We start from the raw sequence: 57671 nt of genomic DNA, 5'->3' as shown, positions 1-57671 counted from the left end.
GCCCTGAATTATGTCCTTCGCCGTGGCCGGGGGCACCATCGACGATCGGGTCGCGGTAGGCTACGCCGGGTTTCTGGCTGGCTTTCGGAATACAGTCTATGTCAGACCCAATGGCAATAACGGGTTTTCCGCTACCCCAGGTGGCGATCCAGGCTGTAGGCATTCCCGAAATATTTTTCTGGATGGTAAAGCCTTCTTTTTCGAGAAGTGTGGTCAGGTACGTGAACGTTTCGACTTCCTGAAAACCCAGTTCCGAAAAGCTAAAGAGCATGTCGTTGATCTGCTGCGCCTGATCTTTACGGGCCTCGACAGAGGCCACCACTTCTGTTTTTAGCTTATCGATTGGGGATTGGGCTGCTTGCTTTTTTGGCTTTTGTGCCAGCAGGTACGTTGGCAGTAATAGAAAGGCGATGAAAAGGTACGGGTAGGTACGGTTCATATTCAAATCAGGTTTTGTTAGTAATGAATGGAAGAAGGTCGTTCACCCGGGCCCATGAGCTTTGCGTGAGCGAATTGGTCTACGGGCAATATGGCTTCAGTTTGGAAAGTAGTAGCTGCGTGTGTTGATCGCGGCCAACTTCAGTCAAATGATACTCGGTATCAAAGAAGAGAGTATCGGGGTAAACCGTGCTGGTAGGCTCGGTCAATATTTTGGCAGTCATATGGGTAGTAAGTTCGTGTTGCCACTTCGCGAAGACCGCTTGGTTTGCCTGATAAGTCGCTTTGGCGATAGGGGGATAAGTGAAGAAAACAGAAATCCCGGTTTTCTGAGCGTCGCGAACAAAATCATTGATATGATTTATGTAGTCATGATAAGGACTGTAACTCTCCCTGGAATCGAAATTCAGGCCTTGAGGACGTGGGTTGTTTAGATGACTGATTAAGTCACCCCGTTTAGAAAAGGCACTTCTAAAATATACATTCAAGGTATCATCAACGGTGGGCGGTTTCTTCTCTCCATAGCCGTACAAGATCGTGTTCAGGCCATTTTTAGCTTTTCTAAGCTGGTAATGCGCATTCGCTTTTAGCCACGTTATCTGGTCCGGATAATGAATGTAGTGCCGAGCTGGCGGGTAAAAGTCAGCGGCGCATAGCTGGGCATTATAGTCTCCATGGCGGAGATTGTATTCTAATGATAGCACGACAATATCGCCCGGTTTGGCAACTGCCAAGGCCTCGTTCAGCATAAACGGAAGGCCTAAAGCAGCGCCTATACCCATATTGATAGTAGGTCTACGAAGCGCCGTTGTAAGATAGTCGCTATTGTAGCCAAACATGACGTTTGATCCGCCCACCAGCCACACAGTTCCCGAGGTGGTTTGGGCATGGGCATGTTTGTCAATGATGGCGGCCCAGCCGTTGGTACTATCGGCTTCACTCCAGTCGGCGACTGCCCAGCATACCCATGCCGTTGACGATACGAGCAGGCCCATCAGGCCATTCTTTATAAAAAAAAGCTTCATCAAAACTGGAAGTAAATAAACTGGGCAGGTACGTCGAAGAGGCCCAGATAAAGAGTTAAAATGATAAGGCTGTAGTAGAGTGCCCAGCGTACCCCCACGGTCATCTGGCTGACCAGCGCTCTGATGCTGTACTTACGTTGAAGCAGGTGAATGCATTCCATGAATAGCACCAGAAGTAGGACCGTAAGGACACCCTGTACAGATTTTTGTAGTAAGATGTTTTCCTGAATGAAAGGGAGATCGGGCTGAATAAGTACCCGGTGTAGGTCGTTGCCTATACCGGTGAACAGGTGAGTGGCTATGTACCAGGCATTAGAAAAGGTATCTGCTCTGAAAAAAATCCAGGCAAAATTTACCAGACAGAACACCATAATCACCCGCAGGAATTTCGTTAACCAGTGGTCTGAACGAATGGGCAGGTGAATCCCAATTTTATCTTTAATCTGACCTACTATAAGATAGATACCGTGCAGTCCGCCCCATATGACGAAGTTCCAGCTAGCTCCGTGCCAGAGGCCGCTCAGCAAAAAAACGAGCATTAGATTCAGATACTGGCGATTTGGGCTGACTCTATTGCCCCCCAACGGGATATAGACGTAATCACGAAACCAGGTAGACAGCGATATATGCCAGCGCCGCCAAAACTCAGCTATACTTTTTGAAAAGTAAGGCCGGTTAAAATTCTTCATCAAGCGAAAACCCATCACTTCTGCTGCACCCAATGCAATGTCGGAATAAGCCGAAAAATCACAATAAATCTGGAAGCCGAAGCAGACGGTTGCAATTAGTAAAGGGAGTCCGGTGTAGTGAGTAGGATTGTTAAATACAACGTTGGCCATTGAGGCAAGGTGATCGGCGATTACTACTTTCTTGAAAAGCCCCCAGGCCATTAGCTTCAGTCCATCTGTAACCCGCTTATAATCAAAGTCATGCTTTTCATAAAATTGATGTATTACATTTTGCGGTCGTTCGATAGGTCCTGCCACCAACTGTGGATAGAACATGACATATAAAGCGTATATGCCAAAGTGCCGTTCTGCCTTCTGGTTCCCCCGGTACACTTCAATCGTGTAGCTCATGGCCTGAAAAGTGTGAAACGATAAGCCGATTGGCAGCAGGATAGACAGGTATGGAATTTGGTTTTTATAACCCAGCGTGCTTAGGAGTTGCGTAATATTTTCATTGAAGAAATTATAATATTTGAACACCGCCAGGACGCCTACATTCGCTAGTATACTCAGAAACAGGAGCCTCTTTCGGGCTTTTCCGGTAGATGCTTCGATATAGATACCGGCATAATAGTCGATAAGTATAGTGAAGCCTAATATGACAATATAAACAGGCACGAACGCCATGTAAAACGCGCAACTGGCTATTAATAACCAAAACCATCTGTATTGATAGGACAATGAAAAATAACAGGTGGTCACTATCAAGAAAAAGAAGAGGAACTCTAGTGAGTTAAAAATCATAGTGTTGTAAGCGTATGAACTAAGCTATGATGAGTAAAAATAACAAAGGTATAGATTATCGATTCTCATCTGGCTGTTTAGCCTGACCTTGCTAATCTACGTTTAATTTACTCACAAAAAGCAGTTCACACTGTGCCCCTCTCCCTCAATGGTCGCTAGTCAACTGGAAATCAAACCAGTCGTAGAAAAAGGGTTGGGTTACTACTCTATGGTTATTACTCGCCGTAGTCGCTGGTGAGGGCAGCCGGTAAGCAGCCGGCTAGACTAGTCAGAATGGTACAGCCAGGTACGTTCCAGAAAAATAGCGTTGAGCCACGAACGAACGCCTATCGATAAGCGACCCGTCGGGCGAAGCGTTGTCTTCTGTTGTACAGGGGCGAATAATAGTGGAAGGGCTGGTAGGAAAAGAGAACATTTAATACGTTCAGTTTTGGATTATGATCCGTTTTGTGGCTACCGAGTTGGAGCCAAACCCGTGAAGATGTAGTACTTTTGCGCCCGATTTGTATCGATTATTCTCGCATCTAACCGCAGTACAATGGAAAAAATTAAAGTGGCTAATCCGGTAGTAGAACTGGATGGCGACGAAATGACCCGCATTATCTGGAAGTTTATTAAAGACAAGCTGATTCTTCCCTATGTTGATGTCGATATCAAATATTTTGACCTCGGGATCGAGTACCGCGACGAAACCAACGATCAGGTAACGATCGATGCCGCCAACGCAATCAAGCAGTACGGTGTAGGCATCAAATGCGCAACCATCACACCGGATGAGCAGCGGGTTGAAGAGTTTGGCCTGAAGCAAATGTGGAAGTCGCCAAACGGCACGATCCGCAATATCCTGGATGGTACTGTTTTCCGCGAGCCAATCGTGATGCAGAACGTACCCCGCCTGGTTACTAACTGGACGGCCCCAATCATCATTGGTCGTCACGCGTTTGGCGATCAGTACCGCGCTACCGATTTCGTAGTTCCCGGTCCCGGTAAGCTAACAATGAAGTTTGAAGGCGAAGACGGTACCGTGAAAGAATTTGACGTGTATGATTTCAAAGCGCCTGGTGTTGCTATGGGCATGTACAACGTCGACGAATCGATTCGTGGGTTTGCGCGCGCCTGTATGAACGTAGCTATGCAGAAAGGCTGGCCGTTGTACCTGTCGACGAAGAACACGATCCTGAAAAAATACGACGGTCGTTTCAAAGATATCTTCCAGGAAGTATACGATACCGAATACGCTGGTAAAGTAGACTATGAACACCGCCTGATCGACGACATGGTGGCGTCGGCGCTGAAGTGGAACGGTAATTTCGTGTGGGCCTGCAAAAACTACGATGGCGACGTACAGTCGGATACCGTAGCGCAGGGCTTCGGCTCACTGGGTCTGATGACCTCGGTATTGGTTACGCCCGATGGACAGACGATGGAAGCAGAAGCTGCCCACGGCACCGTTACGCGTCACTACCGCGAATACCAGAAAGGCAATAAAACGAGCACCAACCCGATCGCTTCGATCTACGCCTGGACGCGTGGGCTAGCATTCCGGGGTAAGCTCGATGACAACCAGCCGCTAATCGATTTCGCCAATGCGCTGGAAGCCGTTTGCGTAGAAGTGGTTGAAAGTGGCAAAATGACCAAAGATCTGGCCTTGTCGGTATATCCGCAGGGGACGAAATTGATGGCCAACGAACACTACCTGAATACGGAAGATTTCCTCGACGCGCTGGATCAGGCGCTACAGGCGAAGCTGGCGTAGCGGTAAATAGTAGATCCTGTCTACTTTTCCAGACCTATAAGGTTTTCCGAAACCTTGTAGGTCTTTTCTTTACCCAAAAACCAACCTTATAATGACTAAATCAATTGCTTTTCTATGCGTGGCGACGCTACTATCTGTTGCTTCTTTCGCCAATTCGTCGACAGATTCTCCCCGGCCTCCTAAAAAACAAACTGCAACGCCCGCCGCTGCCAAATCTATGGTTCAACACATCGTTCTGTTCAAATTCAAGCCGGAAGCAACGCCGGAGAAAGTTGCCGAGATCGTAGCAGCGTTTGAAGCACTACCATCGAAGATCAAAGAGATTAAAGGCTTTCAGTGGGGTACAAACAATAGCCCTGAGAAGCTCGATAAGGGCCTGACTCACGCGTTTATTCTCACGTTCGACAACGAGAAAGACCGCGATACGTACCTGCCACACCCAGCGCACAAAGCTTTCGGCGGCATTGTTGGTCCCTGGCTGGCTGATGTAACAGTAGTGGACTTCACGAATAAAGGAAAGTAAATAAGAGTTGCCCCATCTTGGTGAAACACAAAAACGACTGAACGAGCCTTTTTGTGTTTCACCAAGATGTCTCATATAACTAATTTTATGTTATGAGAATAAACTAATAAGGTAGCTCAACATACATTGTCGGAGATCCTGCTAAAAGTATAATTCTAATCGTTGGGATTGAGTAAACGGAATGTAGCGTACTAGTAAATCTAGATTATAGTAGATTAAATTACCATTGCCGTCTTGGGCAACGATGAAATTGTCAGAGAGTACATTATCTGCATTTCCTGATTTAATGACAATCGTGGAGAGGAGCGTCGAATTAGTGATTCGATAAATATCAATAGTCAGATTCGGTGATGCTTTGATAATAGCTTTAATTCTAGCCGAGCTAGTTGACGTAGTAGTCTGTGGTTGAACTGAGGTTATTTCCTTGTTGCAGCCTGTCAGCAGAATCAGAACGACAGATAATACTGATAAAATTTTCATTGTAGAAAAGTGTTATATAAGTGGCACTATGTTAACTCCGGTAACTAATTCGCTTTTGTTTTTTACTCAATACTCACGTAGCGCTGTTGCAGGGTGCTGCCTATCCCCCGCTTGACAGCCTGACGGCCCAGCCAGGTGAGTGCTGGCTGTAAAGCGGCCATCAGACCACTCATGTACGTGCCACTGATCAAAATCACATACCCCAGGGCGAAGGGATTTTTGGGCATGGCCTGCCTGTTCACCTGACCATCATGAGCCAGTCCATAAACAATTTGCAGAAATTGCTCGAAACCAGGAAACCCAGGCGTGATACGGCACTCGAAGCGACAAGGTTCAGCCGATTGGTTAAAAAAGCGATGAAGTCGATGCACAGGAACAGTCGCCGACTCCCCCACCTTAAGGCGGATGATTTCTTTATCCAACTGGACACTCAACTCCCCCTCCAGACAGACAAACTCTTCGGCAAACTCCCGATGGTAGTGTAGGGGATTACCTCCACCCGGCGACAAGAGTACTTCGACCAGCGAATGGCGTCCGTTGCTCTCTTGACTGGTTTCTATGAAGACGACCTCGTCTTTAAGAACAGGGTTGGTAATTTTACGAGAGTTGGGTGGGTGGCTTAGTGGCGGCATAAAGTTGATTGTTTACATAGGAATAAACTAGGCAAAATTTTTCGAAAACTGTTGCAGAAGCTGACTTAGGAAGATTGAGTTGGTGTAGGAGCTAGTCTTATCAATGCAGTAGCTTCTGTCGGGAAGTCCATAAACGAATTATCCCAACTCCTCTTAGTACAAACTAATTGAAATTGGGATAATTGACACTTTATTTCTTCTGCACGTCCGACCGTAAATGCAGATTTACACTAGCCTTTTGTGGTATCAACAGCGTGGTTTCCCGAATACCAGTTGCTCACTCGTCTTCTTTCTTGTGGTATTGCTGAATGATCTTGTAGAGCGCTTTCTGTTTTTCCAACTCGGGGAAAAACTCGAACAGTTGTACGTGCGTGTCGTAATCAAGAGTTAAGGCGGTTTCCAGATTCAGCAGCGCATCGCGGTAATTGCCAGCGTATATCTGATATACAACAGCCCGATAGTACAAATCGGCTTCCTGAGGGAGTTCAGCCAGGCCAATCTGAATGATCCCGTGTGCTTTATCATAGTCGCCCTGATCAAACGGAATCAGCGACCACATCAGGTACACATCTGCATTAGCAGGATCAACTTCCGACGCTTTTTCAAACGCTTCAATACTGGAAACAACGTTGCCAATCTTGTATTCCGTTTCGGCCAGAATAACGTAGTAATCAGCGTTGTTATCATTCAGCTTGATGGCTTTCTGCAAAAACGGAATGGCCTCATACCACTTGCCTAACTCGCTCATGCACACACCAATACCATACCAGGCCTCGTCCCAGAGGGCGTCTAGCTTGGTGGCTTCGCGGTACTCTTTAATGGCCTCAGGCAGGCGATCCTGGCGTTCCAGGCTGGCACCCAAATGCGTATACGTATCGGCGGTTGGCTCTTCGTACTTTAGCGTGAGCCGGTACGCAGCTTCGGCCCGGTCGAATTGCCCCAGGTTCATGTACGTATTACCCAGGTTGAAGTGCGCCGACGCAAAATCTTCTTTGATAACAATGGCGTAATCATACGCTTCGGCGGCCTCGGTAAAGCGGCTTAGTTTGCTGTAGGCAATGCCCAGGTTATACCACGCATTGTGCGAGTACGGATCTTTGTCGATCAGACCCTCGTAATAAGGCAGATTGGCCTCCAGTTCGCCGTTTATATCGAGGCAGAACGAGAGTTCGTATAACGCGCTTTCGTTGTTTGGATTCAGGTCAATAGCTTTTTTGTAATGCGCAACGGCTTCCTCAAACTTACCCCAGTTCTGATAGCTCTGCGCCATCTGAAAGAACACATCGTCCTGATCGTCAGTACGGTCGAGCATGTCGGTTAGCACCTCGATGGATTCTTCAAACCGCCCGGCCATATTCAGGACCGTTCCACGCATGTACTGCACGTCGAGGTCACCGGGATTGAACAAACCAGCCCGATCAAGCTGATCAATACTTTCGTCAAACCGTTGAAAATTGGCCAGGATCTGTGCCCGGTCAAGCATCAACTCCAGGGCGTATGGGAAGTTGGCGAGTCCTGATTCGGCCGCCTTAAAGGCGCGTTCAAGATCACCCTCGTTGAGGTAATGTTCAACCAGACGTTCGTAAACGTCGAGGTCGAAATAAAAATTTTCTTCGCTGGCGAGCATCTGCTCAAAGCGCTGAATGCTCTCTTTGATGTCGCCAGCCCGTTCGTCAAACTCTTGCTCCATGTAGCTGTGTCGATTCACGAACCACCGCTTACGATTTGCCGAAAAGCGGAATGCGTAAGCCGAAAGTCGTACCGCACGGGATAGGGGACGCACCACGGGCGCGATTTATCCGATGTTGTTATGAAATATATACAGAAAAACACAAACTTCAATAGCCCGGTTCAAATACTTTCTGTACGCTTTACTTGACTGGCAATTCGCTGTATGGTCACGTTCAGCGGCCGGTACTGGAAATCAATCAACTGTGTAATTTGCTCACCCGGATAGTAGTATCGGTGACTGGCGCTACGGGCCGTTTCCTGGGTAATAAGTGGCGACGTACCTGTGATAAATGACCGGGCGGCTTCCAGCGAAGCCAGTACTTTAGCCACTCCCGGTGGTACACGAATGCTGGGTGGCCGTTTACCCAATGCCTCAGCCAGGCGGGTTAAAAAATCGTGGTAGGGTAAAGCCCCGGCGTTCAGTATAAACCGTTGATCCACTACCTCGCTATGCAGTAATTTCACGATGGCTTCGGCCACGTCGAGCACATCCACGTAGTTAATGTCGCCTTCAGTGTAGAATCGTTTTTCGTCATACACGTACTTGATGAGTTGGGTGCTGCTGCGTGTCCAGTCACCTTCGCCCAGCACAATAGACGGATTGACCATGACCACCGGCAGGCCCTCGGCGCTCCCCCGCCATACTTCGAGCTCGGCCCGATATTTGGTCTTGGCATACGCCGAATTAAGTGGCGAGTCTTCCCACTTCTGGTCTTCGGTAATGACGACGGGCTGGCCAGGTACGTTGCCTTTAGATTCCGGTCTGCCCAGCGAGGCGACCGAACTCAGGTATGCCAGTTTTCTGACGCCCGCCATCAAGCAAACGTTAACGATATTGGCCGTTCCTTCCACGTTAATCTGTTCCATTCGAGCGCGGTCTTTAGGCACAAACGATACAATGGCCGCGCAGTGAATCACATCACAGCCAGGCCTAATCGCCGCTTCGAGCGACGGAATGTCGAGTACGTCGCCTTCGACCCAGGTAAGCTGATCGGCCACATCAGTGAGTAACCCGTACCCATTTTGAGGACGATACAAAGCCGATACGGGCGCACCCAGCGAGAGCAGGTAACGCACCACATGCGAGCCAATCAGGCCGGTGGCTCCGGTAACGAGCGTATTAGCGGGTAAGGAGGAGGTCATTCAATAGTTGCTGGAACATAGTAACCCCAATACCTGCCAGGTATAGTAGTCATTGACGGGTTCGTATGTAAACATAACAACAACCGACGCTGAATTGCTAATTTTGCAACAGAACACAATGTGTCAAGTGCCAGGTTTCAGTTTTTAGGCGGCGTTGCTCAATGACCATTTGATTGATGAGCAACGCCGCCTAAAAACTGAAACCTGGCACTTGAGACTTACTTTTTTCATGCTCGAAAATCCACAACGCTATACCGTTACGGCGGCGCTTATCTACGCCAACGGCCCTATTCATATTGGTCACCTGGCCGGTTGCTACCTGCCCGCCGACATTTACGTGCGTTACCTGCGCGGAACGGGTAAAGACGTTGCTTTCATTTCGGGCACCGATGAGCATGGCGTACCCATCACCATTAAGGCCAAGAAAGAAGGCAGTACACCGCAGCAGGTCGTCGACAAGTACTACACGCAGATAAAAGACTCGTTCGCTCAGTTCGGTATCTCGTTCGATATTTATTCGCGTACCTCCAATCAGGTGCATCACGAAACGTCGCAGCAGTTTTTTACGACGCTGTACGATAAAGGCTATTTCGATGAAGAAGTAACGGAACAGTACTTCGATGAGGTGGCCAACCAGTTTCTGGCCGACCGGTACATTGTGGGTACGTGTCCGGTTTGCGGCAATCCGAATGCGTACGGCGATCAGTGCGAACGCTGCGGTACCGCTCTCAGCCCCAACGAGTTGATCGAGCCGCACTCGACCCTGTCAGGTTCGAAACCGGTGAAGCGGCAAACCAAAAACTGGAACCTGCCCCTTGACCGGATGCAGCCTCAGATTGAGCAGTACGTGAACAGCCATACCGAGTGGAAGACCAACGTATTTGGTCAATGTCAGTCGTGGCTGAAAGAGGGCCTTCGTCCCCGCGCCATGACCCGCGATCTGGATTGGGGCATAAAAGTACCCCTGGCCGATGCGGACGGAAAAGTGCTTTACGTCTGGTTCGATGCCCCGATTGGCTACATCTCGATGACCAAAGAGTGGGCTGCTGAACAGGGCCGCGACTGGGAGCTATACTGGAAAGATGATAAGACCAAGCTGGTACATTTCATCGGGAAAGATAATATCGTGTTCCACTGCATCATTTTTCCCGCCATGCTGATGGCAGAGGGAAGCCTGATTCTGGCCGATAACGTACCTGCCAACGAGTTCATGAACCTCGAAGGCGACAAAATAAGCACGTCGCGCAACTGGGCGGTGTGGCTGCACGAATACCTGGATGAATTGCCCGACAAGCAGGATGTGCTCAGGTACGTGCTGGCGGCCAATGCGCCCGAAACCAAGGACTCTGAGTTTACCTGGAAGGATTTCCAGACGCGCAACAACTCGGAACTGGTTGGCATCTTCGGCAACTTCGTGAACCGGGCCGTGGTACTGACCGAGAAATTCAATCAGGGACACGTACCTGCGTTTTCTATTCCAGCGGATGAAGCACAACTAGCTATTGATCAGGCTTTGATGGATGAGTTGGCGCAGTATCCCGACCGGATTGGGCAGGCGATTGAGCAGTACCGGTTCCGTGAGGCGCTCGGTTTGCTGATGGATGTGGCGCGGTTGGGTAACAAATATTTTGCCGAAACCGAGCCCTGGAAAGTGGTGAAAACGGACCCGCAGCGGGCCAACACGATTTTGAATCTGGCCCTTCAGGTGGCGGCGAATCTGGCCATTCTCTGCGAGCCATTCCTGCCGTTTACCGCCCAGAAACTGCATGCACAACTGGGCCTGACCGAAAAACTCGACTGGACCAACGCCGGTCGGGCGGATCTGCTGGTTGAAGGGGCAAAACTGGCCCCAGCCGAATTGCTCTTTGCCAAGCTGGAAGATGAGTTTATTCAGGTACAGATCGACAAACTTAACAAGACTAAAGAGATGAATTCAGCCGAAAACGCAGGAGCCCCTGCCGAAGGAACGTCCGTAGATAACGTACCTACCGACGGTACGCCTGAAGCGCTCGAAGAAGCGGCATTGAAAACCGTGCCTGTGTTAAAAGAGGAAATCACTTACGACGATTTTGCGAAACTCGATATTCGTATCGGTACAATCACCGAAGCCGAACGCGTACCGAAAAGCGATAAACTGCTGAAGCTTCAAGTGAACGACGGGTTGGGCGGTCGACAGATTCTGAGTGGTATCGCCAAGCATTTTACCCCCGAAGAGTTGATTGGCAAGCAGGTGACTTTCCTGGCCAATCTGGCTCCGCGCAAGATGATGGGCCACGTATCACAGGGTATGATCCTGATGGCCGAAGATGCCGACGGTGCTCTGGCGATGCTACCGCCTAGCAAAGCGGTCTGGAACGGGGGGACGGTTTCTTAAATTGGTTTACTGCTTAAGGTCTAAGGTTGCTTCGCGCTTTAGACCTTAAACAGTAAACTTCAAACCAGCCTTTACGCCATCATCATCAATGTCAGTTCCACGAATTGAGCGACGCTGAGTTGTTCGGCGCGTTTGTCCATGAACGGGCTGGCGGCGGCGGCTTCAGTGATGCCGAGTGGTTTTAGTGCGTTGCGAAGCGTTTTCCGGCGCTGGTTGAAGCCATGTTTAACCACCTGTGTGAACTTTCGCTCATCGCAGCCGAGGTCACTTTTGCTGTTTCGCTGGCAGCGAATCACGCCCGAATGTACTTTTGGCGGCGGATTGAATACTTCCGGTCCTACTTTGAATTCATAAGTAACATCGTACCACGCCTGTAAGAATACGCTCAGGATGCCGTAATCTTTATTGCCGGGGCCAGAGGCAAGCCGCATGGCAACTTCATGCTGTAACATGCCGATTACTTCCGGCACGCGATCGCGCATTTCCAGCACCTTAAAGAAAATCTGACTGGAAATGTTGTAGGGAAAATTGCCGATAACGGCAAACGGCTCCTTTGTCTCGTCGTAGAAATCAGTGGGTTTCATTTGCAGAAAATCCCCCTCGATGATGTGGCCGTTCAGTTCAGGTACGTTCCGTTTCAGGTACGTTACCGATTCAGGATCAATCTCAACCACATCGAGGTCAAAGCGTGTGTCTTTCAGCAGAAACTGGGTTAACACACCCGTTCCGGGACCAATTTCGAGCACTTTTTTGTACGCGACCCCATCCAAACCGGCATGTCCGCTGAGGAGTTCGGCGATCCGCATGGATACGCTCATGTCAGTCAGGAAATGCTGGCCGAGGTGTTTTTTGGGTTTTACGTAGTTGGGGTCGCCAGCGCGGTGTGCTTTCATACAGCAAAGGTACGAAGAACCCCAGCAACGGCAGGAGTCGCCGGGGTGTTTACCGGCTCCAGGTCAATTCGTTGATATGCTGGCCGATCTTCTTTCCTTCGGCCAGGCCGATCTCGTTATCCTGTCTGGTATGAATACCACCATAAAACCGCGAAAGAGCAGCCTCTTCGGCAGTAGCCCAGAACGAATTGAACGTGCGCGGTACATAATCGATCTTCCGTATCTGATCACGTGGGCGACCCTGATGCGATGTATCGACGAACTGAAAGCTTGTTCCGTATAGTGCTTCAAGCACCGTAGCCGATGCCGCCGACTGCACGGAATGCCCTGAATAGAACGCCGGGAATGGAGGTTCGGGCCAGAACTGTGTCCAGGCGGGGTCGATATTGGCCCGCACGTAGGTCGATGGGCGTTCGCAGTGATAGGTGTATTTAGCTTTCCAGCAGTTGACGAAGCCATCGGCCACGGCCATACCTACGCGAGCATACGTTTCGGCTGCTTTAACCAAATTAGGGCCAGCGGTTTTAACAACGATGTTAGCCAGGTTATACGAGTGGCCCGGCGGCGAAAACGTTTCGGTAGGGTCATCGCCCCACCAGGCGGCAATGGCTTTTTCTTCGGGCGTTAACGTCTGATTTTTAGTATATACCGCGGCGAATTCTTTGTAGTACGCGCTGCTCCTGTTGGTAGAATAGGCTGTCATTTCGGGTACAGGCAGGGTGCTGTTTGCGGGCGCAAAGGTGCGGTTCTTACCCCAGGTGGGGTGGAGTGGAAAACCCGAAACGATCTGCCCGTTGATGGGCGGGTTCCAGTAGCCTGCTCCGTGTGGAAAGCTGTAACCGGGATCGAAGTTGCGTTTGTATCCCTCAAATCCGCCGTCGGTTTTCGACCAGGTGAAAATTGCTTCCGCAACAGCTTTGCCGTATGAAGCTGAGCGGGTAACCACATCGGGTTGCGTAATGCTGATGAACTCGCCGTTGATAGCTGCTTCCAGCGAATCAACGCGGCGCAGGCGGTCAGTAGGGGCAAAGGCAAACAGATTTTTCAGGATGGCCGCCTGCCCGGCGTTGAGCGCCAGCGGGTAATTGTACATCTGGCCAGACTCGGGTAGGGGCAGGGCTGTCAGTCCGCTTAGCTGCGCGGCCAGTGAACGGTGTGTTGTAGTGCCGTTGACCACGCATTCGTACATCGTCAGCCCGGCATAACCCAGTGATCGTGAGCCGTAGGTGGGGGTGTTGAGTGGGAGTTGGTACATGATGGACAGGGTCATCTGCCCCCAGCGTAGGGCTACAGAAGTGGACGGGTCGAGAACTGGTGTGGGAAATGGGTCAGGTTGCTGTTGTTGACAGGCAGCAAAGCCAAGCAACAGAAACAGAACAATTACCTTTTTCATAAATAGACGTATTCCTGGCAGTAGATTACTCTACGTAAAATAACAGCATCTTATCCTGTAAAATGAACCTGCCGGGCGTTATTTACTTTTCGTGATCTGTGGAGAAAAAGGGTGGTAACACGGAGCTATACGAAGAGAATATAACCTCTGCTCAACTCCGTAGGACTCTGTTTAACTCAGTGTTGTAATCCTTTTACCTCACAGATTCCTGATGTATTTCTGGCCACCCAGTGCGCGCATCTGACGGGCGATCTGGCGGGTACGTCGCTGAACGTAAATCGATGGTTTTCTGATCGAAAACTGGTTTGGATTGGGGAGTACGGCAGCAATACGGGCCGATTCGTCGCGGCTGAGCGAATTTGCCGAGTGCCCGTAGAAGCGTTCGGCGGCGGCTTCAACGCCAAAGGTCATCGGGCCGGTTTCGGCCACGTTCAGGTACACTTCCAGAATGCGTTTCTTGCCCCAGATCAGTTCGATCAGGACGGTGAAATACACCTCCAGCGCTTTGCGGACATAGCTGCGGCCGGTCCACAGGAATACGTTCTTGGCTACCTGCTGCGAGATCGTGCTGGCGCCACGTGGCCGTTTGCGGGTCTGATTTTCTTTGATCGCGTCCTGAATTTCGTCGAAATCAAATCCCCAGTGGTAGGGGAATTGCTGATCTTCGGAGGCAATAACGGCCAGTGCCGCCTCCCTGTTGATCTCCTCGTAGGGGCGCCAGGTTTTATAAATCTTACTTGATGTATCGGTGCCAATGGTGTCCAGCTTTCGGCTGATCGTCAGCGGTGTAAACCAGACGGGAACGTATTTTAAAATCACAACCCAGGCAATTGATCCCAAAAAGAGAATCAATATAGTTCTGGTAATCACCGTATACGCGGTGTTCATCCACGGGTGTTGCCGCACGTAGGTACGTGCCTGATACCAGTTTTGCCGAATAGCCTTACCCAGCACTGACTGTGAGGCGGTGGATTGGTTTTTTTTTGCAGACCGAGGTCCGGCACCAGATGCAGGGCGATTCGACGCAGGCCGGTTTGGTTGGGGCATCGGCGGAGGTTGCCGGTTTTCCGGCGGAGTAATAGGCGTTCTTAGGCGATTAACGCGCTTTTCGGGCTGCATAGTGTTGCAAATTACTCGACAAACAAATCGCTTGCCACGCGGTCGGCGAAGAGTTTCCCCGATTTAGTGAGCGTAAGGGCCGTATCGGTTATCTGAAGCCAGCCCGTTTGGCTTAGTTGCGCCAGTTCACGCGCCTGCTGATCCAGAAAAGACGTACCCAGTAACGCATTCAGTTCGCTGATCCGACAGCCCCAGATTGTCCGCAATCCTGTCAGCAGATACTCGTTTATCTGGTCGGCGCGGGTCAGCGTTTCGTAGTCGGCGGGGATTTGATCGTCAGCGAGTGCGTTGATATAACGAGCGTTGTTTGGGGCGTTGTGCTGCCGGCTAACTCCATTGTATGAATGCGCGGAAGGACCAATACCGAGGTACGGTTTCCGTTGCCAGTAGGCCGTATTGTGGCGGGCAAAGTGCCCCGTTGAGTCCAATTGCCGGGCGAAATTCGATATTTCGTAATGAACGTACCCAGCCTCCTCCAACGCCGATGTTAGTTCGGTAAATTGAACGGCGGAGAGATTCTCGTCTACAGGTGTTAGCTTACCATTGGTTACCCAGCGGCCAAAAGCCGTATCGGGTTCGATGGTCAGGTTATAGGCCGACAGGTGGGGAACATCAAGGGCAATGGCCTTCGTTAAATCGGTATGCCAGGTACGTTCCGAAATACCGTAGATAAGGTCGATGCTCAGGTTGTCGAAACCAGCGTTCCGGGCGCGCTGAACGCTGGTTTCTGCTTCAGTGGCGTTGTGGGCGCGGTTCATCCAGCGAAGCGTTTCTTCGTCAAATGTTTGAATACCAATGCTTAATCGGTTAACGTAACGGCGCAACATGGCCAGGTGAGCGGGGTCGGCCAGGTCGTCGGGGTTGGCTTCGAGGGTAATTTCGGCGGTGGGCGCTACCGTAAAATGACGATGGATAGCCTCGAACAGGCAGGCTAATTCGGATTCAGTCAGTAGCGACGGAGTGCCGCCTCCAAAATAGATCGTTTGCAGTTCGGTGGTGGCGGCGGCGGTAGTCAGGTACGTATGGCGGAGGTCGATCTCGTGCGCCATAGCCTCCACCAGTTGCCGTTTGCCACGCAGGTTGGTACTGAAATGAAAATCACAGTAGTGGCAGGCCTGTTTGCAGAATGGAATATGGAGGTAGAGATGCATCCTGCCTGAATGACGCAGGGTAGCACGTCGAAGTTCCTGGTAGGAGCAGCCTGCGGCGTAGTAGTTCGCAAAAAAAATTCCCGTCGTCAAAAGTTGACAACGGGAATCCGGCTAAGCCTGATGAGTGACTACCAGGGTATCTTTGTCGCTGTATCGGTCAGCCTGCGTTCAGTTGTATGGGCCAATTGGTAGGCTGGACAACATGAAGGGCAACCAGATAAGGAGCGGTTATGGCTTATTTGCCTGGCCTTGGTTAATTAAGCTGGGCAATTGATTTTGTTTTCTGAGCGATTCTAATTGATTAAGCTTCGAAAATGGGTTAAGAAGACAGGTAACTACGTTACCTTGACTGTCTTGCCTGATTTTTGCGAGAACTTTTGGTCGTTTGACTAGGACGAAATAAGCTCACTGTCGGAGCCTACTCAACTAATTTCGACTAATGACGCCCTTATTTTCGACCAATACAGCCAAAATGTAGACGAATTATTAATAGACGCTATCATGACCGAGCCTCTTACCTGCTATTTAGTAGATGATGAACTGCATGCTCACCATATATTATCAAAATTTATCAGTCGTGTTTCATACCTGCGCTTGCTGGGTCAAAGCGTTGACCCCTTCGAAGGGTTGGAGCAGATTCAGGAGCTCAAACCCGATATTCTGTTTCTGGATGTGGAAATGCCCGATATGAGCGGGGTGGCCTTACTGAAAATGTTGCCCATGCCCCATCCGGTGGTGGTGATGGTGACCGCCTCGCCCCATCATGCTGCCGAGACCTATAACTTCGAATCGGTGACGCATTATCTGCTGAAGCCTGTTGGCTATGATAAGTTCATGGAGGCAATCAACCGCGTTACCAAACGACTCGGCTACACGGCCCATTCGCCCGCTACTGACACTGCCAGGCCAACCGTAACCGGCGAACCGGCACCCCTACCGGCCGGGCAGCCAACCTCCATTGATCCCCGCGAGCGCGTACCTTATTTTCTGATCAAGGAAGACAAAAAACTGATCCGGGTGGCACCGGAAGATATTGTCTTTGTGGAAGGAATGAAGGACTATTTAAAGCTTCATCTAACCACCCGAATGCTGGTAACCCACATGACTATGAGCAAGATGGAAGAAATGCTGGCCCCATCGCAGTTTCTGCGCATCAACCGATCGTATATTGTGAGGCGGCAGGCTATTCGGGAGATAGACGGTAACCTGATCACCACGCTCGATGGAAAGAAAGTGCCTATCGGGGTTACCTATCGGGAGGCCGTCATGAAAGAATTAAAGAAAAATATGATCTGAGGTTCTATGCGCATGCCCTACCTGATTGATCGCCTCCGATCGAACCTTGCTCCATTCGATACGCCAATAGTTCGCCGCTGGTTAACTCGCCTGTTGATATGGGGAATCATAAGCTACGGTATCCGGTATGTTTATTTTGGGGCTTTCTACAAGGCCAGCCCGTTTGCACAGAGCATGGTATCCGTGACACTCATCGCGCAAACCATTCTTCTCTATTACTTTTTCGCCTATGTTGTCTTTCCACGTACGGTATATAAACGCAGGATTGGTCAGCTTTTGCTGTGGCTGATTTTATGGTACGGGATAATTTATCAAAGCAATTACTGGCTATTTCAATGGTTGCATGCGCTTGGCGAAACCAGCCGGGTAGACCGCGAATGGAAACTATTGGATACATGGGGGGTATGGGGCTTCGTTACAAGCAGCTCGGCTGCTTTCTGGACTATTTTTTGGAGTTTCCCGTTCGTGATTTTTCCATTAACGTGGCGGGTCGTACTAGACGTTATCAACCTTAGAACAACCACGATCCAGCTTGAGAAGGATAAACTGGCGCTGGAACTCGACTTCCTGAAATCCCAGGTAAACCCGCATTTTCTGTTCAATACCCTGAACAGTATCTACGCCCGCATATTCGATATCGACGAGCCGGCCGGTGACCTGTTGTTGCGCCTGTCGGAACTGATGCGGTATAACCTCTACGAAACCAATCTGCCCTGGGTGTCGCTAGACAAAGAACTGGCCTATATTCAGAACTATCTTGACCTGGAACGCAACCGGCTGGATGGACAACCAGTCCTGATTGAGTATACGCAGACGGGCGAGGTTGATGCGTATCGTATTGCTCCATTGCTCCTCATCGCCTTTGTTGAAAATGCATTCAAACATGGCGTGAAAAGGACGTCCAAGCCTGCGTATGTACGGGTCAGTGCCGATATGGAGGCCAACAAGCTACTGTTTACAGTGGAGAATAGTGTGCCTCCCAAACGGCAGGTGGCTTATGATCCGATCAAGAAGTCGGGTGGGGTGGGGCTTGGTAATGTACGCCGTCGGCTGGATACGTTATACCGGGATCGGTATGAGTTGATAACCCTTCCGGCTGAAGCCATGTACACCGTCAGAATCTCGATTCAGCTCTAAGTGCATTAGTCTACTAATAAAGAGCATTAGTCGAAAGCAGGCTACTCATAGGTCGAAAGTAGTTGAAAAGGCTGCCAGGGGCAGTGTATGTTTGACTCGTTGTCCAGCAAAAAGGACGGCATTCTAACCAAGTACACCGCTTCTTTAGCCCGTACATAACTCATTTTCGCCATGAATCTTCAAGCCAATACACCCGCTCCACGTTTGACACTGAAAAAAGAACGCCTTGTTTGCCTGACCACGGCGCAGAGCGGCTCGAAAGCTGGCGGTCGTACCTGCACAACTGTGTTTACGGCTATCTATTAACGGTTAACGGTCTAAGCCACCCCTCCTCTTGCAAACATGTCATCTACTAAACTATCCGAGGGTTAGCCGAAAGCAGCTAACTCACTGCATCCAGCGCACAAGCTGGCTGAACGAAGGTCCGTCCGGTACGTTTTCGGAGGAGATAATGGCGCAGCAGCAGCTAAGCTGGACCTATGATGCACTTGTCTTTCTGCATCTGAACGACCCGCATCAATTTATTCCTGAGCACTACCGGGTTATGCTCGCCAGACACCCGGCCGTTATCGTCACGTCTCCATACCCAATTCAGGCCTTTCGCCGACTGCCTTTCAAGCCATTTGATTTTCTGAATGAGCCACTATCATTCGAGAACTTCGCCAACTGCCTTGATAAATACGTTGCGATCTACGGTTAAACCAGCCGTTACTGGTGTGCATAAACCGTAAATATAAATTTCGTAGTAATACCTGAGCAGGCCACTTATCTTGGAAATCAGCTCCATCCAAGATAGCAGGCTCATGATTCAGCCAGGTGATTTCTTCGTACTTCGTCGGCCTACTTATTCGATAAGTAAGCTAGGAAATTTCTATAATCAACTGTCTGCCAAATCGCTGGATGAAGCACTGCGGCAGTTTTATCAGGATCCACTGGCGCAACAGGCGTTACTGGCGGCTTCCCCCTCCCTGTACGCACAGTTTCGCCGCTGGCTGGCGGGCGAATTGATCCCCAAGCAAAAACAGTTGCTCACTACGCTCCAGAAATACCTGGTCCGTATGTGTAGCCGCTCAACGCCCTACGGTTTATTTGCTGGTTTTAGTAGCGGTACATTCGCCGAAAACACGCAACTGCAAGCTGGCTCCCCCGCTACGCTACGTACCTACACCCGCGTTGATATTGACTGTTTGCAGGCTATTGGCACCTGGTTGACCAGCCAGCCGCCCATCAGGTCACAACTGCGCCTATACCCCAACTCATCGCTTTATCCCGTAGGGTCGTCGGTGCGCTATGTAGAGCAACAGCGCGATACGAGTGAACGTCATTACTTCATCAGTGCCATTGAGCCAGACACGTACCTGAACCAACTGCTCGATGCGGCCCGGCACGGTGCCACTATCACCCAACTGGCCAATCTGCTCCCCGATGTACCTGCCAGCGAAACCAGGACGTTTATCGACCAGTTGATTGACAATCAGATTCTCTGCTTCGATATTGACCCCACGGTTACGGGCGTAAATTACCTGGACCGGCTCATCGACCGGATGGCTGGTTTAACAGGTACGGCCGACGTAACCCGGGACCTGATCGAGTTGCGTAATTGCCTGCAACAGCCCGATCGGCTGCTAGCCTACACGCAGGTACAGCAGTGGTTTACAGATCGGGCCATTCCACTGCCCACGGCCAATGTTGTGCAGGTCAATTCGTATTTCGACACCCCTGAACTGGCGATCGGCAAAGCGGCCATGCGGCACGTACAGCGGGATCTGGAAAAACTGCTGGTGTTGAATCAACCCGCAAAATCCCCCGACCTCGATTCGTTCAAACATCGGTTCATGAACCGCTATGAAGAGGAAGAAATCGCGCTGTCGCTGGCCCTCGATAGTGATTTTGGCGTAGGCTACGGCAATGTATCTACGCAAGGGGTGGGCTACGCTCCGCTAATTGATGACCTGACATTTGCCGCGCCTAATGAGCCCGTTTTAGCAGCCTGGGACTGGTCGCAGCGGCTGGTTATGGATAAGTACGCTGATGCCCTGCGAACCCGGCAGTCGGAGATCGTACTCACCGACGACGACCTGGATTATATTGGTCAGCAGCAGACCAGAAACGTACCTATGCCCACTAGCTTTTATGCGTTTGGGTCGATACTCGCCCGGTCTGCAAAAGCAATTGACGAAGGTAACTTCCAGTTCAATCTGCTGGCCTGCACTGGCTCATCGGCCATGAACCTGCTGAGTCGGTTTGGTGAAGGCGATGCCGTGTTGACAAGCCATATCCAGGCTTGCGCTGCTGTTGAAGAGGCTCGCCAACCCGATGTGGTGATTGCCGAGATCGTGCATTTACCCGAAAACCGCGCTGGCAATATACTGGCCCGACCCAGAATCCACCAGTATGAAATTCCTTATCTTGGTCAGGCATCGGTGGACGAAGACCATCAGATTCCGCTGGCCGATCTGATGGTCTCGGTACGGAATAATCAGATTGTGTTACGATCGAAACGGCTGAATCGGCGGGTAATTCCCCGCCTGACCACGGCGCATAACTTTGCGCAGGGCCTACCCATCTACCGGTTCCTCTGCGACTTACAGGCTCAGGATGCGTACCTGCATGTGGCCTGGAATTGGGGCGTTCTGCACGAACAAACGTATTTGCCCCGTGTTCGCTATCATCGGGTCATTGTGAGTCGGGCCACCTGGCAATTACAGAGTAATAAACTCACTCCCGACAACCCGCTGAAGTTGGTTGCAGAGCTGACGGCGGCGGGCCTGCCCGAGCAATTTGTGATAGCCCAGGCTGATAATGAACTGTTGATCTCCATGCACGTACCTGCCTCGCTTGACTTGCTGATTCATGAGATTCGCAGGCATGACCGCATCCGGCTGGTCGAATTTCTGCATCAGCCCGATCAGTGCCCGCTTACCGACAGGCGGGAGGCCTACGCCCATGAACTCATTATGCCCTTTTTCACGGCTGGGTCGCAGGTAACGGACGACCGCAGCAAGCCGCCGGTGCAGTTGCCGCAACGGCGGTTTCTGGTGGGCAGTGAATGGTTTTACCTGAAAATTTATGCGGGTGAAAAGTCGTCAGATAGCCTGCTGACTCAGCGCATTTATCCGGTAGTTCAGGAACTGCTGCGAACGCGGGAAATCGAAGCGTTCTATTTCGTCCGTTATCAGGATACCGACGCGCATCTCCGGCTACGCTTTCGTGGCGATCCTGACGTTGACTTTTACCAGAACGTTGTGCGGTTGATGCAGCAGGCGTTGCAGGAGGCCGTTGCGTCGGGGGTGGTGCACCGAGTGCAGGTAGACACGTACCAGCGTGAACTCGAACGCTACGGAATGGAGCAGATTGAGCAGTGCGAACTACTGTTTCATTATGATAGCCTGTCAACCCTGGATTTCATGACAGAAACAGACAGCCTTTTCGATGAACAGCTACGCTTTTCTGTAGCAGCGGCCAAAATTGACCGGCTTCTGAAAGGGCTGGGTTTGTCAGTCCAGCTTCAGCGGCACTTGTTGACCGACCTGAAAGAGAAGTTTTTCAAGGAGTTTGGTGGGGAATCGGCTTTGCGCCAGCAGCTCAATGACAAATACCGGTCGTATCAGCCGCTGATCAATCAGGCGTTGTCGCCCCAGTTTATGCCTGCTGAAGGAATCTGGCAATGGGACAGGCAGCAGAACACGGTGCTTCGGCAGGTAGCTGAAGCCATTACTGAACCAACGCAACTCCTGAACTTGGCTGGTAGCCTCATCCACATGGTTATGAATCGGCTGTTTCCGTCGAAGCAGCGGGTATATGAACTGGTTCTATACCATTGCCTGGCCAAATACTATGGCTCGGTGTTGGGCAGGCAAACTGCAGGGCTACCGGCCTAGACACTAGATATTTAGTGTAGTTTACCGGTCCGGGCAGCTTTTGCAGCGCTTGCCTTTTTTGTACTTCTTACAGCATTTCTTCAGCGAGCAGCCGGGCGAGTCGCGTAAGCTATTGGTGAAGAGAGGAAGCGGGAGAAAGGTAGCTGGTTGAAGCGACTGGGCCTCGTTTTCAGAGAAGATGTTCATACGTTGTTGATAAAGCGAAACGAAGATACATCTTGTTTAGATTGTTTCCAAAGAGGGTCATGGCACACTCCGTTAGAATTTGATGAAAAGGTATACGTACCTGCAACGGACCTTTCGCATAAACGGTAATTAGAACGTAGATTTGTTTACCCAACAAACTCCTTGATTCATCAACGTATGCCCTTTTTTTACCGACTCGTCGGGCTGTCCCTTTTGCTGACTGGATCTGCACTGGCTCAACCACTTCCCCAATACAGTCTCCAACAAAAAAAACAGCTTCAGGTGCTTCAGCAGACCCTGTCGCAGGAGCAGGTAGCCAATTACCAGAAGGCGCTCACGGTAGCCGTAAAACAAGGGCGTAGCGTAGAAGAACCGGCGGGTGAAGGGCTGGTTCGCCGCCTCAGAGGCATTGATGAGCAGACGGGCAACCTGCTCTACGACATGGTGTATTTCAACGCCCGCGCGGCCAACACCACAAAAACCAATAGCCTGTATGCCGGTGGCAGCCTTGGCGTTAGCCTCAACGGAAGCAGTGATGCGGTACGTACCCGGCTGGGCGTTTGGGACGGTGGAAAGGTGTATGCCACTCATCCCGAGCTGGTGAATCGGGTCATTCAGCAGGATAATCCGACGACTACAGACCGTGAAAACGAAGACGTTTATCATGCCACGCACGTGTCGGGAACGATGATCGCTACAGGCATCAACTCCCTGGCGCGGGGTATGGCCAATGGCGCTAATCTGAGAGCATGGGATTTTAGTAATGACATCAGTGAGATGACACTGGCGTCGGCCGATTTGCTCGTGTCGAATCACTCATACGGGTCCATTGCAGGCTGGCGTTTCAACAGCAGCCGAACGACTACCAATAAATGGGAATGGTGGGGCGATACAACGCTGAGTGCCACACAGGACTATAAATTCGGGCTTTACGACGATAATGCCCGTTCATGGGATCGCATCGCCAACTCGTCGCCTTACTACCTGATTGTGAAATCGGCGGGAAATGATCATGCCGCTGGTGGGCCAACTGCCGGGCAGGGCTACTACCTGGTCAACCACAACAACCGGGTAAGTACAACCCCCCGCGACGCGCAAAACGGGTATGACCAGATTACCACCTATGGAACAGCGAAAAACATTCTGTCGGTCGGGGCCATTTCGAACATCACAAACGGCTACCTCCGCCCATCCGACGTCAGTCTGGCGTCGTTCAGCAGTTGGGGGCCAACCGATGACGGGCGAATCAAACCGGATATTCTGGGTGTAGGCGTCAACGTTATTTCAACGGCATCGTCTACCTCGTTTGCGTATGGTGCGTTAAGCGGAACGTCCATGTCGTCGCCAAACGTGTCGGGGTCGGTGTTGCTGCTGCAGGAATATTATGGGCAACTGAACCCGGGTAAACTCATGAAGGCGGCTACGCTGAAAGGGCTGGTTATTCATACCGCCAACGAAGCCGGTCCAGCCACCGGACCCGATTACCAGAACGGATGGGGGCTTCTGAACGTAGAACGGGCGGCGCGCGTCATTCAGAATGCCGATAAAAGCAACGTCCTCGACGAACGTACCCTGACACAGGGGCAATCGTATTCACTTACGATGGTGGCTTCGGGGCGTGGACCGCTGGTCGCCACCATTTGCTGGAGCGACCCCGAAGGTGCGGCCACAACCGGAACAGCCCGCTATAACAACCGGACGCCCAAGCTGGTCAATGACCTGGATGCCCGCATCAGCGATGGACAAACTACCTCGTTGCCCTGGACACTCGATCCTGAGAACCCTGGCCAGGCGGCCAGACCCGGCGACAACATCCGTGACAATGTAGAGCAGGTGTACATTGCCAACCCCGTACCGGGACGTACCTACACGCTGACGATCAGCCATAAAGGCACCCTTGCTACTACTGCCGGGCAGGCCTACGCGCTACTGGTGAGTGGGGCTGGCGGAACAGCCTACTGCACGTCGGCTGCAACGTCATCGGCCGATAGTAAAATTGCCCGTGTTCAGTTTGCGGGCGTCAACCAGGCGGGGAGCGATAATTGCACGACCTACACGGATTTCATGAGCACGACGGCTGTTACCGATGTGCAGCCCAGTCAGCCTATCCAGATCACCGTGACAACGGGTACGTGTGGGGCGGCTAAACCGGTGATCGTGAAGACCTATGCCGACTGGAATGCCAATGGGACCTTCACCGATGCGGGCGAACTGCTGGGTACGTCGTCTGTCCTGAACGGGCCAGGTACGTTCATTTCCACCCTGACAGCCCCGGCCAGTGCGACGGTGGGTACGTTGGTGCGCCTGCGAATCGTGGTGGTAGAAACAACCGATGCCACTACGGTGCAACCCTGCGGAAGTTATGGGAATGGCGAAACGCAGGAGTACCTGTTGCGGGTAGTGCCGCCGCAGACCGATGTAACGGTCGCCGCTTTTGTGGAAGGCACGTCGACCTTCTGTGCCAACACACAGTCTGTTTCCGTGCGGGTTCGTAATAATGGCGGCGCAGACCAGCGCAATCTGCCCGTCGCTTTGCAGGTGACCAACGCCGCCAATCAACCAGTTGCGTCGCTGACCAGTACGGCAAGCCTGATTCGGGCCTATCATGATGCCCTTGTTTCGTTTAATTTACCCACATCTGTGTCGTTGGTGGCGGGGCAAACCTACCAGCTCTTGGCCACCATTGCGCTGTCTGGCGACCAGGATACGACCAACAACCGGCTGGTGGCTAGCCGAACTATCAGTGCGGGTACTATTACCGGAAATTTTTCGGCTGCGGCTTGTGGTAGCGACCCCGTTGTCACCTTGCAGAATACGGGGAGCACGACGGCTTTCTGGTACGATTCGCCCAGTGCTGGTACGTTGTTGGCCGTAGGAAACCAGACGTCGGCCCCGGCCCGACCGGTTTATTATGTGACCACCAATGATTTTGCCGGTCGGGTAGGACCAGCGGCGAAAACGGATTTTCAGGGTGGCAGCTATTCGGGAAATTTTGGTCCGCAGCCGTTAATCAGTACAAAAGTACCCCTTCGAATTGATCGGGCCAGAATCTACACGGGTGCGGCCGGGCGGCTCACCTTCCAGGTGCGTAAATTCGACGAGACGGTGATTTCGACCACGACTATTGATGTCAGCGCCACGCGTACCCTGCCTGTTTCGCAGACGCTCGCCAACGGGCAGCAAGCTGATGACCCAGTTGATGCAGGAGCCGTATATCCGCTGAACTTATCGATTCCTACACCGGGAGACTACAAGATATCCATTGAATACGAAGAAGGTGTTACCATCTTTCGTAGTAACTCGGTAACGGCTGGTTCAGGATCGAGCTTCGCGTTTCCGTATACACTCCGCGCCCAGAACGGCGATATTATTGCCAGCAGCAAAGGCTCCCTGTTCGATACCGGAACCAGCATCGACACCCTGAAAGCGGCCTGGTATTACCTGTACGATATGCAGCTAAAGCCACTCGACTGTCCGGCAACGCAACGCACGGCGGTAACGGTGACTACGCGCTCGTCGCCTACAGCCACACTAGCTGCTGTAAGCACTACAACGGCCTGTCAGGGAGGGGCCGTTACGCTTCGTTCTACCTCAACCACAGCCGTAGCGGGCGATGTGCTCACGTATCAGTGGCTGCTGAACGGACAGGCAATTGCGGGGGCAACCAGCCAGTCGTATGCGGCGGGTAGTTCGGGACAATACGCCATTCAGGTTGGGGGTAGTTGTGCCCCCGTTACTTCGTCGGCGGTGAGCGTTTCGATTGTGCCGCCCCAACTGCCAGTGGTTGTTCAGGCGGGCCTGGTGCTAACGTCTAATGCACTGGCCGGGAACCAGTGGCTTCAGAATGGCGTGCCGGTTTCGGGGGCTGTAGGGCAAAACTTCACCGTGCCACAAACAGGGCGCTATTCGGTGCGGGCAAACGTAAATGGTTGTGGCGAGGCTATCTCCCAAGAGCTTTACGTAGCCATTCTGGCTGTTGAGCCCCAGTTTCAGGCGAGTCTGAAAATGTACCCGAATCCAACACAGGGGCAGCTTACCGTTGAGGTTGCAGCACCAGATTCGGGGCCAGACCCAACCGTTCGGCTGTTTGATGCGCGAGGGGTGTTGCAGCAGCAGATGCCGATGAGCCGTTTGCTAAATCGCTGCTCGGCAACGCTTGATCTGACTGGCTTACCAGCCGGTACGTTTTTTGTACAAGTATTGACAGATACCACCCAGTCTGCGGCGGTAAAAGCAGTGCTCAAGTACTAAAACAGCCCCACTTCTCTTGATTTCAGTTGGCAGTACATGGTCTGATCGGAGTAAACGCTGCCATGTTCTGACCAGGAATTTGGCGAGTGTCCTCATTGTCAGCATAGTAGCGTTGGGGCCGTTATACGCCCAACCCTATGTTGATATGGCCATACCACCCGCCTGCAAGCAACGGCCTGCTACGTCGACCTCACCCGTCGGATGGAGCAGGCCGTTGGCGTTTCCGTTCAGCAAATCGTATGCCAGTCATCGAGCCACAACTGATTTTGGAGTCGATAACACGGGCCATCCTGTTGTGTATGGGCTGCATAATACGGAAGCAGCGCTGGGAACACGTACCCAGTCGTTGTATGGCCAGAATGCAACCGGCCTGTTTCTGAATGGGGGCACCCGTTTTGTAGCTGGCAAGCTAGGGCTGTGGGATGGGGGCCGGGTGTTGACTGAGCATCGCGAGTTTGGCGGTCGTGTGAGTATGCGAAACAGCACGACAACACTGAGCAACCACGCTACTCACATGGCAGGCACGCTTGTGGCGGCGGGTCTTACACCCGAAGCACGCGGTATGGCCTACGGAGCCTCACTATCGGTCTGGGATTACACAAACGATGTGGCCGAACTTACTACTGCCGCGCCTGACCTGTTGGTTTCCGTGCATGCCTATGGGCCTTTATCAGGCTGGGTGCAAAATCTGGAGCGGCCCGGAAGCGACCCGAACCGGAAGTGGGAGTGGTGGGGTAACCCTACCGTGAGCACCACAGAAGACTACCTGTTTGGCTTTTACAGCACCAAAGCGCGGGATATTGATAAGCTGTTGCATGCTAATCCGGGCCTGTTGATGGTGCGTTCGGCCGATAACAAACGGGCCGAAACCGGACCGCCAGCCAACACACCCTACTTTCTGAATAGCACCGATCAGCAAAGTACACTGCCGCGTAGCCGCAATGATGCCTACGACGTTATTCCCGGTGAGGCCACGGCAAAAAACGTGCTGACGGTAGGGGCCGCCGAAGTCTCGCTCGATAGTGACAACGGACCTACCCGACTGCTGGTTTCGCCCTACAGCGGCTGGGGGCCCACCGACGATGGCCGAATTAAACCCGATCTGGTGGGTGTGGGCACCGGCGTTTATTCAACATTGGCCGACGGGACCGCCGCCTACGGAACAAATACAGGTACGTCGATGGCGGCCGCTAATGTGGCCGGATCGCTGCTGTTGATTCAGGAGTTATATGCCCGGCAAACCAACGGAAAGTTTCTGCGGTCGGCCACGGTGAAAGGGCTGGCTATCCACACGGCCGATCGCCTTAATCCGGCCGTTGGTCCTGACTATCGGCAGGGGTGGGGGTTACTGAACACCGAAGCTGCCGCAGCGGTGGTGCAAAATGCCAACCAGGCGCATGTGATCAGTGAATCCACATTGACCCAAAATCAGGTCTGGACTACGTCTGTTGTGGCGCAGGGCGGTGAACCCCTCGTGGTCACGCTCTGCTGGACCGATCCTGAAGGAGTGGTGAGTCCCCTGTTGCCTTCGTCGCTTAATAACCGGACGCCAAAACTGGTGAACGACCTCGACCTACGGTTGGTAAACGGTAGTCAGACAGTGTTACCGTTTGTATTAAACCCGGCCATACCGGCCAATGCCGCCACCCGCGCCGATAACAGCCGCGATAATGTAGAGCAGATATTCATCGCTGAACCGGTGGCTGGGCAAACCTACACTATCCGAATAACCCATAAAGGAAGCTTACAGGGTGGCACACAGCCATTTACCGTTATTGCCAGTGGCAGGAAGCATGTGAAATGTACGCTGCCCGGTCTGACCTTACTGGCGAAAGCCGATACGACAATCTGCGCGGGAACTACATTCAATCTGACGTCGGCCGATGTGCCGGGGGTACGTTACGAATGGCTTCGCGACGGTATCCAGATTTTAGAAGCTAACACGCCTGAATGCGCTATTCAGGAAGCGGGTACGTATACCCTTCGATACATAGACCGTAATGGTTGTACCGGTTTGTCTACGCCCGTCAAAGTCAAACTGTTTAGCCCAACAGTGCAACTGTCGCCTGGCTCAGCCTATCAGTTCCTTTGCCCTGAACAGGCAACGGTTCGACTGATGGCGTCTGTCAGCTACGGAGCGGTACTCAACTGGTTGCGCAATGGTCTTCCCGTTACGAGTGGCGCGTCGAGTTCAACGCTTACGATAACGCAACAGGGGACTTATCAGGCGCAGGTAATGCAGAATGGGTGTGTAGCCCGATCTGCCGAAGTAACTGTGCAGCCAAGTACAGTCGGCAATCTGTCTGTGCTGCCAGTTGATGCCATCATACAACTCCCAGTGGGGGCCAGCCTCAGCCTACAGGCATCGACAGGCATCGACTATACCTACCAGTGGTTCAGAGATAAGCAGGTAATCGACAATGCAACAGCATCCAGCCTGATTGTGAAACAGCCAGGTACGTATCAGCTACGGGTGAATCAGCAGCAGTGCGTGGGTTGGTCCGGGGATAAAATCGTGCGCCGGTCGGCCTGGACGGGCACCAGCGTGGCCGATTCGCTCCTGAGCTTTGGTGCCGATGACAGCACGTTTATTGCCTATCCCAACCCGGTGCTTACGACACTCCTGATTCGCTACCTACAACCGGGCGCTACACAGGTAAGCGTAGATATATACAGTGCAGCCGGGCAACTCGAGAAGACAGGGTTCCGGTTAAACCGACTAGCCAACGGCCTGTTCTCGCTTGACCTGCCGGTGGGCGACCTACCAATTGGCTTATACATTCTGCAACTTACCGATGGTCCCCGACAGCGCAGCCTCCGTTTCCTGCGCCGCTGACGTGAGCCAAAGTCGTACACGACACCAGCCGTGTAGTCAGGAAACCAGGTACGTTCAGTAGCTTATTTTTTGGCTACAGGGCTGGTGTCATATACGACGGGCCCGGTAACAGTTGCGTAATATATCGTTTAAAATAAATGCTGTACTTGAGTTAAATACCTGATTGTTAAAGTATTGTGTATTGAATAGTGTTATCATATTGTGAACGTGGTATATGCTTTTAAGTTGGTTTTAATCTTTGTGCCAACATAAACTAAAGCCAACGTTCAGATGACTAAATCATACCGTTTTTGGGCAGGTAGCCTCGCCGTGCTAGCGCTAGCTTCCTGCGATCACCGCGATGGCGGACTTACGCCACTCAATGAAAACGTCAGCCAGTTTCGTGAAATAGCGACTCAGGATTTTGGAGGTACTGCGGCCTCGGAAATTTCAACCTACGATCCGATCAGCCAGCGGATATTTACGGTCAATAATGAGAGCGTTCCTAAAGTTGAAGTGCTTGAGTTCTCGGCGGCCGCAGGGCTGACCAAACTGCCCGCTATCGACATATCGGCATTGGGTGGAGTGGCCAACAGCGTGGCCGTCAGCAATGGTAAGCTGGCTATTGCGCTGGAGGCGACCAATAAACAGGCAAACGGAAGTGTGGTGGTGGTGGATACCCGCACGCTGGCGGTGGTGAGAACAATTCCCGTTGGTGCACTTCCCGATATGGTAACCTACAGCCCCGACGGACGATATATCGTGACTGCCGACGAAGGGGAGCCGAACGCCGCCTATACCATTGACCCGGTTGGCTCGGTCTCGATTATTGATGTGACCAACAATTATAGCGTCAAAACGCTCACGTTTGCCGCTTTCGACGCCCAAAAGATGAGCTTGATGGCAAATGGTTTTCGTCTTTTTGGCCCCAAAGCCAGCCTGGCGCAGGATGTGGAACCGGAATACGTAGCCGTTTCGCCCGATTCCCGTAAAGCCTGGGTAACGCTTCAGGAAAGCAACGCCATTGCGGAAGTAGACCTGATTGCCGGCAGTATTCTGCGTGTTGTACCACTAGGCACCAAAGATGTTAGCCTGACCATCAATGCCATTGACCCCAGCGACCGTGATAACAAAATCGAGCTGGCAACCTGGCCCATCAAGACATTTTATCTGCCCGATGCAATCGCTCACTTCGAAGCAAATGGCGGGAATTATCTGATCACCGCCGACGAAGGAGATACCCGCGATTATAGTGGATATAGCGAAGAAGCTCGCATCAGCACGCTTACCCTCGACCCGGTGGCGTTTCCAAACGGAGCGACCCTGAAAAACGTGGCTAATCTGGGCCGCATGATCGTGACAAAGAGCCTGGGCGATACCGATGGCGATGGTGATTATGATGTGCTATACGGCTTTGGCGGTCGTGGATTCAGCATTTTCAATGCCAACACAGGGCAGCGGATTTACTTTTCCGGCAAAACACTCGAAGAAAAAGTCATCGCTGCCGGCTTATACGACGACACCCGCTCGGATGATAAAGGCGTTGAGCCGGAAGGTGTAACTGTTGGCACCATCAATGGCCGTCCCATTGCTTTTGTTGCCCTGGAGCGGGCCGACGCCATTGCAATCTATGATCTGAGCGATCCAGCGAATCCACAGTTTAAGCAATTGTTACCCACGGGCGATGCACCCGAAGGCGTGCATTTTGTGCCCGCTAGCCACAGCCCAACGAAGCGTAGCCTGTTGATTGTCAGTTGTGAAGGCGATGGTACGGTCAAAGTTTATCAACCCGATCTGTTATAACGACTACTTACACAGGCCATATTGGAAGCCGCACCGGTGAAGGGGCGGCTTTTTTGTGAACAAGCACCTAAAATGGCTTTTTTTGAGCCAAAATCTACAGTCCGTATGCCTATCAGAAAGTAGGGCTGCAAATTGGCACTTTCGCACAAAAAGCCATTTGATAACCTATAATTCAGAGGTAGATGGCTTTAAATATGAAAATGGGGGTAATTTTGCGTGGTTCTACTACGAGCCTAATCCCTACCAGTTGTTGTTTTCGACGAAAATTGATTAACGAATGAAACGTATTGCTGTGTTTACCTCCGGGGGCGATGCACCGGGTATGAACGCCTGTATTCGGGCGGTTGTGCGCGGGGCTGTCTATCACGGTCTTGAAGTGTTTGGCATTCGCCGGGGGTATAATGGAATGATTAATGGCGACATATTCCAGATGACCTCCCACTCGGTGAGCAATATTGTTCAGCGAGGCGGTACCATTCTGAAATCGGCCCGCAGCAAGGAATTCATGACCCCGGAAGGGAGGCAGAAAGCCCATGAACAATTGCAGAAATTTGGTATCGAAGGCCTCGTCGCTATTGGTGGCAACGGTACGTTCACGGGGGCTACGCTCTTCTTCGATGAGTTCGGTATTCCTACCGTCGGCGCACCGGGTACCATCGACAATGATCTTTACGGCACCGACCACACGATCGGTTTCGACACGGCAGTGAATACCGCCCTCGAAGCGATCGACAAAATACGCGACACGGCTGATTCACACGACCGTATTTTCCTGATCGAGGTAATGGGGCGCGACTCTGGCTACATTGCCATTCAGTCGGGAATTGCGGGTGGGGCCGAGTTGGTTATGGTGCCCGAAGTGCTTACGCCTATCTCAGAAGTGGTAAACATCCTGCAGCAGGGCTTCAACCGCAGTAAATCGTCGTCGATTCTGGTGGTTGCCGAAGGCGAAGAGGAAGGCAGCGCCAAGGAAGTAGCCGAGAAAATTAAAGTGATGATGGCAGGTCAGGACCTGGATATGCGGGTAACGACGCTGGGCCACATTCAACGCGGCGGCATCCCAACTGCCTACGACCGTATTCTGGCCAGTCGGTTAGGTCTTGGCGCCTTAGAGGGGCTAATGAACGGCGAAAAGAACGTAATGGCAGGTATTATCAACAACGAACTGGTCTATACACCCTTCCGCGACACTATTCGCCTGCCCAAACCAATTAATGAAGATCTCCTCAGGATGGTGAAGATCCTGAGCGTTTAAGGTCAAGCTTAACGTCTACTGTCCAGAAGGCTTCGCTCATAAACCATCTGGTTAACAAGCGAAGCCTTCTGGACAGTAGACATTGAACCTTTGAACGTTAAACCTCAGTCTGCCTTTTCTTCTTCGGCGGCTGTCGATTCGGCTACCGGCTCTTCTGCCGGTTTCTCGAACGCATCAGGTGCATGCTGACGAAGAATGGTATACCAACTTACCAGCTTGCGGATGTCTGTATCGCGAACGCGCTCACGGTCATAATCAGGTAGTACCTGCTCCATGAAGTCGGCGAGTTCAGCGCCATCAGCTTTGGCCGTAACCGGCAAGTCGTCGCCGAATGTATCGGCCACCAGCATCAGAATGTCGCCCAGTGGTACCGATTGTTCGTTCTGCGGCGAATCGGGCCGGTCAACATACATTGAAATGTCGTTGAGTACTGACACGCGGGCTTGCGGGCCCATCATGGTTTTTGTTTTTTTCGCGTCGATCGTTTCCACGATCACACCCGAACGTCCCGGTTTAAGAATCCGGTATAGACCGGGATAACCCGAGATATTGGCAATGGTTTTTAGTGCTTCCATACGTATGGACAAAGGTAAGGCTTAATCTGTTTGGGGGTATTATTTAGTGAAGGCCAATGTGGGGAGGTCAATGTCTAAAGTTTAAGGTCTAATGTCCAAAGGCTCTGCTTAGCCGACACCCTCGAAGAAGCGGAGCCTTTGGACATTAAACTTTAAACTTTCTTAACCGTCGGATTCAACGTCCATTCCCCATTTAACTCGTCGATGTAGTCAAGGATTTCGTCGCGACCTTCTCCGCTTACGGCCGAAGTAATAAAATACGTAGGAAAGGTGTCGAAGATTTCGGCCATTGCTTCGCGGTAAGCATCTATCGCTATCTGCCGCCCGCCCGACTTGATTTTTTCGGTTTTGGTAAAGACCATCGCAAACGGCAACTCCTGTTCGCCGAGGCGGGTCATAAAATCCAGGTCTATTTTCTGGGGTGGAATCCGCATGTCGATCAGCACGAAGATGCACTGTAGGTTAGTGCGGCTGGTGAGGTAGCCGGTGATGATCGAGGCAAACTGCTCGCGGATCGACTTAGGCACTTTCGCGAAGCCAAAGCCGGGCAAATCCACTAAGTACCAGCTCGTTTCGCCTTTCAGGTCGTTGATTTTAAAATGGTTGATCAACTGTGTTTTACCCGGTTTCCCTGACGTTTTGGCCAGGTCGGGGCGCTGCACTAACCGGTTGATCAAGGATGACTTGCCCACGTTCGACCGGCCAATAAACGCGTATTCCGGGCGGTCGGGTTTGGGGCATTTGGCTGGGTCTGTATTACTGATAACGAACTCGGCCTGATGGATTTTCATAGAGATGGCGACTTACTGAACGCACAAAGGTACGTTACGCTACGCTGGCATTATGTGGTCATTCGCTTCGCTGTCATTAGTGGTCATTTAGAGTCATTCGTAGGAAGAACTGTGAATGACTCTAAATGACCACCTAATGACAGCGAAGCGAATGACCAACTAATTTTAGTACGTTGCCATTTCGGGTTCGATCTGCTGGGCCCAGGCATTGATGCCGCCCTCAAGATTATACAGATTGGTATAGCCGCCCTGGGTGTAGAGGTAATTGGCGACGTTGGTCGACCGGATGCCGTGATGGCAGTAAATCACCACAGGTACGTCGGTAGGAATGCGTTTGCGGTCGGCGGCAGCGGTGGCGGCAATCATGCCAACGGGAATGAGCACGGCCCCGTCGAGATGGCACAAATCGTATTCTTCGCGCTCGCGCACGTCGAGCAGGAACATGTTTTCGCCCTGTTCCAGGCGGTCGGCCAGGGCGCGGGCGGTGATTTTTTTCGGACCGTCATTGACCGACTGCATGGATTTCTGGCGATCGGCGATTCCCTGCCGGGCCATCTCTACCGCATCAGCACGACGGCGGACGCGTATGGTCCGGCTCGTGTGCGTGAGCAGATCGGTCATCAGGAGCTTGTCGGTGAGTGGCTCGCCAATTCCGGTCAGCAGTTTCAGCACTTCGGTAGCCTGGTAGGTGCCAATCACGCCGGGAAGAACGCCCAGAACGCCCGTTTCGGCACAGTTGGGGATTTCCATCTGGCTGGGATTCTCCGGAAAAACGCAGCGGTAAGTAGGTCCCCGCTGCCCATCGGCCAGTTCAGCGTTGAAGATGGCTACCTGCCCCTCAAAGCGATGAATGGCCCCGTAAACGAACGGTTTGTTGAGCGTTACGCACCAGTCGTTGACCAGGTAACGCACGCCAAAATTGTCGGTACAGTCTACTATTACGTCATAGGCGTCGATCAGGGCGCGGGCGTTGGTGGTGTCGAGTGCCTGAGCGTGCGTGTCGAAGCGCAGGTCGGGGTTCAGGCGTTGCAGATGGGCTACGGCGGCCTTGGCCTTCGGTTGGCCAATGTCGCTGGTTGTGTAAAGGACTTGCCGTTGCAGGTTGCTCAGGTCAACTACATCGGGATCGACCACGCCGATTCGTCCCACACCGGCGGCAGTAAGGTACAGCAGAACAGGGCAACCAAGTCCGCCGGCACCAACCACTAAGACGCGTGATTTCTTGATGGTAAGCTGGCCATTGAGACCCCATTCGGGGAGGTTCAGGTGCTTTTGATAACGGGTTTGTTCAGATGGTGTCAACATGGGGGCGGCGCGGTAGTACAGGCTAACTAATGAACGTTTTAGGGACCCTGTTTTTGTCAGTTCTAGTCTAAAAAGAGACGGTTTTTTTTGCCCATCCGTTCCTACATTCTTACACAGCGCCAGCCGTGTAAGAATGTAGGAACGGATGAACCGCGTTAATCTACTGATTATATATAGCGCTACGAAGAATAGTTACTCAACGTTGCTTAGCGCCGCATACTGAGCTGGGTACGTTATCAGCAGGCTAGCTATCGCGGCGTTTTCGAGGTGGCTGCTAGCTTGAAAACGTGCAGGCAATCAACGCATACGTCGTAACCCTTTGGCAATCGATTTGGCCATTCGGTCGCGGAAAGCAGGGTTGGTGATCAGTGCTTCGTCGGCGGCATTGCTCAGAAATGGGCCTTCGACCAGCAGGTTCGGGTAGTCGGTGGGGCTATTGAAAAAGAAGTTGAAATGCCCCACGTTACCGAATTCCGATACGGGCAGGCGCTTCAACAACTCGGCCAATACGCCCTGACTCCACGGTCGGAAGCCGAGGTGTTTATAGTAGGTACTAACTCCGCGCACATTTGCGTTTCCTGACGAGTTGAAGTGTACGCTAACCAGCAGATTAGGCATCAGTTTACGCATGGCCATGATTCGGTCGGTCGTGCCAAGCGTGGTGTCCGTTGTGCGCAGCATAACGACTCGTGCACCAGCCCGCTCCAGGTACGTTGCCAGGCGTTGGGCCACGTCGAGTGTCAGGTTCTTTTCCAGTTGCCCGGTTTTTTCGCCTTTTGCGCCGGTATTGCTGCCGCCATGCCCCGCATCGACCGCAATGGTCATGCCGTGCAGGTGTCGGCCAAGGGGCGGGCGGCGGAGGCGGAGCATCAGGGTCGTTTTCTGGTAATACAAGGAATAACCCCAATGTGCCGGACCTCGTTTAGGAGTTCGCAGGGCCACAAAAACGCGAATATGCTCATCGGCCACCTGCTCGAACCAGACGCGCTCCACGGTTTGTACGGTACGGAGTTGCGTAATCCAGTTAGTGTTGATGGCCGCCCCGAAAATGTCCAGTATGATCCGGTCCGGGGCTACTTCCTGACGGCTCTGATAGGGCAACCGTTCGGGTAGGCGAATGGCGATGTAATCGTATAAGCTATCACCCGAAACGGTCCAGTTACCAGTCAGTAGGGTGGGTGGGGTAGCAGTTGGACGGGGGCCAGGTACGTTAGTGCTGTCGGTTAGTGGCTTTGGTATGGAGTCGGCCCGGACCTGTTCGCTGGGTACGTAGGCAGTCTGGTTTGGCGCCAGTTGCACGCGATATAACTTGTCAGTTATTCCGGTAACATGCAGCACAACACCCGAGTCGAGGGTTTCGCGTTTAGCACCGCCGAGACGATCGGTGCCGGTGCCGTAATACAAATTGGTCAGTGCCGTTCGGGTGCGGGCTGTGAGTAATGTATCGCGTACGGGCGCTGTCTGAGCAAAAGAAGCGAAGGAGAGAAGGAGGAGTAGAAGTGACTTCATAAGCGAATGTAAACACAGAGCCACAGAGAACACAGAGGTATGTCTCTGTGTTCTCTGTGGCTCTGTGTTTTTACTCTTTTTAGGCTAGTTTACGCTAAAATCAGCATCTTTCAGGCCTTTATTAACTTCTACCTTATCCACTGAAAGCGTCAGGGTCATCGGACCCATCGGCTGCTTGATCTGGTAGGGAATCATGACGCCGTTTACGGCCTTGTAATCGCCGTAGCTAACGATCTGGGCTACTTCACCCTGAGGGCCTTTCTGCATCGACATGGTCTGTACTTTCAAGCCAGTAGACGCATCAAAGAAGTCAGTCCAGGTGTAGCCGTTGGCGGTAGTGTTTTTCACCTTGAAGGTGTCCTTACCGTCTACTTTATCAGCACCATCCAGCGTACTCGTTACCTTGTTGGCTGTATAATACAATTCAGCAAACAGGCCGTCCTGAACTAGCTGCTGATCGGCTTCTTTCCCCGTCAGGGCCGTTTTGCTACCCCGCACGGTGCGAGCTGCCTGCTGGCCATCACTAACCATTTTCATCATTTCGTTGCCCATCACCGTTACCGCCATCACCGATTTATTAGGCGCTTTGTCGAGGCGGCTCATCTTAACGGGGGTCCCCTGAACTTCCGTGCTCATCTGCATGCTCATGTCCTGAATTTTCATCAGTGCATCTTTCCCGCCGATAGCGGTGATGTACTTGTCGATCACCTGCTGAGCGTTCATGCCGACAGGCACGGCTATGGTTGCCTGCGGGGCCGCTACCGGATTGCCTTTCGTATCGAAATACTCAATGTCGCCGAATCGCTTCAGCTTGTCGGCAATTTCGCTGGCTTTACCCACCACCACGATGATTGCATTGTCGGGCCGGATAAACTGCTTGCCTGCCGTGGCCACATCCGCTTCGGTGATGGCATCGACATACTTCAGGTAATTCGTGAAAAAGTCGGCGGGCAGGTTGTAGCGGGCCGTGTTGATGGCAAAATTGGCTACCGTTTGCGGGTCTTCGAGCGTGAAGATGAAGTTGCCACCGAAGGCGTTCTTGGTCTGCTTCAACTCCGCCGCCGATACGGGTGTGGTGCTGATGGCTTTCAACTCGTTCATGATCTCGGCCACCGAGCTGTCGGTCACGGCGTTACGAACGCTGGCACCCGCCCGGAACCGACCAATCAGCCGGTCGCCCGACAGGTTTGAGTAGGCGCCGTAGGTATAGCCATGTTTCTCGCGCAGGTTGTTGAACAGGCGGGCTTCCGAGCCACCCAGGATATCGTTCATCACATTGGCCAGAATCGTTTCCTGCGAATAAGGCTTCAGGGCTACCGGATACACCACGCTCACCACCGACTGAACCGATGAAGGGCGGTCGACAAGGGCTATTTTAGTTTTGCCGATTGGCGCGGGGGCTGGGTACGTTGGTTTAGGTACGTCGGCGCGCTGCCAGCTACCGAACGCCTTCTCAACCAAGGTTTTAGCCTGAGCCGCCGTGATGTCGCCAACAACGGCCAGATAGCCGATGTTTGGCCGGAAATAGGTCGTGTAATACGACTGCACGTCGGCAAGCGTCACTTTATCGACCGTTTCTTCGGTCTGCTGCTCACCGTACGGGTGGTTTTTGCCAAACATCACCATGTTGGCAACCTTGGTAGCAATGGCGTTCGGGTTATCTTTCTGCGCCGCCAGTCCTGACTTGGCCTGTTTTTTCAGCTTGTCGAGTTCGGCCTGTGGAAACGCTGGGTTCAACACCACGTCTGACATGAGTTCGAACAGTTTACTTACGTTTTTGCTCAGCGATCCGCCGTACACCCCCGTAGGTGACGTAGCCAGATCGGCACCGATAAAGTCAATTTCTTCATCGAGTTGCTCCTTGGTACGTGTTTTTGTGCCATTGCGAAGCAGTTGGCCCGCAAATCCGCTAACGCCTGCTTTGTCGCCTTCGAGCAGTGGCTCACGGTCGAGCACCAAGTTTACCGCCACGCGGGGCAGTTTGTGATTTTCGACCACGAAAACCTTCAGGCCGTTGGGCAGGGTGAAGGTTTCAGGTTTGCCGACTTTGATTTGCGGCGCAGGGGCGTCGGCCGGTAATTTGCTCCGATCGAGCGTCTGGGCAAAGCTGCTGGCCGAAAGTCCAAGCAGTGAAAGGCTCAGGAGCGTATGTTTGAGTGTCATTGTAGTAAGTTTCAGGTTTCAGACTTCAAGTGCGTTGTCAATCAGGAAGGTGGACGATTGCCAACGCACTTGAAATCTGATACTTATTTATTTCCCTTTTCCTGTGTCTTTGCCTTCGGCTGCCTTGGGCAGGTAATACAGCACTACGCGGTTTTCGGGGCGGAGGTACTGGTTGGCTACGCGGCGCAGGTCTTCCTTCGTGACCTTGTTGTACCGGTCGATTTCTGTGTTGATCAGGTTCGCGTCGCCGTAGTACATTTTGTAGTTGGCAAGGTTCTCCGCGATACCGAAAATGCGGGCGTTCTGGCTCACAAAGTTGGTTTCGATCTGGTTCTTCACCTTCGTTAGTTCGGCGTCGGTCACGAGGTCTTTCTTTACCCGGTCGATTTCCGTGTTCACGGCTGCTTCCAGATCTTTCGGGTTAACGCCCTGATTGGCAATTGAGTAAGTCAGGAAAAGACCTGCATCTTCGTTGGCTACCGGGAATGCGGCCGACTGAACGGCTTTCTGCTGCTTATCAACAATCTCTTTGTTCATGCGCGAACTTTCGCCACCTGCCAGAATTGTCTGTAAGACCTCAACGGCGTATGAATCGGCTGTACCCTGAGCGGGAATATGGTAGGCCTGCACCACGGCTGGCAGCGTGATGTTGTCGTAGATCGTATCGCGAACCTCTTTAGTCTGAGCCGGTTCCTTCACCGTTGGGCGGTAAATAGCCTTCGTACCTTTTGGAATTTCGGCGAAATATTTCGTTACCAGTGCTTTGGCCTGTGCGGGTTCAATGTCGCCCGCGATGGACAGAATGGCATTGTTGGGTACGTAGAAGTCTTTGTAGAACTGCCGGAATTCGTCGATTGTGGCGGCGTTCAGGTGTTCGAGCGAGCCGATGGGTGCCCATTGATACGGGCTAACCGTGTAGGCATGCTTCAATACTTCGGTGAAAATAGACCCGTAGGGCTGGTTATCAATGCGCTGGCGTTTTTCCTCCTTAACAACCTCGCGCTGCGTTTCCACGCCTTTCTGGTCAATTTTGGCGTGCAGCAACCGCTCTGATTCGAGGTACAAGCCTAGTTCCAGTTTGTTCGATGGCATCACCTCGTAGTAGAACGTCCGGTCCTGGCTGGTGTTGGCGTTAAGCTGACCACCATTGCCTTTCACGATCTTCATGTACTCACCGCGCTTGATGTTGTCGGAGCCTTCAAACAGCAGGTGTTCGAAGAAGTGAGCGAAACCGGTGCGGGTTGTCTGTTCATTTTTCGAGCCAACATGGTACATCATCGTTACGGCCACCAACGGTGTGCTATTGTCCTGATGCAGAATGACATGCAGTCCGTTCGGAAGATCAAATTCGGTGAACTTGATTCGGGCTGTGTTGGCCGGTGCGGCCGTTGATGCTTTAGCGGCGTTGGTGGCACCAGCCTTGACCGCAGCCTCGGCGGGCGACGCTTTTACCGCCTTCTTCGACTGAGCCGGCGCCTGAATGTAAAGGCATGCACCAGCGGCCAGCAGCCATAAGGTTCGTTTCATACGTACTAGTTTTAAGTTAATTAGTTGTGGGTCGCCTAACTGGCAGGGTATAAAAATACAACCCCGACGTTACATCTGGTAACGCCGGGGTGAGTGATTACACGAAAGGAGAAGAGAAGTGGATGAACGGTTGAGGCTGCCGGGAAGGAAGTTTTACCCAACCAGTGCCATTAGCGTCAGGTACGTTGCTGCTCCGGCGAGGTAACCGAGTAGGGCCAGCCAGCTTATTTTGCGGAGATACCAGCCAAATTCGAGCTTTTCCATGCCCATAACGGCCACGCCCGCCGCCGAACCGATGAGCAGTATACTCCCGCCGGTTCCGGCGCAGTAGGCCAGAAATTCCCACAGTTTATTGTCGGCTGGGTACGTTTGCAGATCGTACATACCCATCGTGGCCGCTACGATAGGTACGTTGTCGACTACCGCCGATACTATGCCGATTAGCAAGACGATGACATCCAGATTGCCAACGGTCACGTTCAGGTACGTTGCCATAGCCCGCAAACCGCCCGTTGCTTCCAGTGAACCAACGGCCAGCAGGATGCCCAGGAAGAATAAAACGCTCGGCGTGTCAATGTTTTGGAGGGCGTAGGCGGGCGTGAGCGGTTCGCGTTCGGCTTCATCTTTATCGCTGTGAATGATTTCGGAAGCAACCCAGATAGCGCCTAGTGCCAGCATCATGCCCATGTAGGGCGGCAGGCCGGTCAGGGTTTTGAAAATGGGAACAAACAGCATACCGCCCAGCCCAATTGACAGCATTAGCCGCCGGTCGCGCCGGGCGATTTTGTTCACGTAGGGCCGGCTCACGCCTTCTTCATCGGTCGAGGCGACAAAGGCCGTGCTGGCCGCCGGGTAACGAAAGGTCAGGAGCAGCAACGGAACCAGTACGGCAACGAGGCTGGGCAATAGCAACGTTCTGATGATGTTGAGGGTTGTAATCTGTCCGCCAATCCAGAGCATGGTCGTGGTTACGTCGCCGATGGGCGACCAGGCCCCCCCCGCGTTGCAGGCTACAATGGTCATGCCCGCCATGAGCCGCCGCTGATCCGGGTCGCGGACGAGCTTGCGCAATACCGACACCATGACGATAGCGGTGGTGAGGTTATCGAGCAGGGCCGACAGAAAGAACGACAGGCCGCAGGTGATCCAGAGCAGCGTGCGGGTATTTCGGCTGGCAATACGGTCGGTGATGAGTGTGAATCCTTCGTGGGCATCAATCAGCTCCACAATTGTCATGGCACCCAGCAGGAAGAACAGAATACCGGCAATATCGACCAGGTGATGGCCCAACTGCTCACCGATGGCGTGATGATCCGGCCCGGCGAGGGCATAGATTGTCCAGCAAAGCACACCGGTGATAAGCGCGGTAGCCGTTTTATTGACCCGAATGAGGTCTTCCAGGGTAATAAGCAGGTAGCCGATCAGAAAGACGATGAGTAACGTAGTGAGCATTAATCGATTAACGGTTATCAATTATCCGTTGCCTATCGGAATTCACTGACTGGCAACTATGTTAGTAAGCCGACAGACGTTTTTATTGTTCACGATTAACCAATAACTGTCCCCTGATAACCGTAGTTGTTCCCTGGTTGTGGGTTAATGGTATGACCATTTGGCCGTTTGTGCTGGTTCGGAAACCCAACCCGTCGGCGCAGTTGATCAATCACGAGCGCATTCACCTGCGGCAACAGCTCGAACTGGGCGTTATCCCGTTCTATATCTGGTACTTCGCTGAGTATGGCTACTGGCGCATTCGTGGCCTGGATCATTACAGCGCCTATCGGGCTATCCGTTTCGAGCGCGAGGCGTTTGACAATGAGGACAATCTGGCTTATCTCAACAAAAGACCTCTCTGGGCGTTTATGATAGACAAGTACCCCCAACCTCCTGAAGGGTCCTAAGCCTCCGGCAGAGCATTGGACCCTTTCAGGGGGTTGGGGGTAAAGCCAACCCATGTCATTATACGCTCAACACGTTGAAACGATCTGTCAAAATTCTGATCGCCGTTGTGGTCCTTATTATTGTGGCCCGTCTGCTGCTTCCCTACTTTGTACTTAGGTACGTTAATAAAACGCTCGCCGACATGGGTGATTACACCGGTCATGTCGAAGACATCGATATCGCTCTACTGCGTGGTGCTTACCAGATTAAAGCTCTAGTAATCAAGAAGGTAAATGGCAAGGTGAAAGAGCCATTTGTCAAAATACCCCGCTCTGATCTGTCGGTCGAATGGAAATCATTGTTTAAAGGCCGGTTGGTGGGCGAGGTCGAATGCTACGAACCGGAGCTGAATTTCTCATTTAGTACCAATGAAAGTACCCGCCAAACCGGCCAAGGTGCCGACTGGACACAGGTGGTGAAAGACCTGTTGCCTATTCAGATCAACCGCTTTGCCGTGATCAATGGGCAGGTCAATCTGGTTAAGCTGTTTGCGGCAGCCGACGCCGATCTGTCGTTGCAAAAGGTGAACGGCGAACTGCGTAACATCAGGAATGTTGATGAGAAATCGGGTAAATTACCGTCGCCTGTGTGGCTCACCGGCGACGTACCTGGCTACGGCGGAACCATGCGGTTCGATGCCAATATGTATCTGTTGAAAGATGTTCCTGACTTTAACTATAATCTGAAGTTTACTGACCTTCAATTGGTTAAGTTAAATCCCATTGCCCGGCCGTATGCCAACGTGGATTTCGACAAGGGAACGATGAGCGTGTTCTCCGAGATGGCCATGAATGATGGTAAACTGAATGGTTACCTGAAGCCGCTGACGAAAGACATGACGATTTTCAGGCTGAAAGAGCCCGGTGAGCATCGAACCGTCGGTCGTTTTTTCACGGAGTTGCTGGCTCAGGGTGCTACCGAAGTGCTGGAGAATCGCAAACGCGATCAGGTAGCGACTCGCGTTCCGCTAACAGGGACTGTCGATGATATCAAAACGCCGGTGTGGCCAACCATTTTTGGCGTCCTGCGCAATGCGTACGTGCAGGCATTCGAGCAGAAATTCGACAACGATATTACGTTTACCGATGCCCTCCAGAGCTTCAAAGAAGATTTCAAGGAAAAACGAGCCGCGCGCAAAGCGGAACGTAAAGAAAAACGGGCTGACCGGAAAGCCGAACGCAAAGCGAAACGAGCCGAACGAAAAGCCGAACGCGAAGCGAAGAAGAAAGAGTAACGCGGACTTTAGTCTGCACGATAGCTTGTAGCTTACACAGTGCGGATAAAGTCCGCGTTACTCTGGTTTGTAGCGGATGGTGCCTACGGCCATCAACACGGCTGTTAGAATGACTACCAATGTTAAGATTCCTTCGCGGAAGCCAGTGAGTTTCAGGGCTTGGGGAATATTGGTGTAGAGCAGGATGGTGATCAGGCCGCGGGGGGCAATCCAGTTGATGGGCCGCCAGTCGCCGGGGTAGATGAGACGGAGGAGGGGCCATCGAACGGCAAAAATCACGATCAGAAACAAGGCGCTGACAATCAGCGCATCGGTGTCAATCAGCGACGTCAGGTTTGTGGCGTAGCCGAAAAGGAGAAAGAAGAAAGTGCGGACAATGAAAGCGCCTTCGGCCGTCAGGTTTTTGAATTGATCGAGTTCCTGCTCGAACAGGTCGCTTTTGAACATACGGGCCAGGCTACCACGAATGAAAAGCTCGTTGTTATTTAGAAAAAGGCCGAAAGTCAAGACCAGTAACAGCGACGATAATTCGTAGATATTGGCAATGGCATAGACCAGCAGCAGCACCGAAATGATGGGCAGAAACTTGACCGGGTGGTTGATGCGCCCAATCAGATAAAGTAGGGCAAAGCAGCAGATCAATGAAACAACGCCCATTGTCAGCGTGTCGCGTACGAAGCCAAACGCTGCTCCGATGACCGATATGTCGCTCTCGATCAGGAAGTTGTATAGCATAATGCTGATGATCGCCGCGAACGAAGTTTCGTAGGTGATGAACTCCCGCTTCTCGTTCGACAGCGGTCGTACCGCCTGCCCGGCAATGGAACTGCTGACTATACTGAAGGGCAACGCATTGATCAGGCATTTGTAGTACGATTCATCGAGCAGCAGATAAAGCATGGTAGCCAGTACCAGCGTGGTGAGTACAATAGACAAAAGTGCCATCAGGCCCGTTCGGCGAACCAGCCCGAGGCGATCGGGCTCAATGTCGAGATCGAGGCCCCCTTCCAGCACAACCAGAATGAGCGCCAACGTACCCAGCGTCGACAGCGTTGGTGAAACGTAAGGCACCTGAATGTTCAACGAATTGGTGAGCAGGCGGAGTAACGCGCCCATGAGCAGCAACAGCAACAGGGGAGGTGTTCTGAAGCGGCTGCTCAGCAGGTCGAACCCATACGAGACCAGTACGGCAGTGCTCAGGGCAATGATCAGGTAAGAAGCGTTCATAGGCGGCAAGTTAAGACCGGATTGCGTAATTTGACGGCATGGAATTGCTGCTACACCGCTTCGACCTGCGCCTTCGCCACACATTTACCATCGCCCATGACAGTCGCGATGTGCAACAGACATTGATCGTTGAACTGCGCGACGGTGCGTTGAGCGGGTTTGGCGAGGCTACCGCCAACCCCTATTACGGAATCACGATCGACCGGATGATCACCGATCTTGGCCAGGTACGTTCGCAGATCGAAACGGCCGACTGGTCTTCGGCCGAGGCACTCTGGGAACTGGTTCACGATGCGCTAAAAACAAATCCGTTCGCTCAGTGCGCGCTCGACGAAGCCGCTCACGACCTGGTGGCCAAACGGGCTGGCAAACCGCTCTATGCCCACTGGGGCCTTGACCCAACGCCTATTCCGCTCACCAATTTTACTATTGGCCTGGATACGCCGGCGGTGATGCTGAGTAAGATGCAGGAAATGCCCTGGCCGTTATACAAGATCAAGCTGGGGCGCGGCGACGATGACTTGGCTCTGCTTCGACTGCTGCGTCAGCATTGCGATACCGATCGTGGCCCTGTTCGGTTTCGGGTTGATGCCAACTGCGGCTGGACCGCCGAACAAACATTGGCCTACGCGCCCGAACTGATTGAGTTGGGCGTAGAATTTATCGAGCAGCCATTGCCCGCCGGTGACTGGGTCGGTATGGCCCGCCTTTGCGCCGAAAGTCCGCTGCCCATCATTGCCGACGAAAGTTGTATCGCCGAAGCCGACGTGGCCCGGTGCGCCAACTATTTTCACGGTATCAATATCAAGCTCACCAAATGTGGTGGGTTAACGCCCGCTCGCCGTATGATTGCCGAAGCCCGCCAGCGAGGGTTGAGCGTGATGGTTGGCTGCATGACCGAGTCGAGCGTCGGGATTTCGGCCATTGCGCACCTGCTTCCCTTGCTAGATTACGTAGACATGGACGGTTCGCTGCTCATCACCAATGACCCGGCCACTGGCGTCACCTTCGATTATGGTCAGGTACGTTTCGCCGATTCAAATGGCACCGGTGCCGCGCTGATTAACTAGCGTCCGAAAAAAATTAACTGTATGTCCTTATCAATGCCAGGTACGTTGTCAGCTTTCCAGATCGATCATCTGCCGGATCGAACAATCCGGCACGACGGGCAGACGTACCTGTTTTTCTCCGGTACGTCGTATCTCGGGATGGCGCAAAATCGGTCCATGCAGACATTGCTGGCCGAAGGCGTGGCGCGGTACGGTCTGCAATTCGGTTCATCGCGAAATGGTAATTTGCAGCTACGTATTTACGACGAATTTGAGGCGAAACTATCAGACTGGGCTGAATGTGGGCATGCACTGACCGTCTCATCGGGAATGCTGGCGGGGCAAATTGTGGTCGATTGGCTAGCGAAAGAGTTGGGTTCATCTGCGGTGGGCTTTCAGGCGCCCGGCACGCATCCCGCGTTGTGGCATCCCTTGCTCAAGCCACACACAATGCCCCTGGTAGCCAGCGACATGCTGGCTTTTCTGGATCAGACCCCCGATTCGTCGCCAGTTTATGTGCTTACCAATTCGGTAGATGCTATCCGGTCGGCTTATTATGATTTTAGCTGGTTGCGTAGCATCGGCGACCGGCCTGTGTGGGTGGTTGTCGATGATTCGCACGGGTTGGGTGTGTTGGATGGTGGCCGTGGTATTGGCTCGGAGTTGGATGAATGGATACATAACAACATGCCCAATGTTCGCCTGATCGTGACGGCTTCGCTGGCTAAAGCAATGGGGCTGCCGGGGGGCGTTATCTTCAGCGATCCAGGTACGTTGGCAGCGTTGCGCCAAACGGCCTATTTCGGGGCCTGTTCGCCCATGCCGCCCGCCTACGCCTACGCTTATCTGCAAGCGGGCAACCTGTACATCGACGCGTATGAACGGCTTACTGAAAACGTAGCGCTTGCCGAAGAACTGCTGCTGCCAACGGGACTGTTCGGCCATGCAACGGGCTACCCCGTTTTCTACACCGACCATGACGAATTAGCGCCGTATTTGCTTGAAAAGGGCATTTTTGTGTATTCCTTTGCCTACCCAACGGCGGTCGATAAAGCCAACACCCGTATCGTGATCAGTGCGTTTCATCAGTCAGACGATCTTATTGCATTAGCCCATCATGTCAACGAGTTTGCCCGCCTTCTATAACGTACCTGACCAAGTGATCAGCCGGTCGACTGGCTCGATTTCGTGGCCGAACCGCCTCCAGCAACTGGCCAGGCTGGCCCTGATTTTCTGTAGTACCCTGCCAGTTGTACAGGCCCAGACCACACTTGGGAAATCAGACAAACTGCTGGTTGAGCTGCTCGAAAGTCGGCCTGAACTGTTTGGGAAAACACTATCGGCAAAAGCGGCCGACGGGTCGCCGGTTTACGATGTGCAAATCGTTTATACCCAGATTAATCGGGACGCGGCCAATCGCCCGTCATTCAAAACGTACCGGTATCAGGTCGATAAAGACCGGTATTTCTATCCGGCCAGTACGGTAAAATTTCCGGCTGTTCTTCTCGCGCTGGAGACGTTGAATACCCTTGGCCTACCGCGCAACTCGCCTATGCTGACCGATTCGGCCTACGCCGGGCAAACAAGCGTACGTAAAGACGCTACGGCTAAAGACGGGTTTCCTTCCGTGGCGCAGTATGCCCGTAAGATTCTGCTGGTCAGCGATAACGACGCCTTCAACCGGTTATACGAACTCATCGGGCAATGCGCCTTCAATGATCGGCTGGCGGCAAAAGGCTACGCCAATACGCGCATTGTGCATCGGTTGTCGGTGCCGTTTACCGCCGCTCAGAATGCCCACACCAACCCGGTTCGCTTTGTTGGTTCGTCAGGTACGTTACTGAGGAGCCTTGGCCCGCAATTCTGTGAACGTACCCCGCAGGCTACCAAGCCTGTTCTGCGAGGAACGGGCTATAAAATACAAACCAGCAAAGGAGATTCGCTGGTGAAACAACCGTTTGACTTTACGACTAAAAATGCCTTCCCCCTTGAGGATCAGCAGGCTATGTTGCGGGCGTTGCTCTTCCCGGAGGCCGTGGACGCCAAACAGCGTTTCAACCTCACCCCCGACGATTACCGGTTTGTGTACCAGTACATGTCGCAGTTGCCCCGCGAAACGCGCTACCCCAATTACCAGGCCGACACGTCGCTGTATGACAGTTACTGCAAGTTTCTGATGGTGGGTGATCAGAAATCGCCCATGCCCAAATCGGTGCGGATCTTCAATAAAGTGGGTGATGCCTACGGATACATCCTCGATAATGCCTATATCGTTGACTTCGAGAAAGGCATTGAATTCATGTTGTCGGCGGTGATTGCGTGCAATAGCGACGGCGTATTCAACGATGACAAATACGACTACGAAACCGTGGGTTTTCCGTTTATGGGCAATCTCGGTCGCCTCATTTACGATTACGAAGCCAGCCGGAAAAAGCCCCGTCTGCCTGATTTAAGCCAGTTTAAGCTGGCGTATAGTCAGGAGTAATCTTACTAATTTCTGTACTTTATGTATGGAATTCAGGCTGTTTTGTTATCAAGCAGTAAATGGCTGCTAAACTCTTTTTAAACGTCATGAAAACACTTACACCTGCTCAGGAAGATCACCTTCGTACCCAGTTGTATAAGGCAGGGGCAACGCCTTCGCAAGCCGCCTCGTTGCTACCCTTGTTCAGTCAGGAGGTGGCCCATTTTATGTGGATTGGACTGCCGTTCGAAACCGCCCTTGATAAAGTTGAACTGGAAGCTGATCATAATCCTGTTCACTACCTGCGCGAGAAACACGCACACACGCTGGTTGTGCCGGATGAACAATTGAACGAGCTTGACCTGGATGAAATCGTGTTTGCCAACCGAAATCGGGCCTACGGTGCCTACGATCTTCGAAAGGCCTATAACCGGGCAATCGTGAATGCGCTGATGATGACGCTTGGCCTTGTCTTGATGATCCTGGCCGCTATGGATGCCTATCAACAGGGAAAATGGGTGTATGCCAGTTGGAGTGGAGGCGCCTGGATTGCGGGTATCTTCCTGGTTGCCTTTGCTGGTTTCCGTTTTTATGTGGAACGTATTACGCTGGTTATGACCGAAGAAAGGTAGCACTCGGACAAGTGGGACACTATTTCTGCCTGGTGGAGCGTTATACCTACTCACCAAGTAGACTATGTTTTGCTTAAACGAGTTGGATTCTCCTTGCTGATGGCGTTTGCCCGGCCCGCTGCCGTGGCAGCCACTAAAATTACAACTGCGCCACTTGCGCCCAAAGAAAACACCCAGGACCAGGCTACGTTACTGGTTATTAATAATCCCGCTCTGACGCTTACCGGCCCTGCCTGGCCCGATGGGCTCAGCCTGCTACCGACCGAGATTGAGTTTCCGCTGCTCGACGTCAACTTTTGTGGTGAGGCTATGCCACTCGATCAGGCCGACGTTGTTTCGCGCTGGCGGCATGTTTTTACGATATTCAGGCCACAATCGCCTAAGATCGATGCGTTGCAGAAGCAAGCCGATGCGTTCTTTCCGATGGTTGATTCAACGCTAGCGGCCTATGATATTCCATCCGATTTCAGGTACATTCCGCTAGCTGAAAGTGGCTTGAAATCGAAGGCCGTATCGCCAAAGGGAGCCGGTGGTTACTGGCAACTAATGCCCGGAACCGCCCGCGAACTGGGTCTGAAAGTAGGAGGCAAGCACGATGAACGCTTCAATGCGCAAAAAGCAACTGCGGCCGCCTGCAAATACCTCCGTAAGTTGTACGACCAGTTTGGGTCATGGTCGCTAGTGGCTGCTGCCTATAACGTAGGGCCTGGGTACGTTAAAACCCAGTTGAAAAAGCAGGCCGATTGCAGCTATTACCAGATGAAACTACCCCGCGAAACACGCTATTACCTCTTCCGCGTTTTGCTCTACAAAGAAATCCTCTCCCGCCCAACTGATTACACCGCTTTTCTGACGGGCGTGTAGGGAAAGGGGTCAACGTTTAACGTCCAATGCCCAAACTTGCTTCGCTAATCTGCGAAGCAAGTTTGGGCATTGGACGTTAAACGTTGACCTTCTCTTATTACTTCACCTTAACAGGCAAATCTTCGAGTTGGGCGTAGCTGAGTTTCCAGCTTTCGTCGGCGGCTTTTTTCCAGAGCAGCATGAAGTTGCCCTCGCCTAGTCCGGCTGGTTCGCCGGGGGCTTCGGGAGACACATCGACTGAGAACGTACCGGCCTGATAAGCGATCTGCGTACCGGCTTCTGTGCTCACGGCACTGGTTTTCAGGTTACTGATCGTTGGGAGTGTGGCCCGTACCCATTTTTCGGCTACTTCCGATTTGCCGGTGAACCGGGTATCGCCTTGCAGAAACTGCACGTTATCGTCGAGCAAAGCCACTACTTTATCGGTCTCTTTATTATTCCAGGCCTGAATAAACTGCTGGTTCAGCGCCTCTACATTGGCAGGTTCGCTCTTTTTGCAGGAAGCAAAGAGTAAGGCAAGGGCGAAAATCTGGATGATCGTCTTCATAGGAAATGGTGTTTACGTTGAGAATGATAGGGGAAATAAATCACCTACAAGATTTTCAAAACCGTATAGGCTTCTTGGCTGATTACCAGCTTTTGCGGCGGTATTCCGATGTAGGATAAGCGGTATTAGGGTCGCCGTATGATGTGTTGAGCAGGAATCCGTTCCGCACCAGCGGTATGGTAACGGGAGCGGGTTCGGCCAATAAGGCACTGGCAGGAGCCGCTGCCGCAGGAGTAACTTTCGTAATCGGCGTTACTTTACGCACACTGGCCTGCCGGTTCGACGTACCTGAGCGTAGTTCCCGGTTTTCGGTAGCCGTACGGGCCGCAAATTCACGATCTTCGGCCGCCCGAGCCGCTGCTGCTGCCTTCTTGTGCCGGTTGTCGATCACTTTACCAATACCGTAGCCGGCGGCTGCGCCAACAGCTAAGCCAACACCAGCACCTACTTTGCGGTCTCTTTTATTGATGATTGCCCCCGCCACGCCGCCTACACCAGCACCGATGGCTGTGCCTTTAGCTTCGGGGTTCCACTTCTTTTGTGCCTGAGCGAATGAACTCACAAAAAAGGCCGCCAGGAGGGCCAGAGCTATAATGCGTTGATTCGTTTTCATATCTACAGTTGTTTAAGCGTGAATAAGTGATTGTTTGACTCTTGGACAGAAAGCTGCTCTCAAGGTTTAAGCAATTACTAATTCGCACCCATATTCAACGTAGAATAAGTAGGGATTGTTTGTCGGTCCAGTGTATAACCCCTGGTTTGCGCACCGATTTATTACTCAAGGAGATGTAGCAACTCATTGAGTTTCAGGAGTGCTTCGATGGGGGTGAGGCGGTTGACGTCGATGGTGCGGAGTTTCTCTTTGATGGCTTCCGACTTAGGATCGCCCGCTTCAATAATGCGCAGGGCCAGCTCCCGTTCGTTGCCAGGACCGGCTTCACGGATAGCTTCTTTGTTACCTTCGCGCTGGTGCGATGCCTCCAGTTGAGTCAGGATCTGACCGGCCCGTTTCACGACACTACCAGGCATGCCAGCCATTTGAGCTACGTGAATACCGAATGAGTGCTCGGAACCTCCTTCTTTGAGTTTGCGCAGAAAAATGACTTTGTTGCCCACTTCCTTTACCGCCACATTGTAATTACGAATTCGGGGCAGATCGGCGGCGAGGTCGTTCAACTCGTGGTAATGGGTAGCAAACAGCGTTTTGGGGCGGCAGTCGGTGTTGTGCATGTACTCGGTAATGGCCCAGGCAATGGATACGCCATCGTAGGTGCTGGTGCCCCGCCCAATTTCATCCATCAACACCAGGCTGCGTTCGCTGAGGTTGTTCAGAATGCTGGCCGTTTCGGTCATCTCGACCATAAACGTACTCTCGCCCCGCGACAGGTTATCGCTGGCACCTACCCGCGTAAAAATCTTGTCGACAATGCCAATATCCGCCGATGAGGCCGGTACGAAACTACCGGCCTGGGCCATTAGCACGATCAGTGCCACCTGCCGCAACAGCGCGGATTTACCCGCCATGTTGGGGCCGGTGATGACGATGATCTGCTGCGTTTCATCATCCAGATGGACATCGTTGGGTACGTAAGGTTCGCCGGGCGGCAATTGCTGCTCAATAACCGGGTGCCGCCCATCCTTGATTGTCAGGGCTTTACCGTCGTTGAGCGTTGGCCGGACGTACCTGTGCTTCACCGCCACTTTGGCAAACGACGACAACACATCGAGCACCGAAATTACGCGGGCATTCTGTTGAATAGCGGCCACATACTCACCCGTTGCGGCAACCAGTTCGCCAAACATCCGGGTTTCGATGCTGAAAATCTGGTCTTCGGCGTTCAGGATTTTTTCTTCGTATTCTTTCAGTTCAGGCGTGATGTACCGCTCGGCGTTCACCAGTGTCTGTTTACGAATCCAGTCGTCCGGGACGCGATTTTTATGGGCGTTGGTTACTTCCAGATAATAGCCGAACACCTTGTTGTAGGCAATCTTGAGCGAACTGATGCCCGTGCGCTGCACTTCGCGGTCCTGGAGTTGCAACAGGTATTCTTTGCCTGAATAGGCCAGTTTATGCAATTCGTCAAGCTCTTCGTTGATGCCCGTGCGAATCATGTTTCCCTGGTTCGACAGCACCGGCGGGTCGTCGCGCAGTTCGGCTTCAATGCGATCCAGTAAAAACGAAAGCGGGTTGAGTTGATCGGCGTATTTCTTCAGCGAAGGCGCATCCGGTTTCTGGCTCAGGGCCGTAATCAGCATTTCCTTGATGGGCAACACATGTTGCAGAGAACGCTTTAGCTGAACCATCTCGCGCGGATTAATGCGGCGCACGGCTACTTTGGATACCAGCCGTTCCAGATCGCCAATCTGTTTCAGATGCCCCAGAATGGCATCCAGCAAGTCCGCATCTTCATGGAGAAGCGACACCAGATTGAGCCGCTCATCGATCAGGTTTTTATCTTTCAGGGGTAGCATCAGCCATTTACGCAGTAGCCGCGCGCCCATCGGGGTCACTGTCTGGTCGAGAATCTGAATCAGTGGAATACCGCCTTCCTGTTGTGCGGCAACCAGTTCAAGGTTGCGGATCGTGAACCGGTCCAGCCAGACGTACCTGTCTTCTTCCAGCCGGGTAACGCGCTGAATATGTTGCAGGTCTTTATGTTCGGTCTCGTTGAGGTAGTGCAGAATGACCCCGGCGGCGATAATGCCATCGGGCAGACCGTCGATGCCGAAGCCTTTCAGTGAGGTTGTCTGAAAATGCTGCCGGAGGTAGTTGTAACCGAAGTCGTAGGAGAACGCCCAGTCTTCGAGTGTGAACGTGTGGAATTTATCGCCGAAGAGGGTGCCAAACTCGGCCCGGTTACGCTTGCAATACAGGACCTCCGACGGGTTAAAGCTTTGAAGCAACTTATCGATATAAGCCGCGTTGCCCTGCGATGCCAGAAACTCCCCCGTCGAGATATCGAGGAAGGAAATGCCGAAATCGTCGGCCCCTTTGCCAAAATGCACCGCCGCAAGGTAGTTGTTGCGCCGCCCATCGAGCACGTTATCATTGAAGGAAACCCCCGGCGTAACCAACTCGGTAACACCCCGTTTCACAATGCCCTTGGCCATAGCCGGGTCTTCGAGCTGATCGCAGATAGCTACGCGCTCGCCCGCCCGAACGAGTTTGGGCAGATGTGTATCCAGCGAATGATGCGGGAAACCGGCAAGCTCTTCGTTTGATCCCCCGTTGTTGCGCTTGGTGAGTGTAATGCCCAGAATGCGGCTGGCCTTTACGGCATCTTCGCCAAAGGTTTCGTAGAAATCGCCCACCCGGAATAGCAACAGCGCACCGGGGTATTTGGCTTTTACCTGGTTGAACTGCTTGTTGAGCGGCGTTTCTTTGGCGGGTTTTTGAGGCTTGTTGGGCGGGGCAGTCATTACAAAAATGAGGGAAGTCGTTTACACAAATTTACCCATTTTTGGCCAGATTGAGGGTATGGACGTTAACAATCCACGGCCCAGCCCCAGTACCTACCGCACCACCCGGAACAACTTCACCCCTCCTGCTGCCGTGACTACCCGCAGCATATATGCCCCTGCCGACAAGCCCGCCAGGGAGATGCCGCTCAACGTACCCGGCGCGTTCTGCTGCACTACTACCCGACCCAGCACGTCGCTGAGCTGGTAGCTCAGGTAAGTTACCGCCGGTTCCACCACCGCCTCGCCCGATGTGCTGACTGGGTTAGGATACAGCACCGGCGGCTGACCCTCCAACTGGAGGGCAATGGGCTTACTCAGGGTGGTGCTGCCCGTGCGGTCTACCTGCGCCAGGCGGTAGTAGTTGATGCCCGGCAGGGGCAGGGGGTCGGTGAAGGTGTAGGTCAGCGTGGTGCCCGACTCGCCCTCGCGGGCCTGGGTGGGCAGGGTGGCAATGGCCTCGAAGCCCGTCAGGTCACGGCTACGCTCCACGCGGAAGGCGGCAGAGTTATGCTCACTGGCCGTGGCCCAGCCCAGCCGGTTGCCCTGGGGGGTGGCTCGCCCGCTGAAGTAGGTGAGCGTGACGGGCAGGGCCGCCGGATCGTAGGGCGAGGTCATCACCCGATTGCCTGTGCCACTATATGCTACGGCCACGAACAGGCCATTGCCATAGGTGACGGACTCCCAGTTATTATTCGCCGCCGCGCTTCGGCTTGTCCAGTTGATACCATCGGGGCTGGTCATCACCTGGTTGTTGCCACTGCCTGTGCCACTAAATGCCACGGCCACAAACAGGCCATTTCCATAGGTGACCGAATACCATAAATTATCCGCCGCCGAGCTTCGGCTCGTCCAGGTAATGCCATCGGGGCTGGTCATCACCCGGTTGCCACTGCCAGTAATTGACACGGCCACAAACAGGCCATTGCCATAGGTGACCGAAAGCCAGGCATTATCCACCGCCGGGGTGCGGATTGTCCAGTTGATGCCATCGGGGCTGGTCATCACCCGGTCGCCTATGCCACTATTTGACACGGCCACAAACAGGCCATTGCCATAGGTGACCGTATTCCAGTTATTATCCGCCGCTGAGCTTCGGCTTGTCCAGGTAATGCCATCGAGGCTGGTCATCACCCGGTTGCCCGCGCCACTACTTGCCACGGCTACAAACAGCGGATTCCCGTTAACCAGGCCATAGGTGACCGAAATCCATAAATTATCCGCCGCTGAGCTTCGGCTCGTCCAGGTAATGCCATCGGGGCTGGTCATCACCCGGTTGCCCGCGCCACTACTTGCCACGGCTACAAACAGCGGATTTCCGTTAACCAGGCCATAGGTGATAGAACGCCATTGATTATCCGCCGCTGAGCTTCGGCTCGTCCAGGTGATGCCATCGGGGCTGGTCATTACCCGGTTGCCCGTGCCATTAAATGCTACGGCCACAAACAGGCCATTGCCGTAAGTGGCCGAAACCCATTGATTCTCCGCTGCCGCGTTTCGGCTCGTCCAGGTGGTCTGGGCGTGGGCAGTGCTCAGAGTAAAGGCCAGCCCAACCAGCAGGAGCCAGATTACCCCCATCAGCCAGGGGGTACACCGGGTCGATGTACGGGCCGAATTGGGAACGGGGAGCAAAAAAAACGTATGAAAACGGGTTGTGGTCGTATAAATGGCTTTCATGCTGATGATAGCAAGTAGTTGACACGCAACGCCTTCAGTCGGAGTGAGCGGCTGCGTTGGTATTGGCATAAGGTACGCCTTTCGAGGACGGAATGCCCTCCCGCCAGGACGAACAGGTGCTTATATTGTCCGAAGGCCGGGAATTTCTTTCCGAAGTCTCCACGTAGAGGCCATTCCGACCGCCCTTATCGCTCAGGAATACACCACTGCCCGGTCGAATCGACAATGGCGTAAACCCCTCCCCAAAAAGCAGCCTCTTCCACCGATTCTTCGTCTGATTTTATTGGCTAAGACTGATAAGGCATATCGTCACCCTGAGCGGAACGGTTCGCCGCTGCGGTCGAAGCGGCAACCGCGCTGGGCCACGCGTCAGTAAGTTTTTAAACTTGTCCTCCACCCGTAGTAATCGGGTGGCAGTATGTGGGCGACCTCTTTTGGCTACCTTGCGTCCCTCTTCTGTCGACTACTCGTGTTACCCTTTATGAATCCACCCCGCAAACTCAGCCTCGACGAATTGAATCGCCTCTCGGTCGATGACTTCAGGGCGGTTGAGAAATTCCCTTACTGCCTGTTACTCGATGATATTCGCAGCCTGAATAACGTAGGTTCTGTGTTCAGAACGGCCGATGCCTTCCGGGCCGGGAGGCTGTACCTCTGCGGCATTACCGGAACGCCACCTCACCGCGATATCACGAAAACAGCAATCGGTGCTACAGAGTCTGTTGATTGGGAGCATGCGCCTGATATCGATGCGCTGGTAGGCGATCTACAGGCACGTGGGTACGTTATTGTGGCTGTTGAACAGGCAGAAGGGAGTGTACTCTTACCTGATTTTAAGCCCGACCCAACCCGGAAATATGCTTTCGTGCTTGGCAACGAGGTGCTGGGTGTTCGCGACAGTGTGGTGCAGCAGGCGGATTATGTAGTCGAAATTCCGCAATTCGGTACTAAACATTCGCTAAATATTGCGGTTACAACGGGTGTTATCTGCTATGATTTTGTTAATAAAATAACAAAAAGATAATATTAGCCTTTTGTTTGTCAAAAAAAATGCGTATTTCTTTGTAGATTTTTTTCCTTATACAATCATGGCTAAGAGCAGCAAAAAACAAAACCACACGAAATCACTGGCGTCGGAGATCGTCACTGCCGTTGAAACAAAAGTATCTGAAGCAGGAGAGGCTACCAAAAAAGTAAAAAAGACGATTGAAAAGGCAGCCGATAAGTTGGCTAAGCGCCTGGGCAAGCTGCTGAAGAAAGAGACAAAGCAACTGTCGAAGCTGACGGAAAAAGCAGCAAAGAAAGAAGAAAAGAAGACGCACAAAGACGCCAAGAAAGCCATCAAGAACGCGGCGAAGGCAGAAAAGAACGGGGCTCGGGCCAAGTCTAAAAAAGAGAAGGCAGCCGCCAAAGCAGCCGCGCCAATTTTAAAGGCGGTGCCTATGCCGGTAGCTACACCCCCCGCTGCTCCGAAGGCTAGCGCACCAGCCGCTGCTAAACCGCAACCGGCGCCGAAGCCCAAACCAACACCTGCTGCTCCACGTAAGCCCGCCTCAGCCAATACTACGCCGGCAACTGAATCACCGGCACCGGCTACTGAAGCGTAGACTCACTAATATCGTAATCTATCTTCTTTGTATACTAGTATTAGCCCGATTTTTCGGGCTTTTTTTATTTATAACATAATATCAACATTGGTATGTGACGGAATCATATAACTTTACGTCTATAGCCTCCGTCTAATACGCTTTAGCCAATATTAACAACCGGATTATAACTCCGTCGCCTATGAACAATATAGCTACGTATGCTTCGCGTAACTGGTATTATGGCTTGCTCATTGTCGCCGTGTTCGTTTTGTCGGCGTACCTGGGGATCGACACGCACCAGTTAGGTTGGTATTTCTGGTTGCCGTCCATTTTGAGCCTCTTTGTGATCGGTTACTTTGTTTGG

General features: G+C 52.6%; 48 protein-coding genes (2 of these 48 running past the window's edge). 22 read left to right on the top strand and 26 right to left on the bottom strand.

Features of this window, described 5'->3' with window-relative positions; genetic code table 11:
* From ACFE8Q_RS15230 to ACFE8Q_RS15215, 4 genes are all read right to left on the bottom strand, one after another.
* Positions 1–439, bottom strand: partial view of an amidohydrolase gene (locus tag ACFE8Q_RS15230; RefSeq protein ID WP_375446264.1) — the 5' end (the start) only. It extends 1217 nt beyond the left edge of the window; the window shows 439 of its 1656 coding nt (coding positions 1–439); it begins with the start codon at positions 437–439; its stop codon lies off the left edge, out of view.
* A 79-nt stretch (positions 440–518) separates the two neighbouring features.
* Entirely contained in the window at positions 519–1463 is a 945-nt protein-coding gene (locus tag ACFE8Q_RS15225) for a hypothetical protein (protein ID WP_375446263.1), read from the bottom strand.
* Positions 1463–2935 carry an MBOAT family O-acyltransferase gene (locus ACFE8Q_RS15220; protein ID WP_375446262.1) on the bottom strand — a complete coding sequence of 491 codons (1473 nt, stop codon included), beginning with the start codon at positions 2933–2935 and terminating at the stop codon, positions 1463–1465. Before ACFE8Q_RS15220 ends, ACFE8Q_RS15225 begins: the two co-directional genes overlap by 1 nt.
* A 268-nt stretch (positions 2936–3203) precedes the next feature.
* Positions 3204–3350 (bottom strand): hypothetical protein, encoded by a 147-nt coding sequence (locus tag ACFE8Q_RS15215; RefSeq protein ID WP_375446261.1) that lies wholly within the window; start codon positions 3348–3350, stop codon positions 3204–3206.
* 123 nt (positions 3351–3473) lie between these two features.
* Here ACFE8Q_RS15215 and ACFE8Q_RS15210 point away from each other — a divergent pair, with 123 nt between their 5' ends.
* Together ACFE8Q_RS15210 and ACFE8Q_RS15205 are read left to right on the top strand one after the other, a co-directional pair.
* Positions 3474–4691 carry an NADP-dependent isocitrate dehydrogenase gene (locus ACFE8Q_RS15210; protein WP_375446260.1) on the top strand — a complete coding sequence of 406 codons (1218 nt, stop codon included), beginning with the start codon at positions 3474–3476 and terminating at the stop codon, positions 4689–4691.
* A gap of 91 nt (positions 4692–4782) precedes the next feature.
* Complete coding sequence (locus ACFE8Q_RS15205; RefSeq protein ID WP_375446259.1) at positions 4783–5214, top strand: Dabb family protein; 432 nt, start codon at positions 4783–4785, stop codon at positions 5212–5214.
* Positions 5215–5355: 141 nt separating this feature from the next.
* Here the strand turns inward: ACFE8Q_RS15205 and ACFE8Q_RS15200 are convergent, their stop codons facing one another.
* The 4 genes from ACFE8Q_RS15200 to ACFE8Q_RS15185 form a co-directional block, all read right to left on the bottom strand.
* Positions 5356–5694 (bottom strand): hypothetical protein, encoded by a 339-nt coding sequence (locus ACFE8Q_RS15200; protein WP_375446258.1) that lies wholly within the window; start codon positions 5692–5694, stop codon positions 5356–5358.
* A 62-nt stretch (positions 5695–5756) separates the two neighbouring features.
* Positions 5757–6326, bottom strand: coding sequence for a cupin domain-containing protein (locus tag ACFE8Q_RS15195; RefSeq protein ID WP_375446257.1), 570 nt, complete (start codon positions 6324–6326; stop codon positions 5757–5759).
* A 277-nt stretch (positions 6327–6603) separates the two neighbouring features.
* Positions 6604–8016, bottom strand: a complete 1413-nt coding sequence (locus ACFE8Q_RS15190; RefSeq protein WP_375446256.1) for a tetratricopeptide repeat protein — start codon at positions 8014–8016, stop codon at positions 6604–6606.
* 161 nt (positions 8017–8177) lie between these two features.
* Positions 8178–9200, bottom strand: coding sequence for an NAD-dependent epimerase/dehydratase family protein (locus ACFE8Q_RS15185; protein ID WP_375446255.1), 1023 nt, complete (start codon positions 9198–9200; stop codon positions 8178–8180).
* 229 nt (positions 9201–9429) lie between these two features.
* On the opposite strand from ACFE8Q_RS15185, the gene metG reads away from it, so the two are divergent.
* Positions 9430–11574, top strand: a complete 2145-nt coding sequence (gene metG, locus ACFE8Q_RS15180) for a methionine--tRNA ligase (RefSeq protein ID WP_375446598.1) — start codon at positions 9430–9432, stop codon at positions 11572–11574.
* Positions 11575–11645: 71 nt separating this feature from the next.
* On the opposite strand, the gene rsmA is transcribed toward metG, so the two are convergent.
* The 4 genes from rsmA to hemW form a co-directional block, all read right to left on the bottom strand.
* Complete coding sequence (gene rsmA / locus ACFE8Q_RS15175) at positions 11646–12467, bottom strand: 16S rRNA (adenine(1518)-N(6)/adenine(1519)-N(6))-dimethyltransferase RsmA (protein WP_375446254.1); 822 nt, start codon at positions 12465–12467, stop codon at positions 11646–11648.
* 49 nt (positions 12468–12516) lie between these two features.
* Positions 12517–13860: a vanadium-dependent haloperoxidase gene (locus ACFE8Q_RS15170; RefSeq protein WP_375446253.1), complete on the bottom strand. Its 1344-nt coding sequence runs from the start codon at positions 13858–13860 to the stop codon at positions 12517–12519.
* 198 nt (positions 13861–14058) lie between these two features.
* Positions 14059–14748 carry a monofunctional biosynthetic peptidoglycan transglycosylase gene (gene mtgA, locus ACFE8Q_RS15165; RefSeq protein ID WP_375446597.1) on the bottom strand — a complete coding sequence of 230 codons (690 nt, stop codon included), beginning with the start codon at positions 14746–14748 and terminating at the stop codon, positions 14059–14061.
* Positions 14749–14990: 242 nt separating this feature from the next.
* Positions 14991–16130 carry a radical SAM family heme chaperone HemW gene (gene hemW / locus ACFE8Q_RS15160; RefSeq protein WP_375446252.1) on the bottom strand — a complete coding sequence of 380 codons (1140 nt, stop codon included), beginning with the start codon at positions 16128–16130 and terminating at the stop codon, positions 14991–14993.
* Positions 16131–16631: 501 nt separating this feature from the next.
* On the opposite strand from hemW, the gene ACFE8Q_RS15155 reads away from it, so the two are divergent.
* The 5 genes from ACFE8Q_RS15155 (at position 16632) to ACFE8Q_RS15135 (ending at position 22444) form a co-directional block, all read left to right on the top strand.
* On the top strand, positions 16632–17426 hold the full coding sequence (locus ACFE8Q_RS15155) for a LytR/AlgR family response regulator transcription factor (protein WP_375446251.1): 795 nt from the start codon (positions 16632–16634) through the stop codon (positions 17424–17426).
* Between the two features lie 12 nt (positions 17427–17438).
* Positions 17439–18563: a sensor histidine kinase gene (locus tag ACFE8Q_RS15150; RefSeq protein ID WP_375446250.1), complete on the top strand. Its 1125-nt coding sequence runs from the start codon at positions 17439–17441 to the stop codon at positions 18561–18563.
* A 171-nt stretch (positions 18564–18734) separates the two neighbouring features.
* Complete coding sequence (locus ACFE8Q_RS15145; protein WP_375446249.1) at positions 18735–18869, top strand: hypothetical protein; 135 nt, start codon at positions 18735–18737, stop codon at positions 18867–18869.
* Between the two features lie 28 nt (positions 18870–18897).
* Complete coding sequence (locus tag ACFE8Q_RS15140; protein ID WP_375446248.1) at positions 18898–19263, top strand: hypothetical protein; 366 nt, start codon at positions 18898–18900, stop codon at positions 19261–19263.
* Positions 19264–19366: 103 nt separating this feature from the next.
* A complete protein-coding gene (locus ACFE8Q_RS15135) occupies positions 19367–22444 on the top strand; it encodes a lantibiotic dehydratase (RefSeq protein ID WP_375446247.1) in 3078 nt (1025 codons plus the stop codon).
* A 21-nt stretch (positions 22445–22465) separates the two neighbouring features.
* Here the strand turns inward: ACFE8Q_RS15135 and ACFE8Q_RS15130 are convergent, their stop codons facing one another.
* Entirely contained in the window at positions 22466–22630 is a 165-nt protein-coding gene (locus ACFE8Q_RS15130) for a hypothetical protein (RefSeq protein ID WP_375446246.1), read from the bottom strand.
* A gap of 177 nt (positions 22631–22807) precedes the next feature.
* On the opposite strand from ACFE8Q_RS15130, the gene ACFE8Q_RS15125 reads away from it, so the two are divergent.
* The 4 genes from ACFE8Q_RS15125 (at position 22808) to pfkA (ending at position 32754) form a co-directional block, all read left to right on the top strand.
* On the top strand, positions 22808–26881 hold the full coding sequence (locus ACFE8Q_RS15125; RefSeq protein ID WP_375446245.1) for a S8 family serine peptidase: 4074 nt from the start codon (positions 22808–22810) through the stop codon (positions 26879–26881).
* A gap of 145 nt (positions 26882–27026) precedes the next feature.
* Entirely contained in the window at positions 27027–29717 is a 2691-nt protein-coding gene (locus ACFE8Q_RS15120) for a S8 family serine peptidase (protein ID WP_375446244.1), read from the top strand.
* A 270-nt stretch (positions 29718–29987) separates the two neighbouring features.
* Entirely contained in the window at positions 29988–31499 is a 1512-nt protein-coding gene (locus ACFE8Q_RS15115; RefSeq protein WP_375446243.1) for a choice-of-anchor I family protein, read from the top strand.
* A 277-nt stretch (positions 31500–31776) separates the two neighbouring features.
* Entirely contained in the window at positions 31777–32754 is a 978-nt protein-coding gene (gene pfkA, locus ACFE8Q_RS15110; RefSeq protein ID WP_375446242.1) for a 6-phosphofructokinase, read from the top strand.
* A gap of 104 nt (positions 32755–32858) precedes the next feature.
* On the opposite strand, the gene ACFE8Q_RS15105 is transcribed toward pfkA, so the two are convergent.
* From ACFE8Q_RS15105 to nhaD, 7 genes are all read right to left on the bottom strand, one after another.
* Positions 32859–33329: a DUF5606 domain-containing protein gene (locus tag ACFE8Q_RS15105; protein WP_375446241.1), complete on the bottom strand. Its 471-nt coding sequence runs from the start codon at positions 33327–33329 to the stop codon at positions 32859–32861.
* 152 nt (positions 33330–33481) lie between these two features.
* Complete coding sequence (yihA, locus tag ACFE8Q_RS15100; RefSeq protein ID WP_375446240.1) at positions 33482–34120, bottom strand: ribosome biogenesis GTP-binding protein YihA/YsxC; 639 nt, start codon at positions 34118–34120, stop codon at positions 33482–33484.
* Positions 34121–34285: 165 nt separating this feature from the next.
* Positions 34286–35425 carry a molybdopterin-synthase adenylyltransferase MoeB gene (gene moeB, locus ACFE8Q_RS15095; protein ID WP_375446239.1) on the bottom strand — a complete coding sequence of 380 codons (1140 nt, stop codon included), beginning with the start codon at positions 35423–35425 and terminating at the stop codon, positions 34286–34288.
* Positions 35426–35722: 297 nt separating this feature from the next.
* Positions 35723–36934 carry an N-acetylmuramoyl-L-alanine amidase gene (locus tag ACFE8Q_RS15090; RefSeq protein ID WP_375446238.1) on the bottom strand — a complete coding sequence of 404 codons (1212 nt, stop codon included), beginning with the start codon at positions 36932–36934 and terminating at the stop codon, positions 35723–35725.
* Between the two features lie 84 nt (positions 36935–37018).
* Positions 37019–39097, bottom strand: coding sequence for an insulinase family protein (locus ACFE8Q_RS15085; protein WP_375446237.1), 2079 nt, complete (start codon positions 39095–39097; stop codon positions 37019–37021).
* An 87-nt stretch (positions 39098–39184) separates the two neighbouring features.
* Positions 39185–40624, bottom strand: a complete 1440-nt coding sequence (locus ACFE8Q_RS15080; RefSeq protein ID WP_375446236.1) for a M16 family metallopeptidase — start codon at positions 40622–40624, stop codon at positions 39185–39187.
* Between the two features lie 153 nt (positions 40625–40777).
* Positions 40778–42076: a sodium:proton antiporter NhaD gene (gene nhaD / locus ACFE8Q_RS15075; RefSeq protein ID WP_375446235.1), complete on the bottom strand. Its 1299-nt coding sequence runs from the start codon at positions 42074–42076 to the stop codon at positions 40778–40780.
* Between the two features lie 152 nt (positions 42077–42228).
* On the opposite strand from nhaD, the gene ACFE8Q_RS15070 reads away from it, so the two are divergent.
* Positions 42229–42525 (top strand): hypothetical protein, encoded by a 297-nt coding sequence (locus ACFE8Q_RS15070; RefSeq protein WP_375446234.1) that lies wholly within the window; start codon positions 42229–42231, stop codon positions 42523–42525.
* A gap of 74 nt (positions 42526–42599) precedes the next feature.
* A complete protein-coding gene (locus ACFE8Q_RS15065) occupies positions 42600–43799 on the top strand; it encodes a DUF748 domain-containing protein (protein WP_375446233.1) in 1200 nt (399 codons plus the stop codon).
* 57 nt (positions 43800–43856) lie between these two features.
* On the opposite strand, the gene ACFE8Q_RS15060 is transcribed toward ACFE8Q_RS15065, so the two are convergent.
* Positions 43857–45026 carry a sodium:proton exchanger gene (locus tag ACFE8Q_RS15060; RefSeq protein WP_375446232.1) on the bottom strand — a complete coding sequence of 390 codons (1170 nt, stop codon included), beginning with the start codon at positions 45024–45026 and terminating at the stop codon, positions 43857–43859.
* Between the two features lie 38 nt (positions 45027–45064).
* Here ACFE8Q_RS15060 and ACFE8Q_RS15055 point away from each other — a divergent pair, with 38 nt between their 5' ends.
* From ACFE8Q_RS15055 to ACFE8Q_RS15035, 5 genes are all read left to right on the top strand, one after another.
* A complete protein-coding gene (locus ACFE8Q_RS15055) occupies positions 45065–46096 on the top strand; it encodes a dipeptide epimerase (RefSeq protein ID WP_375446231.1) in 1032 nt (343 codons plus the stop codon).
* Between the two features lie 21 nt (positions 46097–46117).
* Positions 46118–47221, top strand: coding sequence for an aminotransferase class I/II-fold pyridoxal phosphate-dependent enzyme (locus ACFE8Q_RS15050; protein ID WP_375446230.1), 1104 nt, complete (start codon positions 46118–46120; stop codon positions 47219–47221).
* Positions 47193–48560 (top strand): serine hydrolase, encoded by a 1368-nt coding sequence (locus tag ACFE8Q_RS15045; protein WP_375446229.1) that lies wholly within the window; start codon positions 47193–47195, stop codon positions 48558–48560. The genes ACFE8Q_RS15050 and ACFE8Q_RS15045 overlap by 29 nt, the downstream gene beginning before the upstream one ends.
* A gap of 86 nt (positions 48561–48646) precedes the next feature.
* Positions 48647–49171 (top strand): hypothetical protein, encoded by a 525-nt coding sequence (locus ACFE8Q_RS15040; protein ID WP_375446228.1) that lies wholly within the window; start codon positions 48647–48649, stop codon positions 49169–49171.
* Positions 49172–49240: 69 nt separating this feature from the next.
* A complete protein-coding gene (locus tag ACFE8Q_RS15035; RefSeq protein WP_375446227.1) occupies positions 49241–50035 on the top strand; it encodes a lytic transglycosylase domain-containing protein in 795 nt (264 codons plus the stop codon).
* 97 nt (positions 50036–50132) lie between these two features.
* Here the strand turns inward: ACFE8Q_RS15035 and ACFE8Q_RS15030 are convergent, their stop codons facing one another.
* The 5 genes from ACFE8Q_RS15030 to ACFE8Q_RS15010 all read right to left on the bottom strand — a co-directional run bounded on the left by ACFE8Q_RS15030 (position 50133) and on the right by ACFE8Q_RS15010 (position 55944).
* Positions 50133–50582 (bottom strand): YybH family protein, encoded by a 450-nt coding sequence (locus ACFE8Q_RS15030; RefSeq protein ID WP_375446226.1) that lies wholly within the window; start codon positions 50580–50582, stop codon positions 50133–50135.
* 82 nt (positions 50583–50664) lie between these two features.
* Positions 50665–51195 (bottom strand): hypothetical protein, encoded by a 531-nt coding sequence (locus ACFE8Q_RS15025; RefSeq protein WP_375446225.1) that lies wholly within the window; start codon positions 51193–51195, stop codon positions 50665–50667.
* Positions 51196–51356: 161 nt separating this feature from the next.
* Positions 51357–54002: a DNA mismatch repair protein MutS gene (gene mutS, locus ACFE8Q_RS15020; protein WP_375446224.1), complete on the bottom strand. Its 2646-nt coding sequence runs from the start codon at positions 54000–54002 to the stop codon at positions 51357–51359.
* Positions 54003–54095: 93 nt separating this feature from the next.
* Positions 54096–55718 (bottom strand): T9SS type A sorting domain-containing protein, encoded by a 1623-nt coding sequence (locus ACFE8Q_RS15015; RefSeq protein WP_375446223.1) that lies wholly within the window; start codon positions 55716–55718, stop codon positions 54096–54098.
* A gap of 34 nt (positions 55719–55752) precedes the next feature.
* Positions 55753–55944, bottom strand: coding sequence for a hypothetical protein (locus ACFE8Q_RS15010; RefSeq protein WP_375446222.1), 192 nt, complete (start codon positions 55942–55944; stop codon positions 55753–55755).
* A gap of 255 nt (positions 55945–56199) precedes the next feature.
* Here ACFE8Q_RS15010 and ACFE8Q_RS15005 point away from each other — a divergent pair, with 255 nt between their 5' ends.
* The 3 genes from ACFE8Q_RS15005 to ACFE8Q_RS14995 all read left to right on the top strand — a co-directional run.
* A complete protein-coding gene (locus ACFE8Q_RS15005; protein ID WP_375446221.1) occupies positions 56200–56742 on the top strand; it encodes an RNA methyltransferase in 543 nt (180 codons plus the stop codon).
* A 64-nt stretch (positions 56743–56806) separates the two neighbouring features.
* The gene (locus ACFE8Q_RS15000; protein ID WP_375446220.1) at positions 56807–57325 is read left to right on the top strand and encodes a hypothetical protein; all 519 of its coding nucleotides are present in this window, start codon (positions 56807–56809) and stop codon (positions 57323–57325) included.
* A 181-nt stretch (positions 57326–57506) separates the two neighbouring features.
* On the top strand, positions 57507–57671 hold the start of the coding sequence (locus tag ACFE8Q_RS14995) for a sensor histidine kinase (RefSeq protein ID WP_375446219.1). 729 nt of this gene lie beyond the right edge of the window; only the first 165 of its 894 coding nucleotides appear in the window; its start codon is at positions 57507–57509; the stop codon falls past the right edge of the window.

It is taken from the genome of uncultured Fibrella sp., assembly GCF_964250085.1.
Lineage (GTDB): Bacteria > Bacteroidota > Bacteroidia > Cytophagales > Spirosomataceae > Fibrella.
The sequence above is the reverse complement of the archived record's forward strand: the minus strand, read 5'-3'. Positions and strand labels throughout refer to the sequence as shown.

Excerpts from the sequence above, each read along its gene's own strand:
- ACFE8Q_RS15080 (WP_375446236.1), bottom strand. The coding sequence starts at position 40,624 with ATGAAACGAACCTTATGGCTGCTGGCCGCTGGTGCATGCCTTTACATT.
- moeB (WP_375446239.1), bottom strand. The coding sequence starts at position 35,425 with ATGTTGACACCATCTGAACAAACCCGTTATCAAAAGCACCTGAACCTC.
- ACFE8Q_RS15120 (WP_375446244.1), top strand. The coding sequence starts at position 27,027 with ATGGCCATACCACCCGCCTGCAAGCAACGGCCTGCTACGTCGACCTCA.
- ACFE8Q_RS15225 (WP_375446263.1), bottom strand. The coding sequence starts at position 1,463 with ATGAAGCTTTTTTTTATAAAGAATGGCCTGATGGGCCTGCTCGTATCG.
- ACFE8Q_RS15200 (WP_375446258.1), bottom strand. The coding sequence starts at position 5,694 with ATGAAAATTTTATCAGTATTATCTGTCGTTCTGATTCTGCTGACAGGC.
- ACFE8Q_RS15150 (WP_375446250.1), top strand. The coding sequence starts at position 17,439 with ATGCCCTACCTGATTGATCGCCTCCGATCGAACCTTGCTCCATTCGAT.
- yihA (WP_375446240.1), bottom strand. The coding sequence starts at position 34,120 with ATGAAAATCCATCAGGCCGAGTTCGTTATCAGTAATACAGACCCAGCC.
- ACFE8Q_RS15090 (WP_375446238.1), bottom strand. The coding sequence starts at position 36,934 with ATGAAGTCACTTCTACTCCTCCTTCTCTCCTTCGCTTCTTTTGCTCAG.
- hemW (WP_375446252.1), bottom strand. The coding sequence starts at position 16,130 with ATGCATCTCTACCTCCATATTCCATTCTGCAAACAGGCCTGCCACTAC.
- ACFE8Q_RS15055 (WP_375446231.1), top strand. The coding sequence starts at position 45,065 with ATGGAATTGCTGCTACACCGCTTCGACCTGCGCCTTCGCCACACATTT.
- ACFE8Q_RS15025 (WP_375446225.1), bottom strand. The coding sequence starts at position 51,195 with ATGAAAACGAATCAACGCATTATAGCTCTGGCCCTCCTGGCGGCCTTT.
- ACFE8Q_RS15190 (WP_375446256.1), bottom strand. The coding sequence starts at position 8,016 with ATGGAGCAAGAGTTTGACGAACGGGCTGGCGACATCAAAGAGAGCATT.
- ACFE8Q_RS15155 (WP_375446251.1), top strand. The coding sequence starts at position 16,632 with ATGACCGAGCCTCTTACCTGCTATTTAGTAGATGATGAACTGCATGCT.
- ACFE8Q_RS15205 (WP_375446259.1), top strand. The coding sequence starts at position 4,783 with ATGACTAAATCAATTGCTTTTCTATGCGTGGCGACGCTACTATCTGTT.
- ACFE8Q_RS15210 (WP_375446260.1), top strand. The coding sequence starts at position 3,474 with ATGGAAAAAATTAAAGTGGCTAATCCGGTAGTAGAACTGGATGGCGAC.
- ACFE8Q_RS15135 (WP_375446247.1), top strand. The coding sequence starts at position 19,367 with ATGATTCAGCCAGGTGATTTCTTCGTACTTCGTCGGCCTACTTATTCG.
- ACFE8Q_RS15185 (WP_375446255.1), bottom strand. The coding sequence starts at position 9,200 with ATGACCTCCTCCTTACCCGCTAATACGCTCGTTACCGGAGCCACCGGC.
- mtgA (WP_375446597.1), bottom strand. The coding sequence starts at position 14,748 with ATGAACACCGCGTATACGGTGATTACCAGAACTATATTGATTCTCTTT.
- ACFE8Q_RS15060 (WP_375446232.1), bottom strand. The coding sequence starts at position 45,026 with ATGAACGCTTCTTACCTGATCATTGCCCTGAGCACTGCCGTACTGGTC.
- ACFE8Q_RS15105 (WP_375446241.1), bottom strand. The coding sequence starts at position 33,329 with ATGGAAGCACTAAAAACCATTGCCAATATCTCGGGTTATCCCGGTCTA.
- ACFE8Q_RS15045 (WP_375446229.1), top strand. The coding sequence starts at position 47,193 with ATGTCAACGAGTTTGCCCGCCTTCTATAACGTACCTGACCAAGTGATC.
- ACFE8Q_RS15085 (WP_375446237.1), bottom strand. The coding sequence starts at position 39,097 with ATGACACTCAAACATACGCTCCTGAGCCTTTCACTGCTTGGACTTTCG.
- ACFE8Q_RS15145 (WP_375446249.1), top strand. The coding sequence starts at position 18,735 with ATGAATCTTCAAGCCAATACACCCGCTCCACGTTTGACACTGAAAAAA.
- pfkA (WP_375446242.1), top strand. The coding sequence starts at position 31,777 with ATGAAACGTATTGCTGTGTTTACCTCCGGGGGCGATGCACCGGGTATG.
- mutS (WP_375446224.1), bottom strand. The coding sequence starts at position 54,002 with ATGACTGCCCCGCCCAACAAGCCTCAAAAACCCGCCAAAGAAACGCCG.
- ACFE8Q_RS15070 (WP_375446234.1), top strand. The coding sequence starts at position 42,229 with ATGACCATTTGGCCGTTTGTGCTGGTTCGGAAACCCAACCCGTCGGCG.
- ACFE8Q_RS15220 (WP_375446262.1), bottom strand. The coding sequence starts at position 2,935 with ATGATTTTTAACTCACTAGAGTTCCTCTTCTTTTTCTTGATAGTGACC.
- ACFE8Q_RS15000 (WP_375446220.1), top strand. The coding sequence starts at position 56,807 with ATGGCTAAGAGCAGCAAAAAACAAAACCACACGAAATCACTGGCGTCG.
- ACFE8Q_RS15170 (WP_375446253.1), bottom strand. The coding sequence starts at position 13,860 with ATGAAAAAGGTAATTGTTCTGTTTCTGTTGCTTGGCTTTGCTGCCTGT.
- nhaD (WP_375446235.1), bottom strand. The coding sequence starts at position 42,076 with ATGCTCACTACGTTACTCATCGTCTTTCTGATCGGCTACCTGCTTATT.
- ACFE8Q_RS15115 (WP_375446243.1), top strand. The coding sequence starts at position 29,988 with ATGACTAAATCATACCGTTTTTGGGCAGGTAGCCTCGCCGTGCTAGCG.
- ACFE8Q_RS15215 (WP_375446261.1), bottom strand. The coding sequence starts at position 3,350 with ATGTTCTCTTTTCCTACCAGCCCTTCCACTATTATTCGCCCCTGTACA.
- ACFE8Q_RS15040 (WP_375446228.1), top strand. The coding sequence starts at position 48,647 with ATGAAAACACTTACACCTGCTCAGGAAGATCACCTTCGTACCCAGTTG.
- ACFE8Q_RS15030 (WP_375446226.1), bottom strand. The coding sequence starts at position 50,582 with ATGAAGACGATCATCCAGATTTTCGCCCTTGCCTTACTCTTTGCTTCC.
- rsmA (WP_375446254.1), bottom strand. The coding sequence starts at position 12,467 with ATGAAAGCACACCGCGCTGGCGACCCCAACTACGTAAAACCCAAAAAA.
- ACFE8Q_RS15015 (WP_375446223.1), bottom strand. The coding sequence starts at position 55,718 with ATGAAAGCCATTTATACGACCACAACCCGTTTTCATACGTTTTTTTTG.
- ACFE8Q_RS15050 (WP_375446230.1), top strand. The coding sequence starts at position 46,118 with ATGTCCTTATCAATGCCAGGTACGTTGTCAGCTTTCCAGATCGATCAT.
- ACFE8Q_RS15005 (WP_375446221.1), top strand. The coding sequence starts at position 56,200 with ATGAATCCACCCCGCAAACTCAGCCTCGACGAATTGAATCGCCTCTCG.
- ACFE8Q_RS15130 (WP_375446246.1), bottom strand. The coding sequence starts at position 22,630 with ATGAACATCTTCTCTGAAAACGAGGCCCAGTCGCTTCAACCAGCTACC.
- ACFE8Q_RS15195 (WP_375446257.1), bottom strand. The coding sequence starts at position 6,326 with ATGCCGCCACTAAGCCACCCACCCAACTCTCGTAAAATTACCAACCCT.
- ACFE8Q_RS15125 (WP_375446245.1), top strand. The coding sequence starts at position 22,808 with ATGCCCTTTTTTTACCGACTCGTCGGGCTGTCCCTTTTGCTGACTGGA.
- metG (WP_375446598.1), top strand. The coding sequence starts at position 9,430 with ATGCTCGAAAATCCACAACGCTATACCGTTACGGCGGCGCTTATCTAC.